General features: G+C 58.1%; 52 protein-coding genes (2 of these 52 running past the window's edge). 25 read left to right on the forward strand and 27 right to left on the reverse strand.

Annotated elements, in window-relative coordinates:
* The 7 genes from AC2FLA_RS12495 to AC2FLA_RS12525 all read right to left on the reverse strand — a co-directional run.
* A protein-coding gene (locus AC2FLA_RS12495) for an alpha/beta fold hydrolase (RefSeq protein ID WP_496722562.1) crosses the window boundary here: on the reverse strand, positions 1-666 show its 5' portion. Its footprint begins 177 nt before the window's first position; the window shows 666 of its 843 coding nt (coding positions 1-666); its start codon is at positions 664-666; its stop codon lies beyond the left edge, outside the window.
* Positions 667-751: 85 nt separating this feature from the next.
* A complete protein-coding gene (gene aqpZ / locus AC2FLA_RS12500; RefSeq protein ID WP_496722564.1) occupies positions 752-1,441 on the reverse strand; it encodes an aquaporin Z in 690 nt (229 codons plus the stop codon).
* Between the two features lie 123 nt (positions 1,442-1,564).
* Positions 1,565-2,374, reverse strand: a complete 810-nt coding sequence (locus AC2FLA_RS12505; RefSeq protein ID WP_109311392.1) for a M90 family metallopeptidase — start codon at positions 2,372-2,374, stop codon at positions 1,565-1,567.
* Positions 2,375-2,491: 117 nt separating this feature from the next.
* Positions 2,492-2,992 (reverse strand): bactofilin family protein, encoded by a 501-nt coding sequence (locus tag AC2FLA_RS12510; RefSeq protein WP_113789478.1) that lies wholly within the window; start codon positions 2,990-2,992, stop codon positions 2,492-2,494.
* Entirely contained in the window at positions 2,982-4,307 is a 1,326-nt protein-coding gene (locus tag AC2FLA_RS12515; protein WP_496696758.1) for a DUF5930 domain-containing protein, read from the reverse strand. Before AC2FLA_RS12515 ends, AC2FLA_RS12510 begins: the two co-directional genes overlap by 11 nt.
* A gap of 178 nt (positions 4,308-4,485) precedes the next feature.
* Positions 4,486-5,301 carry a ferritin-like domain-containing protein gene (locus AC2FLA_RS12520; RefSeq protein WP_496722656.1) on the reverse strand — a complete coding sequence of 272 codons (816 nt, stop codon included), beginning with the start codon at positions 5,299-5,301 and terminating at the stop codon, positions 4,486-4,488.
* A gap of 85 nt (positions 5,302-5,386) precedes the next feature.
* On the reverse strand, positions 5,387-5,848 hold the full coding sequence (locus tag AC2FLA_RS12525; RefSeq protein WP_496722567.1) for a peroxiredoxin: 462 nt from the start codon (positions 5,846-5,848) through the stop codon (positions 5,387-5,389).
* A gap of 68 nt (positions 5,849-5,916) precedes the next feature.
* Between AC2FLA_RS12525 and AC2FLA_RS12530 the strand changes: the two genes are divergently transcribed.
* From AC2FLA_RS12530 to AC2FLA_RS12545, 4 genes are all read left to right on the forward strand, one after another.
* Positions 5,917-9,300 (forward strand): YhdP family protein, encoded by a 3,384-nt coding sequence (locus tag AC2FLA_RS12530; protein ID WP_496722569.1) that lies wholly within the window; start codon positions 5,917-5,919, stop codon positions 9,298-9,300.
* A gap of 48 nt (positions 9,301-9,348) precedes the next feature.
* On the forward strand, positions 9,349-10,395 hold the full coding sequence (queA, locus tag AC2FLA_RS12535; protein WP_496722571.1) for a tRNA preQ1(34) S-adenosylmethionine ribosyltransferase-isomerase QueA: 1,047 nt from the start codon (positions 9,349-9,351) through the stop codon (positions 10,393-10,395).
* A gap of 112 nt (positions 10,396-10,507) precedes the next feature.
* A complete protein-coding gene (locus AC2FLA_RS12540; RefSeq protein ID WP_058273985.1) occupies positions 10,508-11,779 on the forward strand; it encodes an MFS transporter in 1,272 nt (423 codons plus the stop codon).
* 109 nt (positions 11,780-11,888) lie between these two features.
* Positions 11,889-12,467 carry a DUF924 family protein gene (locus tag AC2FLA_RS12545; RefSeq protein WP_058273984.1) on the forward strand — a complete coding sequence of 193 codons (579 nt, stop codon included), beginning with the start codon at positions 11,889-11,891 and terminating at the stop codon, positions 12,465-12,467.
* On the opposite strand, the gene AC2FLA_RS12550 is transcribed toward AC2FLA_RS12545, so the two are convergent.
* Positions 12,464-12,898, reverse strand: a complete 435-nt coding sequence (locus AC2FLA_RS12550) for a hypothetical protein (protein ID WP_496722573.1) — start codon at positions 12,896-12,898, stop codon at positions 12,464-12,466. The genes AC2FLA_RS12545 and AC2FLA_RS12550 overlap by 4 nt on opposite strands.
* A gap of 204 nt (positions 12,899-13,102) precedes the next feature.
* Here AC2FLA_RS12550 and lpdA point away from each other — a divergent pair, with 204 nt between their 5' ends.
* A complete protein-coding gene (gene lpdA / locus AC2FLA_RS12555) occupies positions 13,103-14,497 on the forward strand; it encodes a dihydrolipoyl dehydrogenase (RefSeq protein WP_496722574.1) in 1,395 nt (464 codons plus the stop codon).
* Between the two features lie 130 nt (positions 14,498-14,627).
* On the opposite strand, the gene AC2FLA_RS12560 is transcribed toward lpdA, so the two are convergent.
* The gene (locus tag AC2FLA_RS12560; protein WP_496722576.1) at positions 14,628-16,013 is read right to left on the reverse strand and encodes a dipeptidase; all 1,386 of its coding nucleotides are present in this window, start codon (positions 16,011-16,013) and stop codon (positions 14,628-14,630) included.
* 334 nt (positions 16,014-16,347) lie between these two features.
* On the opposite strand from AC2FLA_RS12560, the gene hemA reads away from it, so the two are divergent.
* The 3 genes from hemA (at position 16,348) to ispG (ending at position 20,108) form a co-directional block, all read left to right on the forward strand.
* Positions 16,348-17,571, forward strand: coding sequence for a 5-aminolevulinate synthase (gene hemA / locus AC2FLA_RS12565; RefSeq protein WP_496722578.1), 1,224 nt, complete (start codon positions 16,348-16,350; stop codon positions 17,569-17,571).
* A 129-nt stretch (positions 17,572-17,700) separates the two neighbouring features.
* Positions 17,701-18,915, forward strand: coding sequence for a helix-turn-helix domain-containing protein (locus tag AC2FLA_RS12570; protein ID WP_496722579.1), 1,215 nt, complete (start codon positions 17,701-17,703; stop codon positions 18,913-18,915).
* A gap of 71 nt (positions 18,916-18,986) precedes the next feature.
* A complete protein-coding gene (gene ispG / locus AC2FLA_RS12575; protein ID WP_496722581.1) occupies positions 18,987-20,108 on the forward strand; it encodes a flavodoxin-dependent (E)-4-hydroxy-3-methylbut-2-enyl-diphosphate synthase in 1,122 nt (373 codons plus the stop codon).
* Between the two features lie 26 nt (positions 20,109-20,134).
* On the opposite strand, the gene AC2FLA_RS12580 is transcribed toward ispG, so the two are convergent.
* The 3 genes from AC2FLA_RS12580 to AC2FLA_RS12590 all read right to left on the reverse strand — a co-directional run bounded on the left by AC2FLA_RS12580 (position 20,135) and on the right by AC2FLA_RS12590 (position 23,404).
* A complete protein-coding gene (locus tag AC2FLA_RS12580; RefSeq protein ID WP_496722583.1) occupies positions 20,135-21,205 on the reverse strand; it encodes an agmatine deiminase family protein in 1,071 nt (356 codons plus the stop codon).
* Between the two features lie 61 nt (positions 21,206-21,266).
* Entirely contained in the window at positions 21,267-22,025 is a 759-nt protein-coding gene (locus AC2FLA_RS12585) for a DsbA family protein (protein ID WP_108860388.1), read from the reverse strand.
* Entirely contained in the window at positions 22,022-23,404 is a 1,383-nt protein-coding gene (locus tag AC2FLA_RS12590; protein ID WP_496722584.1) for a M48 family metalloprotease, read from the reverse strand. The genes AC2FLA_RS12585 and AC2FLA_RS12590 overlap by 4 nt, the downstream gene beginning before the upstream one ends.
* On the opposite strand from AC2FLA_RS12590, the gene AC2FLA_RS12595 reads away from it, so the two are divergent.
* The 3 genes from AC2FLA_RS12595 to AC2FLA_RS12605 all read left to right on the forward strand — a co-directional run bounded on the left by AC2FLA_RS12595 (position 23,403) and on the right by AC2FLA_RS12605 (position 28,435).
* Positions 23,403-24,566 carry a pyridoxal phosphate-dependent aminotransferase gene (locus tag AC2FLA_RS12595; RefSeq protein WP_496722586.1) on the forward strand — a complete coding sequence of 388 codons (1,164 nt, stop codon included), beginning with the start codon at positions 23,403-23,405 and terminating at the stop codon, positions 24,564-24,566. The genes AC2FLA_RS12590 and AC2FLA_RS12595 overlap by 2 nt on opposite strands.
* 66 nt (positions 24,567-24,632) lie before the next feature.
* The gene (locus AC2FLA_RS12600; protein ID WP_496722587.1) at positions 24,633-25,853 is read left to right on the forward strand and encodes an N-acetylmuramoyl-L-alanine amidase; all 1,221 of its coding nucleotides are present in this window, start codon (positions 24,633-24,635) and stop codon (positions 25,851-25,853) included.
* 95 nt (positions 25,854-25,948) lie between these two features.
* The gene (locus tag AC2FLA_RS12605) at positions 25,949-28,435 is read left to right on the forward strand and encodes a penicillin-binding protein 1A (RefSeq protein ID WP_496722589.1); all 2,487 of its coding nucleotides are present in this window, start codon (positions 25,949-25,951) and stop codon (positions 28,433-28,435) included.
* Here the strand turns inward: AC2FLA_RS12605 and AC2FLA_RS12610 are convergent.
* Positions 28,429-29,268 (reverse strand): aminoglycoside phosphotransferase family protein, encoded by an 840-nt coding sequence (locus AC2FLA_RS12610; protein WP_496722591.1) that lies wholly within the window; start codon positions 29,266-29,268, stop codon positions 28,429-28,431. The genes AC2FLA_RS12605 and AC2FLA_RS12610 overlap by 7 nt on opposite strands.
* A gap of 71 nt (positions 29,269-29,339) precedes the next feature.
* Between AC2FLA_RS12610 and prfB the strand changes: the two genes are divergently transcribed.
* The 3 genes from prfB to AC2FLA_RS12625 all read left to right on the forward strand — a co-directional run bounded on the left by prfB (position 29,340) and on the right by AC2FLA_RS12625 (position 32,868).
* On the forward strand, positions 29,340-30,467 hold the full coding sequence (gene prfB, locus AC2FLA_RS12615) for a peptide chain release factor 2 (protein WP_058277539.1): 1,128 nt from the start codon (positions 29,340-29,342) through the stop codon (positions 30,465-30,467).
* 190 nt (positions 30,468-30,657) lie between these two features.
* Positions 30,658-32,052 carry an amidase gene (locus tag AC2FLA_RS12620; protein ID WP_496722592.1) on the forward strand — a complete coding sequence of 465 codons (1,395 nt, stop codon included), beginning with the start codon at positions 30,658-30,660 and terminating at the stop codon, positions 32,050-32,052.
* A 33-nt stretch (positions 32,053-32,085) separates the two neighbouring features.
* A complete protein-coding gene (locus AC2FLA_RS12625) occupies positions 32,086-32,868 on the forward strand; it encodes a DUF2189 domain-containing protein (protein ID WP_496722593.1) in 783 nt (260 codons plus the stop codon).
* Between the two features lie 5 nt (positions 32,869-32,873).
* Here the strand turns inward: AC2FLA_RS12625 and AC2FLA_RS12630 are convergent, their stop codons facing one another.
* The 3 genes from AC2FLA_RS12630 to AC2FLA_RS12640 all read right to left on the reverse strand — a co-directional run bounded on the left by AC2FLA_RS12630 (position 32,874) and on the right by AC2FLA_RS12640 (position 36,277).
* Positions 32,874-33,614: a helix-turn-helix domain-containing protein gene (locus AC2FLA_RS12630; RefSeq protein WP_496722595.1), complete on the reverse strand. Its 741-nt coding sequence runs from the start codon at positions 33,612-33,614 to the stop codon at positions 32,874-32,876.
* A 283-nt stretch (positions 33,615-33,897) separates the two neighbouring features.
* Positions 33,898-34,458: an acetolactate synthase small subunit gene (ilvN, locus tag AC2FLA_RS12635; protein WP_108860398.1), complete on the reverse strand. Its 561-nt coding sequence runs from the start codon at positions 34,456-34,458 to the stop codon at positions 33,898-33,900.
* 67 nt (positions 34,459-34,525) lie between these two features.
* Positions 34,526-36,277 carry an acetolactate synthase 3 large subunit gene (locus AC2FLA_RS12640; protein WP_058274261.1) on the reverse strand — a complete coding sequence of 584 codons (1,752 nt, stop codon included), beginning with the start codon at positions 36,275-36,277 and terminating at the stop codon, positions 34,526-34,528.
* 423 nt (positions 36,278-36,700) lie between these two features.
* Here AC2FLA_RS12640 and AC2FLA_RS12645 point away from each other — a divergent pair, with 423 nt between their 5' ends.
* Positions 36,701-37,546: a HalD/BesD family halogenase gene (locus AC2FLA_RS12645; RefSeq protein ID WP_496722598.1), complete on the forward strand. Its 846-nt coding sequence runs from the start codon at positions 36,701-36,703 to the stop codon at positions 37,544-37,546.
* A 48-nt stretch (positions 37,547-37,594) separates the two neighbouring features.
* Positions 37,595-37,978, forward strand: a complete 384-nt coding sequence (locus AC2FLA_RS12650) for a bleomycin resistance protein (RefSeq protein WP_282120498.1) — start codon at positions 37,595-37,597, stop codon at positions 37,976-37,978.
* 83 nt (positions 37,979-38,061) lie between these two features.
* On the opposite strand, the gene AC2FLA_RS12655 is transcribed toward AC2FLA_RS12650, so the two are convergent.
* The gene (locus AC2FLA_RS12655) at positions 38,062-38,709 is read right to left on the reverse strand and encodes a response regulator transcription factor (protein WP_496722600.1); all 648 of its coding nucleotides are present in this window, start codon (positions 38,707-38,709) and stop codon (positions 38,062-38,064) included.
* Positions 38,706-40,139 (reverse strand): cache domain-containing protein, encoded by a 1,434-nt coding sequence (locus AC2FLA_RS12660; protein WP_496722602.1) that lies wholly within the window; start codon positions 40,137-40,139, stop codon positions 38,706-38,708. The genes AC2FLA_RS12655 and AC2FLA_RS12660 overlap by 4 nt, the downstream gene beginning before the upstream one ends.
* 248 nt (positions 40,140-40,387) lie before the next feature.
* On the opposite strand from AC2FLA_RS12660, the gene AC2FLA_RS12665 reads away from it, so the two are divergent.
* The 3 genes from AC2FLA_RS12665 to AC2FLA_RS12675 all read left to right on the forward strand — a co-directional run bounded on the left by AC2FLA_RS12665 (position 40,388) and on the right by AC2FLA_RS12675 (position 44,890).
* Positions 40,388-41,470 (forward strand): TRAP transporter substrate-binding protein, encoded by a 1,083-nt coding sequence (locus tag AC2FLA_RS12665; protein ID WP_496722604.1) that lies wholly within the window; start codon positions 40,388-40,390, stop codon positions 41,468-41,470.
* A gap of 121 nt (positions 41,471-41,591) precedes the next feature.
* Complete coding sequence (locus AC2FLA_RS12670) at positions 41,592-42,518, forward strand: TRAP transporter small permease subunit (protein ID WP_496722605.1); 927 nt, start codon at positions 41,592-41,594, stop codon at positions 42,516-42,518.
* A gap of 17 nt (positions 42,519-42,535) precedes the next feature.
* A complete protein-coding gene (locus AC2FLA_RS12675; protein WP_109311367.1) occupies positions 42,536-44,890 on the forward strand; it encodes a TRAP transporter large permease subunit in 2,355 nt (784 codons plus the stop codon).
* A gap of 138 nt (positions 44,891-45,028) precedes the next feature.
* Here the strand turns inward: AC2FLA_RS12675 and AC2FLA_RS12680 are convergent, their stop codons facing one another.
* From AC2FLA_RS12680 to AC2FLA_RS12695, 4 genes are all read right to left on the reverse strand, one after another.
* Positions 45,029-45,418 carry a VOC family protein gene (locus tag AC2FLA_RS12680; RefSeq protein WP_496722607.1) on the reverse strand — a complete coding sequence of 130 codons (390 nt, stop codon included), beginning with the start codon at positions 45,416-45,418 and terminating at the stop codon, positions 45,029-45,031.
* 6 nt (positions 45,419-45,424) lie between these two features.
* The gene (locus AC2FLA_RS12685) at positions 45,425-46,249 is read right to left on the reverse strand and encodes an arginyltransferase (RefSeq protein WP_109311356.1); all 825 of its coding nucleotides are present in this window, start codon (positions 46,247-46,249) and stop codon (positions 45,425-45,427) included.
* A 77-nt stretch (positions 46,250-46,326) separates the two neighbouring features.
* Positions 46,327-46,758 carry an RDD family protein gene (locus AC2FLA_RS12690; RefSeq protein ID WP_058274521.1) on the reverse strand — a complete coding sequence of 144 codons (432 nt, stop codon included), beginning with the start codon at positions 46,756-46,758 and terminating at the stop codon, positions 46,327-46,329.
* Positions 46,759-46,823: 65 nt separating this feature from the next.
* Positions 46,824-47,246 carry a DUF2852 domain-containing protein gene (locus AC2FLA_RS12695; protein ID WP_108858373.1) on the reverse strand — a complete coding sequence of 141 codons (423 nt, stop codon included), beginning with the start codon at positions 47,244-47,246 and terminating at the stop codon, positions 46,824-46,826.
* 147 nt (positions 47,247-47,393) lie between these two features.
* Between AC2FLA_RS12695 and AC2FLA_RS12700 the strand changes: the two genes are divergently transcribed.
* The 5 genes from AC2FLA_RS12700 to AC2FLA_RS12720 are packed head-to-tail and all read left to right on the forward strand — an operon-like array spanning position 47,394 to position 52,608.
* On the forward strand, positions 47,394-47,783 hold the full coding sequence (locus AC2FLA_RS12700) for a DUF4440 domain-containing protein (RefSeq protein ID WP_496722610.1): 390 nt from the start codon (positions 47,394-47,396) through the stop codon (positions 47,781-47,783).
* Positions 47,780-50,569, forward strand: a complete 2,790-nt coding sequence (locus AC2FLA_RS12705; RefSeq protein ID WP_496722612.1) for a [protein-PII] uridylyltransferase family protein — start codon at positions 47,780-47,782, stop codon at positions 50,567-50,569. Before AC2FLA_RS12700 ends, AC2FLA_RS12705 begins: the two co-directional genes overlap by 4 nt.
* Positions 50,556-50,828 (forward strand): hypothetical protein, encoded by a 273-nt coding sequence (locus AC2FLA_RS12710; RefSeq protein WP_472723947.1) that lies wholly within the window; start codon positions 50,556-50,558, stop codon positions 50,826-50,828. Before AC2FLA_RS12705 ends, AC2FLA_RS12710 begins: the two co-directional genes overlap by 14 nt.
* A gap of 38 nt (positions 50,829-50,866) precedes the next feature.
* Positions 50,867-52,069, forward strand: coding sequence for an RSP_2647 family RNA methyltransferase (locus AC2FLA_RS12715; protein WP_496722614.1), 1,203 nt, complete (start codon positions 50,867-50,869; stop codon positions 52,067-52,069).
* On the forward strand, positions 52,066-52,608 hold the full coding sequence (locus AC2FLA_RS12720) for an RSP_2648 family PIN domain-containing protein (RefSeq protein WP_496722616.1): 543 nt from the start codon (positions 52,066-52,068) through the stop codon (positions 52,606-52,608). Before AC2FLA_RS12715 ends, AC2FLA_RS12720 begins: the two co-directional genes overlap by 4 nt.
* Positions 52,609-52,679: 71 nt before the next feature.
* On the opposite strand, the gene AC2FLA_RS12725 is transcribed toward AC2FLA_RS12720, so the two are convergent.
* Positions 52,680-53,366 carry a M48 family metallopeptidase gene (locus tag AC2FLA_RS12725; protein ID WP_058274516.1) on the reverse strand — a complete coding sequence of 229 codons (687 nt, stop codon included), beginning with the start codon at positions 53,364-53,366 and terminating at the stop codon, positions 52,680-52,682.
* Between the two features lie 220 nt (positions 53,367-53,586).
* On the opposite strand from AC2FLA_RS12725, the gene trhA reads away from it, so the two are divergent.
* Positions 53,587-54,255 (forward strand): PAQR family membrane homeostasis protein TrhA, encoded by a 669-nt coding sequence (gene trhA, locus AC2FLA_RS12730; protein ID WP_113789438.1) that lies wholly within the window; start codon positions 53,587-53,589, stop codon positions 54,253-54,255.
* Positions 54,256-54,258: 3 nt separating this feature from the next.
* On the opposite strand, the gene AC2FLA_RS12735 is transcribed toward trhA, so the two are convergent.
* The 4 genes in view from AC2FLA_RS12735 to AC2FLA_RS12750 are tightly spaced (at most 3 nt apart) and all read right to left on the reverse strand, a layout consistent with a single transcriptional unit that may run on beyond the window.
* Positions 54,259-55,443 carry a vWA domain-containing protein gene (locus tag AC2FLA_RS12735; protein WP_496722618.1) on the reverse strand — a complete coding sequence of 395 codons (1,185 nt, stop codon included), beginning with the start codon at positions 55,441-55,443 and terminating at the stop codon, positions 54,259-54,261.
* Positions 55,444-55,446: 3 nt separating this feature from the next.
* A complete protein-coding gene (locus tag AC2FLA_RS12740) occupies positions 55,447-55,617 on the reverse strand; it encodes a hypothetical protein (RefSeq protein WP_186437468.1) in 171 nt (56 codons plus the stop codon).
* Between the two features lie 3 nt (positions 55,618-55,620).
* A complete protein-coding gene (locus AC2FLA_RS12745) occupies positions 55,621-56,988 on the reverse strand; it encodes a DUF2927 domain-containing protein (RefSeq protein ID WP_496722620.1) in 1,368 nt (455 codons plus the stop codon).
* Positions 56,985-57,047, reverse strand: the end of a protein-coding gene (locus AC2FLA_RS12750; RefSeq protein ID WP_496722622.1) for a GNAT family N-acetyltransferase. 387 nt of this gene lie beyond the right edge of the window; 63 of the gene's 450 nt are visible here — the last part of the coding sequence; the start codon falls outside the window, past its right edge; it ends in the stop codon at positions 56,985-56,987. Before AC2FLA_RS12750 ends, AC2FLA_RS12745 begins: the two co-directional genes overlap by 4 nt.

Below are 57,047 nucleotides of genomic sequence, written 5' to 3' on the forward strand. Positions count from 1 at the left end.
CACGGTCACCGATTTCAGCCCCTCAAGCCCGCCGGGCTTTTCTGTGGCCCACATGGCCGCGACACCGCCCAGGAACGCTTCGAACCCGTCCGGGGTGGGGGACATGGCGGCATAGTCCCCGGCCATCACTCCGACGTAAGAACCGAAGACTTCGTTGGTTTCTACTGAAGGATCGATCCCATCCAGCGTGACATTGCCCGCATGGGCGAAATGGCTGGCCAGACGGTCAGGCGCAGTTGTCGAAATCGTGTATCCAATGTTGGCACCATCTGACCATCCAACCAGATGCACTTGTTCGACATTCAGATGATCCAGCAGCGCCAGATAGTCCTGCGCCAGCAATTCATAGCTGTAGGTGCTGCCGTCATTGGTTGACCGGCCATGCCCTCGGGTATCTGCCACAATCACGCTGTGGTCGCTGGACAGATCAGCCACTTGTGCTGCCCAGATATCGCCATGCGCAAGACCGCCATGGATCAACAGGACGGGTGTGCCCTCTGCCGATCCATAGGTGGCGTAATACATGTCGATGCCATTCACGCTGGCGGTACCACTGGACGCGGCCTCGGACATATCGGGCGTTTCGGGGATTGTCAGCCAGGCATCCTGTGCCAGCCCCGCTGTCGCGGTCAACGTCATCGCAGTGACCATCAGTGTTCGAAGCATGTTTACCTCCCTGGTTTCGCGTCGTCTCGTCAGGGATGATAGCTTAGGAAGAGGAAAGCGGGGGAAATAATCCCCCGCTTGGCCATTAGTCGTCTGTTGTCATCGCCTTCCAGATCAATGCGCCGATTGCGCCACCGATCAGGGGTGCGACCCAGAATAGCCAGAGCTGCCCAAGAGCAGGCGCGTCCGCGAACAAAGCAACCCCTGTGGACCGGGCCGGGTTCACGGAAGTGTTGGTCACCGGGATCGAGATCAGGTGGATCAATGTCAATCCAAGTCCGATGGCGATGGGGCCGAACCCGGCAGGAGCGCCTCTGGAAGTGGCCCCCAGGATGATGATGATGAAGAACGCGGTCATGACGATCTCGATCACCAGAGCGGACATCAGTGAATAGCCCTCGGGTGATGCCTCACCATAACCGTTCGAGGCAAACCCACCCACGCCTTCAAAGCCGGGCGCGCCGCTGACTATCAGATACAAGACAGCAGCCGCAGCGATTGCGCCGATGACCTGAGCGATCCAATAGGGGATAAGGTCCTTCGCAGGAAACCGTCCCCCGATCATCAGTCCAAGGCTGACCGCAGGGTTGAAATGGCCGCCCGAGATATGCCCCACGGCATAGGCCATTGTCAGAACGGTCAAGCCAAAGGCAAAGGAAACGCCCAGCCAGCCGATGCCCACATCGGCGACCCCGGCGGCCAGAACGGCGCTGCCGCAACCGCCCAGAACCAACCAGAACGTACCGAAAAACTCGGCCATGAGTTTTGATGACATGAAAAATCCTCCTGAAAACACTAATTTAAGACTAATTCGAAAATGATGTTTTGTGAAATGTTTGGATAAGGGGAAATTTCACTGGCAGTGGTCAGGAGTGAGGCGGTGGAAGCCTAAACACGCCTAACCCCAGGTAACCGGGTCCAGTCGGAACAGTTTGGCAAGTTGGTCATAGACCTCCGGTGCTTCGGATTTGAGGTCGCGGGGCTTTTCAAAGAACACCTCGACGGAAACGGCAAAGAACTCTTCATGGCCGGTTGCACCATAGGCGTCGATTACCGTGCGCCGCCCGCTTTCGACGGCGCGGACAAGGGTGTCATAGGCAGTCAGAAAGACACGCTCCCATTCGGCAAAGCTTTGCCCGTCGCTCAGGATCGGAACGCCGTTGGTGCCACCGGACAGATCGTCTATCTGGTGGGCAAACTCATGCAGTACGACATTCTGTCCGTCATGGTCGTTCAGCGCGCCCAGCTTGCTGTGAGTCCAAGACAAAATGACAGGCCCACGGTCCCAGCTTTCACCGGTGCGCACGATCTCTTTCTCGCTGACGACGTATCCTTCCTGTCGGCGCTGCCGAGACTTAAAAGCGTTCGGGTAGATCAGGATCGTTGTCAGGTTTTCATACCAAAGGTCGCTGTTCACAATAAGCAGACAGGCCTGCGCGGCGATGGCCAGTTCCATCTCCTCGGTTACGTCCAGCCCGTCGCAACCAAAGAAACGAACCTGGTCCAGAAACAGGTTCACCTTGCCGTCCAGTTTGACACGAAGATCCAGGGGCAGGCGGCGGATCAACGGCACTTGCTGCTCGATGAGGATGCGTTGGTGGTCTGTCAGGGGCGTGGACAATAGCTGTTGACGCGCCCGGGACTTGGACCAGTAGCGATACAGTACGAAACCGGCAATAAGCGCCAAGGCAGTGAAAAAGAACAACATAGAGGTCACTATAAGGACGCGCCGGGCGGTTGAAACCGGAAAACCCAATCGTCCCCGTCAAATGAAAAACGCCGCAGGTTTCCCCGCGGCGTTCGAAGCTTTGGAAGGTGGTCCGCGCTACTGCTTGACCTCGGCCGCCGGGTTGGCACCCGCCTTGCCGTTGCGGCCCGGGTTCAGAGGGTCGTCCTGACGCTGAACCGATCCTTCGAAATGCGCGCCGCTTTCGATCGCGATGGTCTTGTGGATGATGTCGCCTTCGACACGTGCCGACGAGGTCAGGCGTACCTTCAGACCACGGACGCGGCCCACGATACGGCCGTTGATCACGACGTCATCGGCAGTGACTTCGCCTTTGATGGTCGCTGTCTCGCCGATTGTCAGCAGATGCGCGCGAATGTCGCCTTCGACAGTGCCTTCGACCTGGATATCGCCCGAGGTCTTCAGGTTGCCCGTGATGTGCAGGTCCGAAGACAGAACCGATGCCGGTGGCTTGGGCTTGGGCGCGGTGCTGGCCTTGTTTTCTGCCGGTGCAGGGGCCGCCGGTGTCGCCGGTGCAGCGGGTTTTGCCGCCTCGGGTGCAGTGGACGAGGGCTCGTTGATTTTGCTCTTAGAAAACATTTCTCGCAGCCTTGATGTAAGTCATTGGGTTAACAGGTTTTCCGTTCACGCGAACTTCATAGTGCAGGTGCGTGCCGGTCGACCGTCCGGTGCTACCCATATCAGCAATATGATCCCCGCGCGAGACCCTTTGACCAACCTTCACGCGTATCTTCGTGTTATGGGCATAAAGTGTCTCAATTCCGAACGCGTGCTTGATTTTTACCAGCCGTCCAAACCCGGACTGCCAGCCGGCATGGGTGACCACACCGTCGGCGGTGGCAAAAATGTCGGTGCCATGAGCACCGGCGAAATCGGCGCCGTTATGCATGCGGCGACCACCTGTCTTGGGGTCGCGGCGCGTCCCGTAACCGCTCGTGAATCGCACGACGGAATTGACGGGGCTTGCAAACGGCGCTTTCTCTGCTGCAATTCGATACAGGTTCAACTGATCCATCTGTTGCAACAGAGTATTTGCGCGGATCTCGTCGGGGGTCAGTTCCTCACCGCGCGTGCTAAAAGAAATAGGGGTTAGGGGCCCGCCCATGCCGCTATAGCCGCGGCGAACTTCTTCGATGATGCGGTCGGTGGGCATGCCGGCCTGACGGAACATCTTGTCCAGTGGTTCGACCGAGATCACCATCGCCTCTTCCAACTGGCGGAAGATCTCATCGCTGCGTTCCTGCATCAGCCGGATTTCCAACTCAAGATCGTCACGCTGTTCCAGCGCGTCCTTCGCATTGGCGGCAATCTGGTCGCGTTCCTCGGCGGTGCGGGACAGCGCCTCGGTCATAAAGTTCATCTGCTCGGGGTTGGCAACGGCGGCCATGTACATGTCGCCTTCGCCCGCTTCCTGCTCAAGCTTGACCAGCTCTGTCCGAGCTTCTTCGCGCTGTTTCATGGTGGCGCGCAGCGTGGTCTGGATAACCTCAATCCCGGTTTCAAGCTCGCGGCGGCGGTTTTCCGACGCCAGCAGTTCCGACTGCATGGCCGAAATCTGCTCAAGCGCTGCGTTGAACCGGTCCTGAGCTGCCAGAGCCTCTTGCGCGCGCACGTCCCGTTCTGCGGACATGATATTCAGACGTTCCTGATAGGTCGCCTGATCGCGTTTTGCCTGTTCCCGGAAGTTGCCCGACCCGATGCTGTCCATCAGAAGGATCGCGGTCGCAACGGCTGTCCAACCCACGAACAGTGCAACGCCAGCGACGGCGACAACTTGCGTTTCCGAGCTTAGCCGAATGAATCGCGTATCATTGTCTGATTTAAGAAAGACACGGCGTTCGGGAAAATGCCGCTCAAACAGTGAGTGTAATTTGATTGCCAGACGTGTTCTCACGCGTCTCACCTCTCCATCCCCATGATCGGGAGCGGTCGTGAGTGATAGCCGTCCCTTGGGCGAAGTGCATAAAGCGGCATTTTGTTTTGGGCAAGTTTGTTAAATTACCGACCCTGCGTTACTGGTTTTTGCCGCCGATTCTAGGCGAGAAATTGCCGATAACGTCAACTTAAGCCCGTTATTGCGGCTGTCCCGGCAATGGCAAGTCCTCCGTCAGAGGCCAGTAGAAATCCGGCGGCAGCCCAGCCTCGGCCCGTTTTTCTTCGTTAAACGGGGGCTTCAGGACGCCATGGAAATACTGGCGCACCAATTGGTGAAACACATCCTTGGGATCCGCGTTTTCACGCCCACACAGGAAATGGAACCATTTTGATCCATAAGCCACATGGCCCACTTCTTCGGCATAGATGACCTCGAGCGCGGCGATTGCCTGTTCTGCCTTGGCCTTGCGGAATATGTTGATCATGCCGGGTGTCACGTCCAACCCGCGCGCCTCAAGCACCATTGGGACAACCGCCAGCCGTCCCATCAGGTCTTCGGCGGTGTCTTCGGCCGCGCGCCACATTCCAGCATGCGCGGGCAGGGCGCCATAGTGGCTGCTCATGCTTTCCAGGCAATCGCAGACCATCTCAAAATGCCGCGATTCTTCCTCGGCACATTTGACCCAGTCATCGTAGAACCCGATCGGCATCGGCACGTGGCCAAACCGCGCGATGATGTCCCAATGCAGGTCCACGGCGTTCAGCTCGATATGCGCAACCGCGTGAAGCAGCGCGATACGCCCGGCCTCGGTTCCGGGCTTGCGCTTTGGAACCTCACGCGGCGATAGCAGCTCGGGCTTTTCCGGGCGGGCAGGGCTCAGCGGCGGTGTTGCGGTCCCCACCTCAATCTCGGGCGCGTCGCCCTTGCGCGAAGCGAACCAGGCGGCAGCGTGGCGTTTGGACAGGGCAGTTTTTTCCCGACCATCCGCTGTTGTCAGGACTTCGGTCGCCATCTGAGTCAGTGTTTTGGGCACCGCGTTGTCTCCGCTGATTGAGGTGGACGGCTCTTAAACCGGATGGCGGCCGTGGTCGAGAGGGTTACAGGGCGCGCGCAGCCTCAAGCACCTCGTCCACATGGCCAGGGACTTTGACTTTGCGCCAGGCCCTGGCGATCTTGCCCTCGGCATCGATCAGGAAGGTCGCGCGCTGAATTCCCATGGATTTCTTGCCGTACATGTTCTTTTCGACCCAGACGCCATAGTCCTCGCAGACCGAAAACCCTTCGTCCGACAACAGCGGGGTCGTCAGGCTGTGCTTGGCGACAAATTTGTCGTGCTTGGCGACGCTGTCCCGAGAGATGCCGAAAACTTGAGCCCCCGCATCTGCAAAGGCCTGAAGTTGTTCCGAGAAACCGATGGATTCCTTGGTGCAGCCCGGCGTATCATCGCGGGGATAGAAAAACAGAACGACGGCACCGCCGCGCAGGTCCGAAAGGGTCACTTCGCCGCCGCCGTCGCGGGGTAATGTGAAATCAGGGGCGATGTCTGTCACGTCGGGCATTGGAAACTCCGCTAAAGGATTTTAAGTGCTGCCCGGCATAATAGGGCGACGCGAGCGGGTTGAAAGACTTGGATAAAAAATTGGCTCAGCACGAAGACGCAAGTGGCGACCGGCCCGAGACGCCTGTCCGCCGCCGGTCACGCCGTCGTATCGCCGCGCGCTGGAGCATTGGAACCTTGTTTTTAATGTGCCTGCTGGTCGGAGCGGGCTGGTTCTTTCTGATCGGAAAACAGCTGCACGCGCCGGAATGGGTAACCAAGAAGGTAGAAGCACGTCTTGAACGCAGCCTTGGCGGTTTGAAATTCACCTTTGGGGACGCCAGCTTTATCGTCAACGATAAGTGGCGCCCGCGAATCCGATTGACGGATGTGACCATCAGCGATGCAGCGGGTCATCAGATCGCTCAGATATCGGATTTGCGGACACGCCTGTCGATGCGCGAATTGCTGCGCGGCAAGATCAGACCGCGGCGGATCACTATGCTGGGCGCGCAGATTGCTTTGACCCGTGGTGAGGACGGTGCGCTGTCGCTAACGGTTGGGTCGGGCAGTGCCCCGGTGCAAAAGGCTCCGACGCTGGCACAGCTGATCGAGGAATCGGATGATGTGTTCCTGTCCCCGTTTCTGTCAGGTTTGCGGGCGGTCGATCTGGAATCGCTGACGCTGGATTATCAGGATCTGCGGTTGGGGCGGGCCTGGGTGTTTGACGGCGGGCATATTGCGATCATCCGGGACGGTGACGAAATGCGACTGGCGACCGGTTTCTCGGTGTTGACCGGGCGCGATTATGCCAGCACGATCGAGGCGAACTATACCAGCGTGCTTGGTACCCCTCAGGCGAGTTTTGGGGTTTCGATCACCGACCTTCCCTCGGAAGACATTGCCACCCAAAGCGTTGCACTGGCGTGGTTGCAGGTGCTCAATGCTCCGATTTCCGGCGCGTTACGGGGCAGTGTAGATGGGCAGGCCGCGCTGGGGCCGCTTTTTGCAACGTTGAATCTGGGCGAGGGTGTCCTGCAGCCCAGACCTGAGACGCGCCCGATCGGGTTCGAATCCGCGCGCGCCTATTTCACCTATGACCCCGCGCGTCATGTTCTGGAATTCAACGAGGCCTCGGTCGTGTCCGACGTGGGGGCCGTGCAGGCAGAAGGCAAAGCCTATTTGAACGGGGTCGAAAACGGTGTTCTTGAAAGCCTGACGTCACAGCTGACACTGAACAGTATCGATATCTATCCCGGTGGTCTGTTCCCGGAATCGCTGGAAACTGCGCGGGCGGACGTGGATTTTCAACTCAAGCTGGCTCCGTTCGAGCTGCAGCTTGGGCAGTTGACGATCACGGATGCCCTGCACGAATTGCACGCAACGGGCAGGTTGATCGGTCAGCCCGACGGTTGGGATGCCGCGTTTGATGCGCAACTGGACAAGATGGGGTCCGAGAACCTGTTGCGATACTGGCCCGAAAGACTGGCGCCGAACCCGCGGAAATGGGTGTCGGAAAACCTGTTCGAAGGTCAGTTTTCGGATGTGGAATTTTCACTGCGCTTGCATCCCGGCAGTAAGCCGGACCTCTATCTGGGCCTTGGGTTCGATGAGGCCAAGATCAGGTTTGCCAAGACCTTGCCGCTGATCCAGGACGGGCAGGGCCGGCTTAGTCTGTTGAAAGACCGCTTTACCGTCACGGCTGAAAAAGGGGTTGTCATCGCCGATCAGGGTGGCGCGGTGGATGCCTCGGGAACCTCGTTCATTATCCCGGATACAACAGCGAAGGGCGGAACGCCTGCGATTGCTCGGATCGAGGCGCGCGGAAGCGTCGAGGCCGCCCTGTCGCTGCTGGATCGACCACCATTAAGCCTGATGTCCAAAGCCAACTTGCCGGTCGATCTGGCGGCTGGTGACGTAAGTTTGTCAGGCACCTTGTCATTGCCGCTGAAAAAGGGGCTGAAGTTTCACGACACCGAGTTCCATTACACCGGTGAAATCGACAATGTGCAAAGCGACAAACTTGTGCCTGACTATTCGGTCAGTGCTGACCTTTTGAACCTGTCCGGCAATCAGACCGAGGTGGAGGTCGACGGCTACGGCTTATTCGGCCAAGTGCCGATGCAGGTTGCGTGGCGTCAGCCCATTGGCGGAGACGGGCCGCAGCGCAGCGAACTGACGGGCCAGATTGAACTGTCGCCGTTGCTGATGAGCGAACTGAAGGTGCCGCTGCCGCCGGGCATGCTGACTGGAAAAGGCACAGCGGACATCACCGTTGGAATCGGCGCGGATGAACCCGTCACACTCTCTGCGACCTCGGACCTTGCCGGGGTCGGGATGGCGATTCCTGAACTTGGTTGGCGCAAAGGGACGGGGGCGACCGGAAAGATGACACTGGACGCCACGCTGGGTGAAAAGCCCAAAGTGGATGATCTGACGCTGGATGTGGCGGGGTTGCGAAGTACGGCCTCAATCTCGTTCCGGGACGGCGGGTCCTTTGATCGGATGCGGTTCAGTTCGTTTGATCTGGGCAACTGGTTGGCGGTGCCGGCCGAACTGATCAACACTGGCGGTCCGGTTCCCAATATCGTCGTTCAGGGCGGTGTCATGAATCTGGGTCGCGCAACCTTCGGCGAGGGCGGCGGCGGAGGAGGGTCAGGCCCCGGTCCAAGGATCGATGTTCTGTTGGACCGCCTGCAGGTGACCGAAGACATTGCCCTGACCGGGTTCCGGGGCGCGTTTCAAACCACAGGCGGGGTGAACGGCACCTTTACGGCAAATGTAAACGGCGGCACGGCGGTCAGCGGTCAGGTGAGCCCGCGCGACAGCGGTAGCGCCGTGAACATAAAGTCGAAGGACGCAGGGGCCGTTCTACGGTCAGCTGGTGTTATCACCCAGGCGCGTGGCGGCAGTTTGGACTTGAAATTGGAACCGGTCAGCGCGCCGGGGAATTATGATGTGATCCTCAAGATATTAAACACACGCATTACCGACGCACCGGCAATGGCTGCGCTATTGGACGCGATCAGTCTTGTTGGACTTTTGGACGAGATGACCGGGCAGGGGATCTTTTTCTCGACTATCGATAGCCGCATGCGGATCACCCCGACCGAAATCAAAGTCCTCAGTGGAAGCGCCGTTGGCCCGTCCATCGGCTTGTCCTTTGACGGCACGATCGACACGGTTGCGGGCATGCTGAACCTGCGTGGTGCGATCTCTCCGATCTATCTGGTGAACGCGATCGGAAGTGTTTTCACAAAAAAGGGCGAGGGGGTCATCGGGTTCAACTACAGCCTGACCGGGCCGCTTACGAAGCCAAAGGTTTCCGTAAATCCGCTGTCTGGCCTTGCGCCCCTGTTCCTACGAAATTTGCTTCGCGCACCGGCCCCGACTGTATCAGATGGCCCCAATGCGCTGCCGAGAAAGCCGGATGAGCCCAAAAAGACCTTTGGCTCTCCACCACGGGACAATTGACCCGGATGGGCTGTTGCTGATTCCGATGCGGAATTGTATGGCGCGACTATGAAACTCAGCGATTTTGATTTCCATCTGCCTGAAGACCGGATTGCCACACGTCCTGCCAGCCCGCGCTCATCCGCGCGCCTGTTGGTGGCCGATGGTGACGCGATCTCGGATGCGCATGTCTTTGATCTGCCCGACTGGCTGCAGCCCGGCGACCGTTTGGTGCTGAACGACACGCGCGTCATCCCTGCGCGCCTGAACGGGCGGCGCCATCGCGACAGTGCACAAGGGCCGGTGTCTGCCGCGATCGAAGCCACATTGTTGGACCCGCAGGCTGATGGCACATGGGCGGCCCTGATCAAACCGCTGAAGAAAGTGAAGCTGGGCGAAGACATTCAGTTCTCGGATCAGCTGAGCGCCACGCTGGAGCGGGTTGAGGACGGGCAAGCCTATCTGCGGTTCAATCTGTCGGGCGATGATTTTGATGCTGCTCTGGAACAGGCCGGTGCAATGCCTCTGCCGCCCTACATCGCCGCCAAGCGGCCTGCGGATGAGCAGGATAAGACGGATTACCAGACAATCTGGGCCCGCAATTCCGGTGCAGTTGCCGCCCCGACGGCGTCGCTGCATTTTGATGAGGCGTTGATGCAGGCGCTGGGCGCGCGCGGTGTCGCAGTCACTCATGTCACGCTGCATGTGGGCGCGGGAACGTTTCTGCCGGTCAAGGTTGAGGACGTGACGACCCATAAAATGCACGCTGAGTGGGGCAGTGTCAGCACCGCCGCCGCGCAAGAGATCCGAGAGACCAAAGCCGAAGGGGGCAGGGTCATCCCGGTGGGCACAACGGCGTTACGACTGATCGAAAGCGCCAGCCGGTCGGGCCAGATCGAACCATGGGAAGGTGAAACGGATATCTTCATCTATCCCGGTTTCGAATTTAATGTGACCGACGCCTTGATGACCAATTTCCACCTGCCGAAATCCACCTTGTTGATGCTGGTGTCGGCCCTGATGGGGCAGGAGCGAATGCGGAAGGTGTACGCGCATGCGATTGAACAGAAATACCGGTTCTTCTCTTACGGGGACGCGTCGCTTTTGATCCCGTAAAGGACGTGTTGTCGGGATCGAATCTTTTCAATGTCGTAGACAAGCATGACCAAAGCCGGTTTTGATTGCAAAACGGTGTCACAGTCTAGGTCGGAATTTTTCGGAGGCCCCAATGATTCAGGTCCTTTCCAGCGCATGGGCGCTATTGCTTGGTATGGGCCTGTTGATGGTCGGAAACGGCCTTCAGGGGACAATCCTGGGTGTCCGGGGCGAGATCGAGGGGTTTTCGACCCTTCAGATGTCATTCGTGATGTCGGCCTATTTCGTCGGATTCCTGGGTGGATCACGCCTTGCGCCTGAAATGATCCGACGGGTTGGTCATGTGCGGGTCTTCGCCGCGCTGGCATCGTTCATTTCTGCCGTGATGATCATGTATCCGTTGATGACCGACCCGGTTATCTGGATTCTGGGCCGTGTCGTGATCGGGTTCTGTTTCTCCGGAGTGTACGTCACTGCGGAAAGCTGGCTCAACAATGCAGCCAGCAACGAGAACCGTGGGCAGGCGCTGTCTCTTTACATGATCTTCCAGATGACAGGCATCATCAGCGCACAAGGTTTGGTTCTTTTGGGCGATCCGGCCGGGTTCGATACCTTTGTAATCGCCTCCATTCTGGTTTCGGTCTCTTTTGCGCCAATTCTCTTGTCGATCTCACCGACACCTGCGTTTGACACAACCAAACCGATGACTTTGCGCGAATTGTTCGGATATTCGCCCTTGGGCTGTGTTGGCATGTTTCTTCTGGGCGGCGTTTTCTCTGCACAGTTCGGGATGGCGTCGGTATACGGTGCCCGGGCGGGTCTGACGCTGGTCGAGATTTCGACTTTTATTGCCGCATTCTATATCGGTGCTCTGGTCTTGCAGTATCCATTGGGATGGATGTCCGACCGCATGGATCGCCGTTTCCTGATTATGCTTGTTGCAGGGGTCGGCAGCTGCGCGGCGGTTGTGGGCTTGGTGTTCGGTGTGACGTTTCCAATCCTGCTGGGCGCGGCCTTTGTGATCGGTGGTATGTCGAACCCTCTGTATTCACTGCTGATTGCGCACGCGAATGACTTTCTGGAACACGAAGACATGGCCGCAGCGTCAGGGGGTCTTTTGTTCATCAACGGCATGGGGGCCATTGCGGGCCCGTTGATCACCGGTTGGCTCATGGGCGATGCGGTCTTTGGACCTCCGGGCTTTTTCCTATTCATCGCAATTCTGCTGGTCGTTATGGCGGGCTATGCGCTCTACCGTATGACCCAGCGCGCGGCGATCCCGGTCGACGAAACAGGCACCATGTCGCCGCTCTATCCAACGGCGTCTCCGGTTGTGATGGAATTGGCACAGGAGGTGGCCATTGAGGCCGCAGAAGCCGAGCAGGAAACGCAAGATGTTGCCTAGAACACGAATTTATGTCGCAAGTGTTGCAATAATTTACTGTTACAATTCTGTAAAACACACTTAAATGAATTTAAGTCCCTTGGGGGGGAAACACGACGGAGTTAAGGGCATGGCAAGTCCTGAAGATGTATTGAGTTTTTGGTTAGATGAGGTTGGTCCCAAGGGTTGGTATCTGCAGGATGATGCATTGGATGCAGAAATCCGCGACAGGTTCCTGACCACATGGGAGGCTGCGAGTGAAGGCAAGTTCTCTCTCTGGCTGACCTATCCCAGCGGTGCATTGGCGTACATCATCCTGATGGATCAGTTTCCACGCAACATGTTCCGAGGAAGCGCTGAGGCCTTCGCCTCAGACCGCGCGGCGTTGTCAGCAGCGAAATGTGCGGTGGACAAAGGGTGGGATATGAAGATCGACGAACCGGCCCGCCAGTTCTTTTATCTTCCATTGATGCATTCGGAAAACCTGTGTGACCAGGAACGCTGTGTGCGCCTGATGTGTCAAAACATGACCGATGGCGACGACGGCAACCTGTTGCACGCAAGGGCGCATCGCGAAGTGATCCGCAAGTTCGGCCGGTTCCCATACCGCAACGACGCTCTCTCGCGCCCAATGACCGAGCACGAGGCCGCCTATGTCGACATGGGCGGATACGGCGCGACCGTGCGCGAGCTGCAGACAGCCGGCTAGGACGCCGGCTCGCAGCCTCGGATTGCAATGATCCGGTCGGCGACAATGTCGGCCGAATTTTCAATTGCAGTGTTGATTAACTGGTCCGGGGCCTCGGTCAACTCGGCTATTCTCGCCTGTGAAGCTTGCAGGTTATTCTCTAAATCATTCAGCTTTTCCAAAGCTTCAGACAGTTTTCGGGCGGTGGCACTATCGGCTGCTGTTCCGCTAAGCTGAAGGGATGACAGGTCGCTGCGCAATGCCGTCAGTTCACCGCGTATCCCTTGAACGTCTTCCTTCAGGGGCGCTACGATCTGGACCTTCTCGGCAAACTTGACGGTAAGGTCGTCGACTGTAGAAGCCAGCTTCCATCCCAGAAACAGGCAAAGTGCAATCAGGATAAGCGTGGCGTTCAGCAGGGCAAGCAACAGGTCTTTGAGTGTTTTGGCCATGGTAAGCCTTTCGAATGACTTGGGTTTCACAAAGTGGTGCGTATCTTCTAGCCATAGGTTCACGCGCGGTATAGGCTGAAAACAGCGCATACCGCGCCAGTTTACCCTGCGTCTGTTTTGTCGCGGGAGCAATATGTTGATGCATTCAGGATATTAGTTTAATGGTAAACTAATTTCTGAATCGACCTGCGCCGAGAGGGAAACATGGCAGCACAATCTTTTGATCTGATCGTAATTGGCGCTGGTCCCGGTGGTTATGTGGCCGCTATCCGTGCGGCTCAGCTGGGCTTGAAGACCGCCGTGGTCGAACGCGAACATTTAGGCGGTATCTGTCTGAACTGGGGCTGTATCCCGACCAAGGCGCTGCTGCGGACCTCCGAAGTGTTCCATCTGATGGAGCGGGCCAAGGATTTCGGCCTGAGCGCTGACAAGATTGGTTTTGATCTGGATGCGGTCGTCAAGCGTTCACGCGGCGTTGCGGCGCAGCTGTCGGGCGGCATTGGCCATCTGTTGAAAAAGAACAAAGTGACCGTTGTCATGGGCGCGGCAACGATCCCTGCAAAAGGCAAGGTCACCGTCAAAACCGACAAGGGCACCGAGGAACTGACCGCCAAGAACATCGTTCTGGCCACCGGTGCGCGGGCGCGGGAATTGCCCGGATTGGAAGCGGATGGCGATCTGGTCTGGACCTACAAGCACGCGCTCCAGCCGCCACGGATGCCAAAAAAGCTGTTGGTGATCGGGTCCGGTGCAATCGGAATCGAATTCGCCAGCTTCTATAATACGTTGGGCGCAGACACGACTGTGGTCGAGGTTATGGACCGGGTCCTGCCGGTCGAGGACGCCGAAATCAGCGCGCTGGCCAAGAAGGCCTTTACCAAACAAGGCATGACCATCATGGAAAAGGCCATGGTCAAGCAACTGGACCGCGCCAAGGGTAAGGTCACGGCGCATATTGAGGTTAAGGGCAAGGTTGAAAAGCACGACTTTGACACCGTGATCTCGGCAGTCGGGATTGTCGGTAACGTCGAAAACCTTGGGCTCGAGGCCTTGGGCGTCAAGATTGACCGTACCCATGTCGTCACGGATGAATTCTGCCGCACTGGTGTTGATGGTCTTTTTGCCATTGGTGACATCGCAGGCGCACCCTGGCTGGCGCATAAAGCCAGCCATGAAGGTGTTATGGTTGCAGAATTGATTGCCGGTAAACACGCGCATCCAGTGAAACCCGAAAGCATCGCCGGCTGCACCTACTGTCAGCCTCAGGTCGCATCGGTGGGGTACACCGAAGCCAAGGCGAAAGAGCTTGGCTATGACATCAAGGTCGGCAAGTTCCCGTTCATTGGCAACGGCAAAGCCATCGCGCTGGGTGAACCCGAGGGCCTGATCAAAACGATTTTCGACGCCAAGACAGGTGAACTACTGGGCGCACACATGATCGGCGCGGAAGTTACTGAGTTGATTCAAGGCTACGTAGTGGGACGGCAATTGGAGACTACTGAGGAAGACCTGATGAACACTGTCTTCCCACACCCGACTCTGTCGGAAATGATGCACGAAAGCGTGCTGGATGCTTATGGCCGTGTGATCCACATGTAAGAATGGGGGCTCTGGCCCCCACCGCCCGTGCCGGGCGTCTCCCCCGGGGATTTTTTGGCCAGATGAAGTAAGGATCCTTCCTTCATCTGGCTTTTTTTCCCGGAGCGCGAGGCAGAGCCTCGCAAATATCTTATTTATGAAATGCGTCCAGTATGCGCGCCCACGAACGAATGCCCTTGTGGAAACTTTTCACGTCATACTTTTCGTTCGGTGAGTGGATGGCGTCGTCGTCATTGGCATAGCCGACGAGCATCGAGTCCAGTCCGAGAACCGAATCAAAATAGCCAACCACCGGGATCGAACCGCCCATGCCGGTAAAGACAGCTTCGCGGTTCCACTCATCTGATAACGCGCCGCGCGCGGCCTCGAATTCGGGGCGATCAAGGTTCATCACCGATGCCGGAGCCCCTTCGAGATCGTTGTCCCAGACAACTTTCGCGTCGGGCGACAGGCGATCTTCGACATGTTTGCGGACTTTGTCGCGCAGGGCATCGGGGTCCATGTCGCCGACCAGCCGGCAGGTGATCTTGCAGTGCGCTTCGGACGGGATCACGGTTTTCGAACCTGCACCGTTATAGCCACCCCACAGGCCGTTCACTTCCAGCGTTGGACGTGCCCATTGCTGTTCCAATGTGGAATAGCCTTTTTCACCATGGGGTTGCGAATAGCCAACCGAGTTCAGGTATTCCGCCTCATCAAAACCGCAGTTTTCCCATTGGCGCAGTTGCTCAGCGGGCACTTCGTGTGCACCTTCGTAAAACCCGTCAACGGCGACGCGGCCGGTTTCGTCGTCGTAGAACGAGGCGACGATTTTCGAAAGCTCACGCAGCGGGTTCAGGCCAGGGCCGCCGTAATGACCGGAATGCAGGTCGATACGTGGGCCGACGATAGTGAACTCATCCTTGAGCATGCCGCGCAATTGCGAGGCGATGGAGGGCACACCACGCGAGACCATCGAGGTGTCGCATACCAGCGCAAGATCCGCTTTCAGCTCGTCCTTGTTGGCTTCGAGGAAGGGTACCAATGAAGGTGATCCGGATTCCTCTTCTCCTTCGAAGAAAAACGTGATGCGGCAGGGCAGGGTGCCGTGGATCGCCTTCCATGCGCGGCAGGCCTCAACAAAGGTCATCAACTGGCCTTTGTCATCCGAGGACCCTCGACCGCGGATCACCTGTCCGTTTTCAGTTTCTTCCAATGCTGGGTCAAACGGATCGCGATTCCAAAGCTCCAGCGGATCAACGGGTTGCACGTCATAGTGACCATAAAACAGAACGTGCGGGCCGTCGTTGTCCTCGCCCACATGGCCAACGACCATCGGATGGCCGGGGGTTTCGCGTTTTTCGGCCGCAATGCCTATGCTTTGCAGGTCGGCGACCAGCCAGTCGGCGGCCTGATCTACCTGCTCTTTATAGGCCGGGTCGGTTGAGATCGACGGGATGCGCAGAAATTCCATCAAACGGTCGATGGACGTGGACAGATCGGTGTCGATCCTGCTCAGAACAGCGTCTAGCGACATGAGCTTCTCCTGAATGGCGTGAACTGCTGCGGAACCTAACAGCACCGGCGGCGCCGTCCAGTGCGTATCGGCAGGATTTGCAGTATACTGTCGGAAACAGAATGTGTGGCAGGGTTATCGCCTGCGTCGTTTCCTCGCGTCTTATGGCCGTAACTTTACTTGTCGGGGGGCGTGAACAGGGATAATTGATACAGATCAATGCTGCGACTCTGACAATGCCGCTAGGCAAGATAGTCAAGGGGAAGCAAACCGCGGGGACGGCTTGATCCGTCATCCGGGGAAATAACGGGTTCGACAAACAGCACGTCTATGTCGGGCACAGAAGGAGAAACTGGTGGACTATACTGCTCAGCTCGATTCAGCGATTGCCAGGCTGCATGACGAAGGCCGTTATCGGACCTTTATTGATATCGAACGCCAGAAGGGTCATTTCCCGCATGCTGTACGGACACGTCCGGACGGCTCGCAGCAGAATATCACGGTGTGGTGTGGAAACGACTATTTGGGTATGGGTCAGAATCCGGTTGTTCTGAATGCTATGCATGATGCCGTTGATGCTGCTGGTGCAGGTTCCGGCGGAACGCGTAACATTTCGGGCACCACTGTCTACCACAAGCAACTTGAAGCTGAGTTGGCGGATTTGCACGGCAAAGAGGCGGCGTTGCTGTTCACCAGTGCATATATCGCGAATGACGCGACACTCAGCACCTTGCCAAAGCTTTTCCCCGGTCTGATCATTTATTCCGATGCGCTGAACCATGCCTCGATGATTGAAGGCGTACGCCGCAATGGCGGTGCCAAGCGCATCTTCCGTCACAACGACGTCGCGCATCTGCGTAAACTGCTTGAGGCTGACGATCCCGCAGCCCCTAAGCTGATCGCGTTCGAGTCCGTCTATTCGATGGATGGCGATTTCGGCCCAATTGAAGAGATATGTGATCTGGCCGATGAGTTTGGCGCGCTGACCTACATCGACGAGGTGCACGCGGTTGGCATGTACGGCCCACGCGGTGGTGGCGTGACCGAGCGTGATCGTCTGGCGCATCGCATCGACATCATCAACGGGACTCTTGCCAAGGCCTATGGCGTGATGGGGGGCTATATCGCCGCCAGCGAGAAAATGTGTGACGCTGTGCGCTCTTACGCGCCAGGCTTCATCTTCACGACGTCGCTGCCTCCGGCCGTTGCCGCCGGTGCTGCCGCTTCGGTGGCATATCTGAAAGGTGCGTCAGAGTTGCGAGAGCAGCATCAGACACAGGCCAAGGTGCTTAAGCTACGCCTGAAAGGGATGGGCCTGCCGTTAATCGATCATGGCAGCCACATCGTACCTGTGATCGTCGGCAACCCGGTGCACACCAAAATCCTGAGTGACAGACTGCTGGATGACCATGGAATTTACGTCCAGCCGATCAACTTCCCGACCGTGCCGCGCGGCACGGAACGCCTGCGTTTTACCCCGTCACCGATCCACGGACCGGGTGAAATGAACCGACTGATCCATGCGATGGACGAACTTTGGTCACATTGTGCGCTAAATCGCGCCGAACTTGCCGGATAACCTCACGCCAAAGTGTGCAATGCGTTTGTCGCGTGTTAAGCTTACGCTAACAAAAGAGACGCACGAATCGTTACGTAGGCGATTCGCCGTTGGCGTGTAACACGCGCAAGGCAGAATGGGGCAGCAGGGATGATTGGGCGCAGATCACAGCGCGATTCCGAAGAAACCACGGACGTCAGGCCGAAGGGCTTTGACGACTATGAGGTACGGCTTGGCGACAGGATGCGCGGAGAACGCGCGACCATGGGTAAGTCTCTTCTGGATGTTCAGCGCGAACTGCGGATCAAAGCCAACTACATAGCTGCCATCGAAGACGCTGATCCCGATGCGTTTGACACACCCGGCTTCATCGCCGGGTATGTGCGTTCTTATGCACGCTATCTGGGCATGAACCCGGATGATACCTTTGCCACGTTCTGCGCCGAAAGCGGGTTCGAAGTAGCCCATGGTATGTCAGCCGAGGCTTCGGTTGTGCGTAAACCATCCGGCGGGTTGCCCGCGCGGGGCCCGATGGGGCGCGATCCGTTCATCTCGCCGAATACACCTTACATCCCGGGCAGGGAATCTCTGGTCAGCCAGATTGAGCCCCGTGCTATTGGATCGTCTCTGGTCCTGCTGGCGGTGATTGGTGGCATTGGCTATGGCGGTTGGGCGGTTCTGAACAAAATCCAACAGGTTCAGGTGAGCCCGGTTGAGCAGGCCCCGGTGGTTCTGTCCGATCTCGACCCGTTGGATGCAGCCCGCGCTCCGTTAGAACTTGCCGAAGCAGCAGAATCCACAGCACCGACCCCCGAGGCGCTGGATCGTCTTTATCGCCCACAGGCGCTGGATGTTCCGGTTCTTGTGGCACGTGACGCGCCGATTGCCACATTGGACCCTCGCACAGTCGGAACGTTCCGCCCGCCAGAGGCACCCCGGATTGAAGTGGCCGAAGTGCACACAGTTGAACGCCTCGCATTGCCGCAGGTTGTTGAACAGGTTGATACCGCACTGAAAATCGTGGCCGTTGCGCCATCGTGGATGCGTATTCGCGCCGCCGATGGAAGCGTTCTGTTTGAAGGCACATTGGGTACGGTCGAGCAGGGCAATACATTCGAAATTCCGCTGACCGAAGAACCACCGCAACTGCGTGCAGGGGCTTCGGGTTCCGTTTATTTCTCGATGAATGGTGAACATTTCGGGCCTGTTGGCGCGCCGGGCACGGTGACCAAAGGTGTTCTGCTGTCCAAGGACGCGGTTGCCGAACGCTATGAGATCGCCGATCTGGAATCCGAACAGAACAGCGCCCTCAAACAATTGGTGGCCGAACTTCAGGCGGAAGTACCAGAAACGCCTGCTGAGTGATCTGGCCATTGCGGTGGCCGGGTAGGCGGACTATTTAAAGACGCAACTCAGGCAGCTTTGGACCCGTCCTCATGTCCCTTAATCACGTCCGCCCGTGGCGCAATATCTACCGCCGCAAATCTCGCCAGATTATGGTTGGAAATGTTCCGGTCGGGGGCGACGCACCCATTGCTGTCCAGACGATGACGAACACCCTGACAACGGATGTTGCCGGGACCATTGCGCAGGTTCAGGCCGCAGCAGAGGCGGGTGCCGATATCGTGCGGATTTCCGTCCCTGATGAGGCGTCATCGAAAGCACTAACAGAGATCGTGCGCGAAAGCCCGGTTCCTATCGTGGCCGACATCCACTTTCACTATCGGCGCGGTATCGAAGCTGCCGAAGCGGGTGCCGCATGCCTGCGCATCAACCCGGGCAATATCGGCGATGAAAAGCGTGTGAAAGAGGTTATCAAGGCCGCGCAGGACCATAATTGCTCGATCCGCATCGGGGTGAACGCCGGTAGTCTGGAAAAGCACCTGCTTGAGAAATATGGCGAACCATGCCCCGAGGCGATGGTCGAAAGCGGGTTGGAGCATATTCGTATCCTGCAGGACAACGACTTTCACGAATTCAAGATAAGCGTGAAGGCCAGCGACGTCTTCCTGTCAGCCGCAGCCTATCAGGGCATTGCCGAGGCCACGGACGCGCCGATCCACTTAGGCATCACCGAGGCTGGCGGACTGGTGTCAGGCACCATCAAATCGGCCATCGGGCTGGGTAATCTGCTGTGGATGGGTATTGGCGACACGATCCGTGTCAGCTTGTCCGCTGACCCGGTCGAAGAAGTAAAAGTGGGCTTTGAGATCCTGAAATCTCTAGGCCTGCGCCATCGCGGCGTGAACATCATCTCGTGCCCCTCCTGCGCGCGGCAGGGGTTCGACGTGATCAAAACGGTCGAGGCGCTGGAACAGCGTTTGGAACACATAAAAACACCGATGAGCCTGTCGATCATCGGCTGCGTAGTGAACGGACCGGGTGAGGCGCTGATGACCGATGTCGGTTTCACCGGAGGTGGCGCTGGATCGGGTATGGTTTATCTGGCAGGCAAGGCCAGCCACAAGATGTCGAACGACCAGATGATTGATCACATCGTTGATGAGGTCGAAAAGAAGGCCGCTGAACTGGATGCCGTGGCTGAGGCGGCGGAATAGTTAATGTCACTGACCCTCGGGTCAATTCAGACGGCGGGCATTTGTTGCGTTGCGCAGTGAATACCGCCACCAAATTCGCCTAAAATATCAACGTTTAGTGCCACAACTTCGCGCCCCGGGTAATGCCGGGACAGGGCGTCGCGCGCGATGGTGTCGGTTTCTTTGTCACCAAATTGGGCCATGATGACCGCGCCATTGCAAACATAGTAGTTTGCATAGGACGCTACGAACTCTGGATCTTTGATCCGTCTTCTGATCGGTTCCGGAATGACGTCTACTTGTAAGCCTTCCGCGACCAATCGGTCATGGGTGTCCAACGCCGCAAGGTGGAAGGGGTCCTGAAAATCAGGTTCGTCCGGAAGGTTGACCAGAACACGACCCGGTCCAGTAAAGCGTGCCAGACTGTCGATATGGTAGTCGGTGATGTCTTCGCCCCAAACACCCTCGGACCAAATCATGCGGTTTGCTCCGTAGGCGGCCAAAAGTTTGGCTTCGATCTCGTTACGGGACTGGCCAGGGTTGCGATTGTCATTCACCCATGAGCTTTCATGCGCAATGAGCAGGCCGTGCCCGTCTTGCTCAACACCTCCACCTTCACCGTTCAGGCCGGAAGGAAGAAGCGGCAAGCCCAGTCGTTCGGCAACGCGACCAGCGACACGAGCATCCTGTTTATGTGCTTGCTTCTCACCCCAGCCATTGAACTGGATTTTGCGGATCGCCATGTCACCGGCGTCAGAAATCAAAAAGATCGGTCCGGAATCCCGGCACCAAAGGTCTTCGGTTGGGACGTCCCACAATTCAACTTCCGTTGAAAGTTTTTCACGCGCTGCCGAATGCTGTTCGGCGGCAGCCAGCATCGTCACCGGTTCAAATGGCGATATCGCATTGGCAATATCGGCGATCGTTTGCTGCACCAGATCACGCAAGTGGGCATCTGGATACACATTGCGGCTTACCGGCCACTGCATGAAAGTGCGTTGGTGTCGCGTTTCTTCCGCCGGAACAAAATAGCCCAAACCAGCTTGGGCAAAAGGTTGCTGTGTGACACTCATTAACCCAATCGCCCCGCCGGACAGCAGAACTTCCCTACGCTTCATTGTGAAAACCCCAATAGGCTGTTGGGTGAAGAGCACCTCAGCGAGAGGTGCTCATTGTTCATCAACCCTGTTCTGCGCGCACACCGTCCGCAATCTGCTTCATCTGATCCGCTGGCAGGAACCCACGCAGCATCTCGGTGCCCAGAACAAATGAAGGTGTTCCTGAAATCTGCATACGCTGCGCCAGCGCACGGGTCTGACCGATTTCATCCGTAACCTGTTCGCTGTCCATGGCCGCAATGATCGCATCGCTGTCCAGGCCGAGGCCATCCGAGATCCGGCGCAGGGAGACTTCGGAAGGCTCTCCACCGAATTCCATCAGTGCGTCATGGACCTGTTTGTAAGCGTCAGCGCCGGCCACATGTTTCGTAGCTACCGCAAAGCGCGAAGACAGGACCGAGGCGTCGCCCAAGATCGGGAATTCCTTGATTACAAGGCGGATATTGCCATCTTCAGCCAATAGGCTCGCGACTTCGGGCACGGCGCGGCGACAGTAGCCGCAGCGGTAGTCCATGAATTCGACCAGAGTGATGTCGCCATCCGGGTTGCCGCCAACCCAGCTATAGCCGTCGTTGAACAGCTCGTCCGCATTCGCGGCGACCAGTTCCTTGTCAGCAGAAGCTTCGGCCACAGCGTTGCGCTGTTCAAGAATGTTGATCGCTTCGATGATCACTTCGGGGTTTTCCAGAAGGTACTCGCGCACCTGCACACCGAACTGCTCGCGTTCGGCATCGCTCATGGTGCTCAGGTCCAGGGCCTGTGCGGGGCCGGTGATCAGGGAAAGCCCCAGAAGGGCGGGTGCAGCATGTCTGAGGATCATTTCCGGTTCCTTTTCTTTTTCTTCGCTCGTTCCGAGGCAATCAACACATCCTGTGCCCGTTGCCAACCAGGTGAACCTTCGGGCAATTGCCCGACGGCGCGTTTTGCGTGAATGCCTGCGTCGACCAGGCGGCCTTGCAGGGCATAGCGTTCTGCGGTCACAGCCGAGGCCATGCCGTTATTTCCGACCTTGGCATAAGCCATTCCAAGGTCCTGCATCAGTCGTGCATTGCGATAGTCCCGCGCGCGCGCCTTTTCAAGCACCTTAAGGGCGTCGGTCGTTTGCCCATCTGCCAGCAAGGCGCGCCCGTACCCCGCCAGAAGCAATGGATCATTCGGAGACATCTCAACAGCCTGCCCATAAGCTTTAATTGCATCGGTCAACTTCCTGTTTTCCAATAGAATCTGCCCTTTTAACTCATAAAAGAACGGATCATCGGGCCGGATTTCCAGCGCGCCGTCGATCGCTGCCCTTGCGCGGGCCAGATCGCGGTTCTGATGATGTGCGGCGGCTTCGCGCATCAGGCGGATGTCCTGCGCGCTTTCCTCTTTCAACCGGCGCAAGGTCCAGCCCGGCGAACGCAGGAAGGCCGATAGCTTGCCCTTGACCCGCGCGAACCAGTAATCGGCGTTGGGGTTTGGCGACGCATGATCGCTGAACTCGCCCACAAACGCCTCAGCGGCGCGCAGCCGTTCGCGGCTGGTGGGGTGGGATCGCATATAGGGGTCTTGGTTGGCGGTGTTCAGCAACTCCTGACCTGCAAACTTTTGGTGAAGGGCAACCATCCCGTTGGGTGAGATCCCCGCCGCGCGCAGGTAGCTGGCCGAACTGCGGTCGGCTGATGCCTCTTCTGCCCGTGTGTGCCCCAGGAAACTGCGCAGGGCAGACGCGGATGTGCCGGCGGCGATTCCCGCTGCGGCCTCGCCACCACCTGCGGCTGCGGCGATCAGGGCCAGCGCAGTGCCCAGTTGGGCTTTGCGCTGCGCGGCGCGCATGTTTTCAACCCGCCTGGCCAGATGGCCGTTGGCGATATGAGCCGCCTCATGCGCGATCACGGCTTGCAGCATCTCAGGGCTTTCGACGGTCAGGATTAGCCCATAATTTACGTATATCGCGTTGTAATCAATGACAAATGCGTTGAATGTGCTGTCATTGACGACCAGAATTTTCACCCGATTGGTGTTTAGCCCGGCGGCCCGCAGAATGGGAAAGGCCAGTTCGCGCAACCCGTGCTCGATATCGGGGTCGCGGATCAGGCTTTGAGCGCTGGACTGAAACGCACTGCTCATCCATGTCACTGCAATCAGCAACAGGGCCGGGATTGACGCCAGCCTGGATAAGCGTTCAAAAGCCATGGCTGCAACATGGGAGATGGGCATGAGAAACTCAACCCGATCCGGGGTCGATCCCTTCATCGTGATGGACGTAATGGAGGCCGCGCGCCGCGCTGAAGAGGCCGGGCGGCACATCATCCATATGGAGGTCGGCCAGCCGGGAACGGGCGCGCCCAAGGGGGCCGTTCAGGCCTTGGCCAGAGAAATGGATCAAGGTCCGCTGGGCTATACCGTGGCTTTGGGTCTGCCCGCGCTGCGGCAGCGGATCGCAAGCCTGTACGGTGAGTGGTATAACGTCGATCTCAACCCCGACCGCGTCGTGGTTACACCGGGATCGTCCGGCGGGTTTCTGCTGGCTTTCACTGCCCTGTTCGATAGCGGCGACCGCGTCGGTATCGGCGCGCCGGGCTATCCGTCTTACCGGCAAATTCTAAAAGCGTTAGGTCTGGTCCCTGTCGATCTGCCCACTGCACCTGAGAACCGGCTGCAACCCGTGCCTTCCGATTTCGCAGGGCTCGACCTGCAGGGCCTGATGGTTGCGTCGCCTGCGAACCCAACCGGCACGATGTTGGATCACAAAGCGATGGGCGCGCTGATAGACGCCGCGCAGGGACAGGGCGCTTCGTTCATCAGTGATGAGATTTACCATGGGCTGGAGTATGAGGCCAAAGCCGTCACCGCGCTGGAACTGACGGATGAGTGTTATGTGATCAACTCGTTTTCCAAGTATTTCTCGATGACCGGCTGGCGCGTTGGCTGGATGGTGGTTCCCGAAGATCAGGTGAGGGTGGTTGAGCGGATCGCCCAGAACATGTTCATCTGTGCGCCGCACGCCAGCCAAGTCGCTGCGCTGGCGGCAATGGATTGCAATGACGAATTGCAGGCCAATCTGGATGTTTATCGCCGCAACCGCCGATTGATGCTGGAAGGGCTGCCCAAGGCCGGTTTCACAAATATCGCGCCGCCAGATGGGGCGTTTTATGTCTACGCTGATGTCTCGGACCTGACCGACGACAGCCGCGCTTTTGCGGCCGAGGTGTTAGAAAAGGCCGGGGTAGCCGTCACGCCGGGGCTGGATTTCGACCCGCTGCGTGGTCATACAACGCTGCGGTTTTCATACGCGCGCTCGACGGCGGACATCGAAGAAGGTCTGCAGCGACTGCACCGCTTTATGGTGGATCGCGGTGCGATCACGGAACAGGCCTGAGCCGTTCACAACGGGGCCCGGATGCGATAGGGTGCCAGACAAACGATCTCGGGAAAACTTGAGGCCATGAGCAGGATCATCTACGCCATAGCGCTGTTTTGGGCGCTGTCGACCGCCGCTGTCGCGCATGATTTCAGCGCGCTTGCGCGCGTGCTGCCGGATGACAGTCGCATTGTGGACGAAGGTCGCGCAGGGGTGAGGGTCGATCTGGGCCTTAGCCAGGGCGTGCCTTACCGGGTGTTCACATTGCAAGATCCCTATCGCATGGTACTTGATTTTCAAGAAGTTGACTGGACAGGACTTGACCGCGAAGCGCTTCTGCAAACTGATCGTATCAGCGGTGTTCAGTTCGGAGCATATGTTCCCGGTTGGTCTCGAATGGTTCTGGAGCTTGGCGCGCCCTTGGCCGTCGACCGCGCCGAGATGAAAATTGATGAAACGGCTGGCGGCGCGCAACTATCGCTGCTTCTGCAAGGAACCGATTTCGATTCATTCGCCGCCGGCGCAGGGGCACCCCGTCAACAAGGTTGGGATCTGCCCGAACCCGCAGTGACAGCGACCCAGCCGCGCCGGGGCGGGGCAGGCGCCCTGCGAGTCATGCTTGACCCCGGCCATGGCGGCATCGACCCGGGGGCCGAGGTCGACGGATTGGACGAGAAGACCCTGATGCTGACCTTCGCGCGCGAACTTCGCGAGCATCTATTGCGGACTGGAGGGTTCGAAGTGGTGATGACGCGGGTTGATGACCAATTCGTCTCGCTCGAACGACGCATCGCGCTGGCGCATAGGGCCGGTGCCGATGTGTTTATCTCACTGCATGCGGATATCCTGTCCGAAGGGCGGGCGCATGGGGCCGCAGTTTATACACTGTCAGACGAAGCATCAGATGTGGCCAGTGACAAGCTGGCCGAACGTCATGACCGGGGTGACCTGATCTCGGGGATCGATCTGAGCGGCGCGGATGACCAGGTGGCCGATATCCTGCTGGATATCGCGCGGCAGGAAACCAAGCCCCGAACTGATGCGCTGGCCCGTGCGTTGGCAGATGGCATGACACAACAGGGCGGCCCGATGAACAGCAGGCCGATCCGCACAGCGTCCTTCTCGGTTCTCAAGGCAGCGGATATTCCTTCGGTTTTGGTCGAGCTTGGGTTTCTATCCAGTCCCCGGGACCTGCAGAATATCAGGAACCCGGAATGGCGCGTTGGAATGGCGCAGGGCATTGTCGATGGTCTTAAGAAATGGCGGCAGGACGACCTGATCAAAAGATCCTTGATTGGTCAGTGACCCTGCGACGTAAACCGGCTATTATTGGCCATCGTGTTTTGACCCTGCGCCGGGCCATCACTATATAGGCGTCACCGCGAGTAAAAGGCAGTAACGTGATCCGTTTCATTCTTTCGATTTTCGGGGCGATCTTCAGCCTCGTGACATTGGGTATCTTCATGGCCGCGCTGGTCGTCGGCGCGATCTTCTGGATGTATGGGCGCGACCTGCCCAGCCATGAATCGTTGGCGCAGTACAAACCGCCCACGATCAGCCGAATCTATTCAGGCGAAGGCCAGTTGATCGACGAGTTCGCGCAGGAACGTCGCCTGTTCACACCGTCCGAAGAGATTCCCGATCTGGTGAAGCAGGCGTTTATCTCGGCTGAGGACAAGAATTTCTACACCCACCAGGGTTACGATCCGCGCGGTATCATTGCTGCTGGTGTTGAGGCGGTGAAGTCCAAGGGTGAAACCGTTCGCGGTGCATCGACCATTACACAGCAGGTGATGAAGAATTTCCTGCTGTCCGGCGACCGCCGCGCCGAGCGGAAAATCAAGGAAATCATCCTCGCCACTCGGCTTGAGGATACGCTGGACAAGGAACAGATCCTCGAACTTTACATGAACGAGATCTTTCTGGGTCAGAACTCCTATGGTGTGACCGCCGCCGCACAGACTTATTTCAACAAGACACTGCAAGAGCTGGAGCCGCACGAGGCCGCGACATTGGCCGCGATGCCGAAGGCGCCGTCGGATTATCATCCGGTTCGGCAAAAAAAGCGTCTGCTTGCACGTCGGGACTATGTTTTGCGCGAGATGAACCAGAATGGGTATATCGATCAGGCGACCTATGAGGTCGAAGTCGAAATGCCCCTCCGCTCGGTCCAGAACGGAGATTTCGAAAGCTTCCGTACGGCGTTGCCGCCGCGTGACTATTTCACCGACGAGATACGCCGCCAGCTGAGCGACGATTTCGGCGAGGGTGAGTTCTTTACCGGCGGCTTTGCTGTCCGCGCCTCGGTCGACGAAGAAATGCAACTTGAGGCCGCCAAAGCCCTGCGCACCGCGCTGCAAAAATACGACCGCTCGCGCGGGAAATGGCGCGGGACTGGTGAAGTTATTGCGGAAGAAAAACTGACCGACGAAACTCAGTGGCGCGAAGCGTTGGCCATCATAGAAATCCCACGTGACGTTGTGCTTCCGACGCAGTGGTATCCGGCAGTTGTGATGAACGTCGGTGAACAGCAATTGACCGTGGGGATCGAGGACGGCCCGGCCGACGGCATCATCCCACGTTCCGATATCAAATGGATGCAAGGTGATTTCGCAGCGAACTTCAAACGTGGCGACGTCATTCTGGTTATGGCCGGGGAAGAAGGCCAGTGGTCTGCACGTCAGGTGCCTGAAGTGCAGGGTGGCTTTGTCGCGATGGACGTGAACTCGGGCCGTGTTCTGGCGATGCAGGGTGGGTTCTCGTATCAGGATTCGGTGTTCAACCGCGCCACGCAGGCACAGCGCCAACCGGGTTCCAGCTTTAAGCCTTTCGTCTATGCCGCCGCACTGGACAGTGGTTATAGCCCCGCAACCATCGTTGTGGATGCCCCGATTGAGGTGAACACGCCCCAAGGACTGTGGAGACCCAAGAACTCGTCGAACAAATTCTACGGCCCAACGCCGCTGCGCACGGGGATCGAACAGTCACGGAACCTGATGACCATTCGTCTGGCGCAAGAGGTGACTATGCCTGTTGTCGCTGGCTACGCGGAACGGTTTGGTGTCTATGACCGTATGGGTGCGTTCCTGGCGAACTCGCTGGGGTCGGAAGAAACCACGCTGTACAAGATGGTCGCCGCCTACGCGATGTTCGCCAACGGCGGTGAGCGGGTGGAGCCCACTCTGGTCGACCGTATTCAGGATCGGTTCGGCAAGACGATCTATCGTCACGACGACCGTCAGTGCTTGGATTGTAACTCGGCCTGGCTTGAGCCGGACGAGTCGCCCACCATCGAGACCAATCGCTCTCAGGTCATGGATGCGATCACCGCATATCAGCTGACGTCGATGATGAAAGGTGTGGTGGATCGTGGGACCGCGTCCAGTGTTGTCAATCTGCCGGTGCCGACTGCGGGTAAAACGGGTACGACGAACGAATCCAAGGATGCGTGGTTCATCGGCTTCACCTCGAACATCGTTGCTGGTTGCTATATCGGTTATGACCGCCCACGTCCGATGGGGCGGGGGGCCTATGGGGGCACATTGTGCGGACCAGTGTTCCAAAGCTTCATGGAGAAAGCGGTCGAGAAATACGGTGGCGGGCCGTTTGATGTGCCCGAAGGTGGTCACTTCATCAAGATCGACCGCTTCAGTGGCGCGCGCCTGCCTGCCGATGCTTCCGGTGACTATGTAGTGGCCGAATATTTCCGCGATGGCGTCGACGGCTTTATCGACCGTGTCTATGACGGTGGCTTTGCGATGGGCTCCGACCTGCCTCTGTTCGAAGAGGCCAACTCTGGCCGTCAGGTCACCACGTCGACTGGCAACACAATCACTGTTGGCCCCAACGCCAGCCAGGGTGATCTGCAGGGCGGCGGTCTTTACTGATCCGCTACCTGCAGGAGTAGGTTCAACAGGTCTTCTTCCGGGTCATTTGTGACGGTGCCATCTGCGCGCCAGAAGATCGACAGAGCACATTTCGCGGCAGCCCATTGGGCAAGTCGTCTTTCGTTAACCCGCATGGCGGTCGCGTATAGCGCTAGGCCAATATCAATCTGTTCAGGGCGCCGAACCAACTCTGGCATGCCTTTTGGGTGGCGTAGGGCGTTGGCCAGCTCAAAAGCCGGATCACCGATGTACCCCTTGGCGTCAAATACCCGAGGCCCGGCGGGTGTTGCGATCACGTTGTCATGATGCAGATCCCCGTGCAGCGGAACAACCGTATCCTGCGTGTCCAGAAGGTGACGGCCAATGCTGATCGCCTGCATCATGTCGCGCCTTAGCCCAGTCGGGCAGTCATCTGCGAATTGGCAGTCGAAAACTGGCGCGAAGACTTCCTGAAGCGGTTTCAGCCCGATCGCGTTGATGGTCGGGCTTTGGTGCAGTCGATCCGCTGCCGTCGCCAGACCACTTATCGCCTTATCAGGGCAGCTCGACCGCGCGATGTCCCCAAGCGATGGCCCTTCAAGCCATTCCGTCAAAACGGCGTTGGGGGCCTCGGCCAATATGTGCACAGCGCCCCGGTTACGCCACAGATGCATAAGGTGCGGACCAGCTGTTTCATTGCCACGGTTTGGCCGGCGATAGATCTTGATGGCGGCAAGCGTGTCGTCCAAAGTCCGGACCCTCCACACCTGTGCATGCCCTGTATCCGCGACGGGCTGTGCGTCTTCCAATTCCCATCTGGTCAGAAACTCGTTCAGCGCGTTTTGCATTCCCATGTCGCCCGTCTTGTGGTGGCCCGCGCCTCTTGCTATCACGCAGGCCTGATTGAGCAAGTTGGGACAATACCATGCGCGCCGAAACCCAGAACACCGTGGCGGAAATCGAAAAGTCGCTGGAGCTGCTGGCGCAGCGCATGGACTATGAGACCGCTCCTCATCGTCTTGAGGAATTCAACGCGCGGGTCGAAGATCCCAACCTGTGGGACAACCCCGAGAACGCGCAGAAACTGATGCGCGAGCGTCAGATGTTGGTGGATGCCATTGAGACCTACGAATCCATCAAGACCGATCTAAGCGACAATATCGAGCTGATCGAACTTGGTGAGATGGAAGAGGACGAAGAGGTCGTCACCGACGCCGAAGACGCCATTCAGAAATTGGGGGCGAAGGCCGCCAAGAAGGAGCTTGAGGCGCTGCTGGACGGCGAGGCCGACGGCAATGACACGTTCCTTGAAATCAACTCGGGTGCCGGTGGCACCGAAAGCTGTGACTGGGCCTCGATGCTGGCGCGGATGTATGTCCGCTGGGCTGAGAAGAAGGGGTACACTGTCGAGCTGCAGTCCGAGACTGCGGGCGAAGAGGCTGGCATCAAATCCGCCGCCTACAAGATTTCGGGTCACAACGCCTATGGATGGCTGAAATCCGAAAGCGGCGTGCATCGTCTGGTGCGCATTTCGCCATTTGACTCGGCAGCCAAGCGGCACACTTCGTTCAGCTCGGTCTGGGTCTATCCGGTGGTCGACGACAATATCGAGATTGAGGTGAACCCGTCCGAAATTCGCATCGACACATATCGGTCTTCGGGCGCGGGTGGTCAGCACGTGAACACCACGGACTCGGCGGTTCGAATTACGCACATTCCGACAGGGATCGTCGTGACCAGTTCTGAGAAGTCGCAACACCAGAACCGCGATATTGCCATGAAGGCCCTGAAATCGCGCCTGTATCAGCAGGAATTGGACCGTCGCAACGCGGACATCAACGCGGCACATGAGGCCAAAGGTGATGCGGGCTGGGGCAACCAGATCCGGTCTTATGTTTTGCAGCCCTATCAGATGGTCAAGGATCTGCGCACCAACCATGAGACATCCGACACCAAAGGTGTACTGGATGGCGACCTGGATGGGTTCATGGCTGCCACCCTTGCGATGGATGTGGCGGGCAAGAGCCGCTCCGAGGCACAAGGCGACGGCTGAGACGCCGCAAGGGGGCGCTGCCCCCGTCTCCGCAGGCGGAGACTCCCCCGGGATGTTTTTGGCCAGATGTAGCTGATCCGTGCACTGCGGTGTGCATGGTAAAAGATATATGTAAAACACGGGTTTAAATGGGGTTGCGGCCTCGCTAGGCTGATCGCGACTTGGTAACACTGAATGCGATGGGTCCCGGATGGATTTAAGTCAGACAACCGCAACTGCCTTGTTGGCGGCGCTTTCGGCCCGGCGTCTCTTAGCCGCTGATCTGATGCGTGAAACCTTGGATCGCATTGCCGCGGTCAACCCGCCTCTGAATGCGATTGTTGCGCTGCGCGATGAAGAGGCGCTGATGGCCGAGGCGCGTGCGCTGGATGCGGGACCAGTGACAGGCCCGTTGCATGGGCTGCCGATCGCGGTCAAAGATCTGGTGAATGTCGCCGGAGTGGTGTCGTCGCAGGGATCACCGCTGTATCGCGATCATGTACCCGAACAGGACGATCTGATAGCCGCACGAATGCGGGCGGCCGGCGCAATCCTGATCGGTAAAACAAATACGCCAGAGTTCGGCTTGGGCTCGCACACGTTCAATCCCGTTTATGGCGCCACACGTAACCCATATGATCGCTCTAAGACATGTGGTGGATCATCGGGCGGGGCAGCTGTTGCGCTGGCCACCGGGATGGTGGCGCTGGCGGATGGCTCTGACATGATGGGCAGTCTGCGTAATCCAGCGGCCTGGAACAATGTCTATGGGTTTCGCCCAAGTTGGGGACGTGTGCCGCCTGAACCAGTGGGCGACGTATTCCTTCACCAGTTGTCCACGCTTGGCCCGATGGCACGAGCTCCGGAAGATCTGGGTGTGATGTTGGACGTGATTTCCGGACCTGACCCGCGGCATCCTGCAACCTCGCACAATGCTGCAGTGTCCCCGGTTCAGGCGGCCGATCTGTCCGGTATGCGGATCGGTTGGCTGGGCGACTGGGGTGGGGCGATGCCGTTTGAGGATGGTATTTTGGACCTGTGCCGGGATGCGCTGTCTGTTTTCGCACAGCAAGGGGCGCAGGTTGAAGCTGTTGCGCCGCCCTTTGATGCGGAACGCATATTCGAAAGCTGGTCGACCTTACGATCCTGGAGCGTGGCGGCAGGTCTGGCCCCGCAGTCTGAACAGCGGGCGCAGTTGAAGGACACGGCGCAATGGGAACTTGACCAGGGGCAAGCCTTGACGGCGATGCAGGTGCATCAGGCGAGTGTTGTACGATCGGATTGGTTCCGGCGCGCGACTGAACTGTTCGAAGGATTTGATGCGTTGATCCTGCCGTCGACTCAGGTCTGGCCGTTTGAACTTGAGCTTCCGTATCCCACTGAGATTGCCGGTAATAGCATGGATACCTATCACCGCTGGATGCAGGTCATGATTCCAGTCAGCTTGATTGGCTTGCCGTGTCTGTCGGTGCCGGTGGGGTTTGGGGCAGGAGGGTTGCCGATGGGCATGCAGGTCTTTGGCCCACGCGGCGCGGATGCGGATATATTGTCAATCGGGGCCGCGTATCACGACGCGACCGGGTGGCCACAAAACCGACCGGCTTGAGGAGAGCGCCGGAAACAGGAGGAAAAACAGAGCATGGAAAAACCCTTTGGGGTTCCGGATATGGGACCTGTGGATACCAGAATGCTGCGCGAGGCGTTGCGCCGTGCCTGGGCTGATTTTCGTCGAGCACCTGTTTTTGGACTGTTGTTCGGTGGGTTCTATGTGTTGGCTGGCCTGGCCATGGCGTGGGTCACGGTGCAGACGCAGACGTCATTCTGGCTGGTGCTGGCCACCATTGGCTTCCCATTGCTCGGCCCTTTTGCGGCAGTAGGGTTGTATGAGGTGTCACACCGGCTAGAACAGGGTGAACCTTTGGATTTCAACGAGGTTTTCGGCGTTGTCCTGCAGCAGAGCCGCCGTCAATTGCCATCCATCTGCGCGATTATCGTGGTGATTTTCCTGTTCTGGTTTTTCCTGGGTCATATGATCTTTGCGTTGTTCATGGGGCTGTCGACCATGACCAACGTCTCCAGTTCGCTTGAGGTCTTTATGACGCCCAATGGCCTGACTATGCTGGCCGTCGGCAGCGTCGTGGGGGCCATTTTCGCGCTTATTCTATACATGATCACCGTCCTTTCGATCCCGATGTTGCTGGACCGGGAACTGGACTTCGTGACCGCGATGATTGCCAGTTTCAGCTATGTCCGGTCGAACCCGAAGATCATGCTGGGGTGGGGCGTGTTCGTGGCCGTTGTGACGTTTGTGGCCATGATTCCGTGGTTTTTGGGGTTGTTGATCGTCTTGCCGTTGCTCGGGCATGCCAGTTGGCACCTGTATCGTCTGATCACTCTGGCAGGGGCCGGGATAGACGCCTGAAGAGCCTATGCAGCGCTTTGCTTGAGCCGCTTTGCAGCGCGCGCCGCAGGCAGGGCGGCCTTTGCCTGAGTGCCCAGATAGTTCAGCGAAATCCGGCGCATTGTGGTTGCCTGAGCGTTGGATTTGGACAGGCAAATTGCAATCCCGCGCCACCGCTCGGAATTTTCTTCAGCGCCGCGCGTTACAAGGTAGATACGGCTGTTTTGGGCCGCGCGGCTGGACATAAGGATAAAAATCTGCCGCCCGGCGCAAGCCGCGATGCCCTGTACTTCACGTCTGGTGGTGTCGGCAGGTATCCCCTCATTTTCGGGCTCATAGCTGCGCACCAGCGTGCATTGCGGCAAACGGCGCGTGTGGATAAGCCGGTGTCTGGTCGCAGGAGATCCGTCCAGTCCCGTTTCCGTCGCATAATAAAAGCCCGCCGGAAGCAGGTTTTCGGTTAGCGTTGAGGGGCCGGACCCCAGGAATTCAGTCAGGGCCGAAGCCGCCGGATGTTCCGGTGGCGTTTCAATTTCGTCCAGAGGCCGCAACAGGATACGAGCGTCGACCTCGAAAAACCGGCACATGCGATCCAGTACATCGGGGCGGGGAAAGCTTTCGCCCGCCAGATATCTGTTGAATTGGGTCCTGTTGATGCCCAGTTGACGGCACAGCTCGGACACGGACGAATATTGCCGCGACAATTGCCGCAGATTGTCGCCGAACATCCGGCGCAATTCATCAGGACTGCGGATACTCATGGTCATTTCTGTCCCAGGTTCCAGAGTGTCATTTCAAAAAGCGCGACGCACCCGACCTTTTTGGCCGTGCATGCATTCACAATCGTACTGGTAACCCCAGCTGGCGCATCCCAACACCACGCTACGCCCCCGAAGTTAACGGCGGGGCAGGCAAACGCAATAGGCTTTACGTCAATTTGTATGATCTTTTTGGGCGGTCATGCTCACAAGCAACATACAGCGGTATTGTTTGAACATGTCCTGGGACTGCGCCTCGCCCAGGTACCCAAGGGGGGGCGAGGCGAAAAAGTCAGTCGCCGCGCAGCAGGGCGGCCACGCCGGTGCGTGCAATCTCGACAAGGCCCAGCGGACGCATCAGATCGGCAAAGGCGTCGATTTTGTCCGGGGCACCGGTGAGTTCAAAAATGAACGAATTCAACGTGCTATCGACGACGCTGGCGCGAAAGATATCGGCCAGACGCAGCGCCTCGACCCGCTTGTCGCCCGCGCCGACAACTTTGATGATCGCCAGTTCCCGCTCGACCGAGGGGCCTTCGACAGTCAGGTCGTGAACCTCGTGCACCGGAACGATACGGCCCAATTGGGCTTTGATCTGCTCGATCACCTGAGGGGTGCCGGTGGTGACGATGGTGATGCGGCTTAGGTGGCCAGTGTGATCCACCTCGGCGACGGTCAGGCTTTCGATGTTGTAACCCCGGCCCGAAAACAGTCCGATCACGCGGGCCAAAACACCCGGTTCGTTTTCAACCAGAACCGCAATCGTGTGACGCTCCTGCACGTCCGAGAACGTGGGGCGTAGGTTATAAGCGGAATGGCGCGTTGCACCTTTTTTGATATGTAGGGCAGACATTTATGTCCCTTTCATAATCCTGTGATGGTCGGGTGCCAGTGCACCCGACAAAATCCGTCGAATTGTGTCAGACCAGAACCGAGCCTTTGGAATCGATCACGCCCTGCGTCTCGGCCTCGCCCAACAGCATTTCGTTGTGTGCCTTGCCCGACGGGATCATGGGGAAGCAGTTCTCGTGCTTTTCGACCAGACAGTCAAAGATCACCGGACCGTCATAGTTGATCATCTCCATGATGGCGTCATCCAGATCGGCCGGATCGGAACACAGGATACCCTTGGCACCAAATGCCTCGGCGAGTTTGACGAAATCGGGCAGGGCCTCGGACCAGGAATGCGAGTACCGCTCGCCATGCAGCAGTTCTTGCCACTGACGCACCATGCCAAGGCGTTCATTGTTTAGAATGAACTGTTTCACCGGCAGGCGATACTGTGCGGCGGTGCCCATTTCCTGCATGTTCATCAGCCAGGAGGCTTCGCCCGCGACGTTGATGACCAGCGCGTCAGGGTGCGCCATCTGCACACCGATGGAGGCCGGGAAGCCATAGCCCATCGTGCCCAATCCGCCCGACGTCATCCAGCGGTTCGGATCTTCGAACCCCAGATACTGCGCGGCCCACATCTGGTGCTGACCGACCTCGGTGGTGATGTAACGGTCGTGCTTTTTGGTCAGCTCTTCCAGCCGTTCAAGCGCGTATTGCGGTTTGATAGTCTTTTCGCTGTTGGTGTAGGCCAGACAGTTCACTTTGCGCCATTCGGTGATCTGATCTTGCCACTTGGCAACCGACGCCTCATCTGTCTTGCGGCCACGCGCTTTCCAAACTTTCAGGATATCCTCCAGCACATGTGCAACATCGCCGACAATCGGGATGTCCACGCGGATCACCTTGTTGATCGAGGACGGGTCGATGTCGATATGGGCCTTTTTCGAGTTGGGCGAGAACGCGTCGATCCGCCCGGTGATCCGGTCATCGAACCGCGCGCCGATGTTGATCATCAGGTCGCAGTCATGCATCGCCAGATTGGCCTCATAGAGACCATGCATACCCAACATTCCCAGCCAGTTCTTACCGGACGCCGGGTATGCGCCAAGGCCCATCAGGGTCGAGGTGATCGGGAAGCCGGTCGCATCAACCAGTTCGCGCAGCAATTGGCTGGCCGCTGTGCCGGAATTGATGACGCCGCCGCCGGTGTAAAAGACGGGCTTCTTGGCGGTCTCAATTGCGGCGACCAGTTCGGTGATCTCCTCCAAATCACCCTTCACTATCGGTTGGTAGTGCGAGGTCGAGGGCTTTGGAGCGCTATAGTCACCGGTTGCGAACTGAACGTCCTTGGGGATATCGACAAGAACCGGACCAGGGCGGCCCGAGGTGGCGACATGGAATGCCTCGTGCATCGTGTCGGACAGCGAGTCCGTATCCTTGACCAGCCAGTTATGCTTGGTGCAGGGGCGGGTGATGCCAACGGTATCAGCCTCTTGGAACGCGTCCGAGCCGATCATGAACGTCGGAACCTGTCCGGTCAGAACCACAATCGGGATCGAATCCAGCAGCGCATCTGTCAGACCAGTCACGGCATTTGTCGCGCCGGGGCCAGAGGTCACAAGGGCAACGCCGGGCTTGCCGGTCGAGCGGGCATAGCCTTCGGCCGCGTGCACCGCGCCTTGTTCATGCCGCACCAGAATGTGACGAATATCGTTTTGCAGAAAAATCTCATCATAAATCGGTAGCACAGCACCGCCGGGGTATCCGAATACCGTGTCCACGCCCTGATCCTTGAGGGCTTGAACTACCATCTTTGCGCCGGTCATCTCACGTGTCATCTGCTTTGCTCCGTTCGCGACATGTGTCTTGCGTTTAGCATAAAAAAAGCCCCCGAGATTTTCGGAGGCGCATGGGTTCGATTATGGTTTACCGTTACCGGCCCATGCGCGTGGTTCCTACGATTACGACTAGCGTTCTCATCGCCAAAGGCTCCTTCTTTGCGTGCAGGGACATTATGAGCCGGGGCAAGGGGCGTCAACAGGCTTTTGCACCAATTTTGTAACTCTGGGGGTGAATTCTACGACATTTTATTGCGCAGATTGACGCATGCAGGGAATATTCAGGAAAAATACCCCCTTTGATCTCCAGATTTCTGCCTTGAGGGTAGTCAAAAAGCGGCATCGCGATGTCCGAAACAAGCATGATGAGCAGTTTTGACTGCGGCACCCTGAGAGTGACCGAACAAAGAAGGGAGGCGGAGGATGATCCATGATCTGGTTGATCTGGGGCGGTATCCGATCGATTGCCCGGACTCGCACGCATATGAACGACTGATCGGTGATCTGCGCCGCGAGTTGGATCAGGACGGTTGTGCCGTTTTGCCCGGTTTTATCCACGCCGAAGGTTTGGCGCAGCTATTGAAAGAGGCGGATGCCGTAGCCGAAATGGCGCATCGGTCTTTCAACCGCACCAACGCTTATTTTTCACAGGATGATCCTCGGTTGGATCTGAACCACCCAATACGCAGATTCTATGACCGGTCGAACGCCTTCGTTCCGGCGGATAACTTTCCCAAATCGGGTCCGCTGCGCCGAATCTATGAATTCGAGGGCTTTTTGCCGTTCATACGCGATGGGCTGGATGAGCCGGAGGATCGGTTCTTTCGCTATGACGACCCGCTGGCGGATGTGATTGTCAACGTGGTCGAGGAAGGGCAGGGCTTTCCCTGGCATTTTGATACCAACAACTACACCGTGACACTGGCCATCCAGAATGGCGAGACGGGTGGCGCCTTTGAATACGTGCCGAACCTCCGCAGCGCCGAGGACGAGAATTTCTCATCCGTGGCCTCGGTGCTGGATGGAAACCGGGCGCTGGTCAGGACGTTGGAGCTGCGGCCCGGAGACCTGCAGATATTCAAGGGCAGATACGCATTGCACCGGGTCGCCCCGGTCCAAGGGGCGCGCAGCCGATATGTCGGTATCTTTTCTTTTGTCGAAGCCGAAGGCATGTGTGGTGGGGTTGAACGCACCAGGCAACTTTATGGGCGGGTTCTGCCGCATCATCACCAGCGTGCTGGATTGCGCAAGGATCAGTTGTTGGATTAACCGGTCGCGGGTTACAATCGAGAGCAGGAGCTACTGTCGGAGGGGCATATGCCGGAATTGCTACAGCTCACGCCATTTGTTCTGTGTTCGTCACTGCAAAAGCAGATTGATTTCTATTGTGATCGGTTGGGATTTACCTGCGGTTTCAGGCAGGACAATTACGCCTTCCTGTCGCGTGGCAAGGTCGCCATTCGCTTGCTTGAATGCCCGCCGCGCGATGATGGTCGTGCCTTGGGGGATGATCAGTCCTTTTACATCGATGTGGCCGGGATTGATGATCTGTATGAAACCCTCAAGGCAGGGTTAGCTGATTTACCAGAGGGGCGCGTGCGTCCGCCGTTTGATCAGCCGTATCAACAACGCGAGTTTCACGTTCTGGATGAGGACGGAACACTGGTGTTTTTTGGCGAAGGTTTGCGAGCAAAATCTTGAGTTAAAAAGCTCCCGCTCGTCGTCGATGCGCCTTCGGCGCACGTCCTCCAGTTGGGCCAGGCAGCGCATTCCGCGCTGCGGGATCAGAAGCCGGGGCTTGTGCCTTGCAGTACGCCATGTTCAAGCGCATAGCGGGTCAGGCCGGCGGTGGATGAAATCCCAAGTTTGCGCCGGATGTTCTTGCGGTGCGTTTCAACGGTTCGAACCGAGATATCCAGCGCTGCGGCGACTTCCTTGTTGGATTTGCCCTGCGCCAGTTCCAACAGAATTGTCTGTTCGCGCCCGGTCAGCGCCTCGCGGGCGCTATCGCCTTTGGGCTGAAGCGATCCGCTGGCCCCGGTGCACAGGTACTGCTCACCACGCATAACGGCGTCGATGGCCTGTTTGATCTCATCCGTCGGCACGTCCTTGAGAACGTATCCGCTGGCGCCGTGGCTGAGCGCGGTCGATATGTATTCGGGGCTGTCATGCATGGACAGGATCAGAATGCGTGTCCGGGGTAGGCGTTCCAGAATGATCTCGGTCGCGCTGAGCCCGCCTAGACCGGGCATGTTCAGATCCATCAGGATCACATCGGGCGCAAGACCGGTCGCCTGATCAACGGCCTCTTGCCCGCTGCCCAAGGTGCCGACCACCTCGATCTCATCATAGCTTTCAAGGATCGACTGAATCCCTTCGGCGACCATGGGGTGGTCGTCAACGATAAGAACCCGGATTGTCTGATCGCTCATGTACCAGCCTTTCGGTTAGGCGTTGCGTCCTCTTGCGGCGGCAGCATGTGGCTCAGAGGCAGGCTGACCTCGATCACTGTGCCGCTGCGTGGGGCGCGTGATGACAGAATGCGCAGCGATCCGTCAAGCTGTTCGATGCGTTCCTGCATGTTGCGCAGGCCGATACCGGGGTTGGCGGGGTCTGGTGTGGTGCGCAACCCGCGGCCATTATCGGTAATTCGCATTGTCGCGCCTTTCTTGTGGCCGCGCAGATCAATTGTAACACGGGTCGCCCCGGAATGACGCTCAATATTGGTCAGCGCCTCTTGGGCGATGCGGTAGAGGGCGATCTTGCTGTCCTGATCCAGCCGGTTGCGGAACACCACAGTCGAGAATTCGGTTTCGATCCCGGTGCGTTCGCAGAAATCGTCGGTCAGCGCCTTGAGGGCAGGGCCGAGGCCCAGATCGTCCAGCACGCCGGGCCGCAAGTCGCGGCTTATGCGGCGGACCTCGGTAATGGCAGCGCCCAGATTGTCGATGCCCTTTTCCAGAGGTGCCTGCGCCCCGGTTTCGTCACCGCGAGACAGGCGACGGCGGGCATTGTCCAGCGCATAGCGGACACCGACGAGGATCTGGCTGATACCGTCATGCAATTCGCGCGCCACGCGCCCACGCTCTTCCTCTTGCGCATCAAAAACCCGCTGCGTCAGTTCCTTGAGTTTAGCATCTGCCAAGCGGCGCTCGCGGACGTTCAGCAACATGCCCGAGGTGAAGACAACCAACACCGCGGCAAGAACAATTGCGCCTATATACGAGAAAGTCCGTTGCACTCGGGCCTCGACCTCGGCCCGCGCGTTGGCGACTGTCGCGACGATGTCGTCGATGAAAACTCCTGTGCCGACAGCCCACCGCCAATCCTGCAGGCCGACCACATAGGCGATCATTTGCGCTTCTTCCCCGGTCGAGGGTTTCTGCCACATGAAACTGTGCCAGCCCGCACCCTGGCGGGCTAGCCGGATGAACTCGTCCACGATGGGGGTGCCATCACTGTCGGTCAGACCCACCCAGTTTTGGTTGATGAATTCGGTCTGGCGCGGACTGACAAGGTTGTTGCCGTCATAGTCATAGACGAAAAAGAACCCGTCCTTGCCGTAGATCATCGCTGACAGGATTTGTGTCACAAGGTTCTGTGCCACCTTGTCTTCAGTCGATGCGCGCCCATAGATATAGGCAAACCCGTTTCGAGCCTGCGTGACATAGTTCTTAAGTTCTTCTTTCTTGGCTTCAATCAGTCGCCGCTCAAGCGCTTCAATTTCACGTTCGGCGGTTGCCCGGGATTCATGAACCACGAAGAACGCAATCGCGGCCACTGCGACGACCAGAGGGATCGCCGCCACAAGCGACAATTTCTGGCCGTAGGTCAGTGAAATCAGATTACGGAATCCCCTCATAGGCGAATCGATACGCAAGCAGGCGACAAATTGCAAAATTTTTGGTGAATTGGCGCATATGAGAGGGCCGGCGCGCAGAATTATTTTGCATTTGTCACGGTTTGCACCCGGGAAAACATCAAAAACGCGATCCCCTACGTAGTACTAGGTATTCACATTCACATCTTGGTCATTAGGCTGACGCGCACTGAAAACGACTACGCCCGGCAATTGCCCGGGTTTTGAATATGTAGGGGAGGAACACTCATATGGATCGTCGTTCATTTCTAAAAACATCTGCTCTGGGCGGCTCGGCAGCTGCAGCCACCACGCTGGCGGCACCGGCATATGCGCAGGGTAAGCGCACGCTGACCATGGTAACCTCGTGGGGTCGCGGCCTGGCGGGTGTTTTCGACAGCGCACAGCGTTGCGCTGACAGCATCACTGCGATGTCGGACGGCAACCTGACCGTTGACATCAAGGCTGCCGGTGAATTGGTTGGCGCATTCGAAGTCTTTGACGCGGTTTCGTCGGGTCAGGCCGACATGTATCACGCGGCGGACTACTACTTTGTTGGCCAGCACCCGGGCTATGCCTTCTTCACCGCTGTTCCGTTCGGCATGACCGCTCAGGAAATGGTGAACTGGTACTATCAGGACGGCGGCATGGAGCTGCATGACGAGCTGGGCCAGATATTTGGTCTGAAGTCGTTCCTGGCAGGTAACACCGGCGCGCAGGCGGGTGGCTGGTACTCGAAAGAGATCAACGGTCCAGAAGACTTCCAAGGTCTGAAATTCCGTATGCCCGGTCTGGGTGGCCAAGCTCTGGGTAAACTGGGCGCGTCCGTGCAGAACATTCCGGGTTCGGAAGTGTATCAGGCGCTGTCGTCCGGCGCGATCGACGGTACCGAGTGGATCGGTCCGTGGGCTGACGAAAAAGCCGGTTTCCAGGAAATCACCAAGGTTTACTACACCGCCGGTTTCCACGAGCCGAACGCAGGCCTGTCGCTGGCAACCAACCGCGACGTGTTCGACAGCCTGACACCCGCTCAGCAGAAGATCATCGAGATTGCCGCTGCCGAAGCACACCAGTGGAACCTGGCACAATTCCTGGCCAACAACGGTGCCGCTCTGCAGCGCCTGCAATCAGGTGGCGTCAAGGTCATGGAATTCCCGGACAGCGTTTGGGATGCATTCGGTCAGGCCAGCCAAGAAGTGCTGGACGAAAACATGGGCGACGAGCTGTTCAAGAAAATCCACGACAGCGCCATGGCGTCGTCGGCATCGTCGGCTGGTTGGCTGGACCTGTCGTCGGGCGTTTACACAACGCAGCGTAACCGCGTTCGCGGCTAAACGTTTTCCAAACGATCAATTGGTTTCCCCGCTTTCGCGGGGAAACCTTTCTCTGTTGCGTATGCGCGGACCCATCAAACCGCTATAATCAGCAGTGCAACTGATACGACCTGGGGACAACATGCAGGACGAAAACGGTATCTCGTTCTTCGGCGCCCTGTGGAACGGACTTGTGTGGTTCGTTCAAAACATTGCCGAAGCCTTCTATAATTTCGGATACGCCATCACGCATCCGCAACTCTGGCTGAACTGGTCGGACAAAGAAGCGATCATGCGCTTTGTCTATTACGGTGGATCGGTCGAGTTCTTCTTTGTGGTTTTCACCATCTTCCTGGTTCTGACAGCCATCGGGCTGTACTACCGGAATTTCATGTGGGGCATGGTGCGAGGCCTGGAAGGGTTCGCCAACACCACCGGGCGTTTCTTTGCCTGGGCCGGTTTGTTGATGGTCATTCAGCAGATCGTCATCGTGTTCATGCAACGTGTGTTTACCCGCCCGGATATGTCGTTTGGACTGGGTATTCCGTTTCAGATGGATATCAGCTGGTTCGCGGAAGAGCTGAAACTCTATAACGCGATGGTCGTCTGCCTGTGCTGCACATACACATTCGTGCAAGGTGGTCATGTGCGAGTTGACCTTATCTATGCCGGTATCAGCCACCGCGCCAAACGCGTGGTCGACATGTTGGGTGCGGTTTTCTTCATGATGCCAATGGCGGTGCTGACCTGGATGTATGGCTGGTACTTCATGTGGCGGCACCTGATCGTGCCGAAACCGTCGGCCAGTGACACGCTGGATCGTTTGGTGATGAAATCCCGCGCGCTGCGCTGGAACATTGAAACCATCGGGTTCAGCCCAAATGGGTTCAACGGATACTTCCTGTTCAAGATACTGCTCGTGGCCTTTGCCGCGATGGTATTCCTGCACGCGATCGCATTCCTGTACCGCTCGTATCTGGAATACGTGGAAGGGCCGGACAGCGTTGGAAAATATCTCGACAAGGACAGCCTTGGCGAGGGTGAAGAAGCCTACGAAGGCGCACATTAGGGACGGAGACCCAGACTATGTTATTCGGACTTGATGGCGTCGAGATAGGCCTCATTATCGTATTCTTCTGCCTCTTCGGGGGCATCCTTTCCGGGTTCCCGGTGGCTTTTGCCATCGGTGGGGCCGGTATCATCTCATTCGGGATCATCGCCGCGCTGGACAGTGCCGGTCTGTTAATACACCAGGCAATTGATACCAGTTCCCAAGCATACCGAGACCTTGTGAATTCGGGCGTCAAACCGGACACGGTGTCGGTGTTCCGCTTCCCGGACTTACCAAGGATCGCCGAGCCGGTCTTTGTGCAAGGCTGGGAAACCGCGCTGGACCGCAATGTCTCGTTCATCGTGAACCGCATGAACGAACGCGTTCTAGCGGGGCAGTCTATTGAGACCCTGCTGGCCGTCCTGATGTTCGTTCTGATGGGCATCACGCTGGAACGCTCAAAGATCGCGAACGATCTGCTGACAACAATGGCGCGCGTCTTTGGACCGCTGCCGGGTGGTCTGGCCGTGTCGATCGTGGTCGTGGGTGCATTCCTGGCGGCCTCGACCGGTATTGTTGGTGCGACCGTGGTAACCATGGGCCTGCTGGCGCTGCCGACCATGTTGCGCAACAACTACTCGCCTGAACTGGCGACGGGTGTGATTGCGGCATCGGGCACGTTGGGGCAGATCATTCCGCCGTCCATCGTGATCGTTCTGTTGGGCACCTTGGCGGGTGATCTCTATTCAACTGCGCAGGAAACACGCGCTCAGGACGCAGGCTGTACCGATGCGCTGACCTATCTGGGGGAACCGGCTGTGGTATCGGTCGGGACGCTGTTCCAGGCCGCCTTGTTGCCGGGGATCATGCTGGCGTTGCTCTATGCGCTTTATGCCTTTGGCTATGCACTGTTGAACCCTGAGAAAGCACCGGCAGTTCCAATGTCCGGCGGAAGTGGTGAGCCGATCACGCGCAGTGAAGGCCTGACTTGGTTGCTTGGTGCACCTGTCGCCCTGATCGTTGGCGCAGTCCTGCTGGGCAGCTCGGGGGTCATTGGCAGCCAGAACATCAACGTCTCGGCATTTTCAGACATCGGTGCGGGCGCGTCGCTGCGCACCAATGTTTCCGAGCAGTGCAAGGTGTCGATGATCGAGCTGCACGGACAATCCGCCTGGGATCAGGCCGTATCCGAGCAGGAAACGATTGACGCCGCAGGTGGTGTCGCCAACGCCGAACGACTGAGCGAAGAGGCGCTGGTCGAGGCGCGCGAGGCCAAGATCGCCGCTGCGGCGCCGATTGGTACTGGTGTTGCGGTGATTGTGGTTCTGCTGGGTCTGACACTGGTCATGGGCCGCGGCATTGCGCCGTCCAAACCGACGCAGCCGTTGATTTTGGGCGCTATCGGTCTGCTGTTGATGTTGCTGGTTGATGTTCTGTTGATTGCACCAACAACGTCTTCGGGATTGACCTTCGTCCTTCTGGCTTTGCCCTTTGCCTTGGCAATGTACGGCTGCAAGGAGGCGGCAGCCCGGTGTGCCACGAATGATTTGATCCGGGTGGTCTTCCCGCCATTGGTTCTGATTATCGCGGTGCTAGGATCAATTCTGGGCGGTGTGACCAACCCAACACCAGCGGCAGCACTTGGGGCGGGCGGAGCGATCATGCTGGCAGCCTATCGCAAGCTGCAGGATCAGGAGCGTTCCGGCAAGGTGATCATCTGGGCCACTTTTGCCGTGATCATTGCGCTGCTGATGGGCGTGAACTTTGATCTGCGCATCAATCAGAGCAATGTGAACTTTGAGACCTGGGTCGCCTTCATAATTGCTTACGGTGCTTATCTGTATGCCCTATTCGGTCTGTTGTTTGGGTGCTGGGTTCTGTTCACCAGCGGTGTTCTGACGCCGGTGGTGCGCGAGACGGCCAAGGTGACCTCGATGGTGTTCACCATCCTGATCGGATCGCAACTGCTGAACCTGGTGGTAATCTCGTTCGGGGGTGAGCACTATATTCAGCAGTTCCTGCGCAGCTTTGACAACGAGTTCACGGTCTTCCTGATCGTGATGCTGGTGCTGTTCATTCTGGGCTTCGTGCTGGATTTCCTTGAGATCATCTACATCGTGATCCCCATCGTGGGACCGGTGATTTATGGTGGCTCGTTCGATCCGAAATGGGTGACGATCATGGTGGCGGTGAACCTTCAGACGTCGTTCCTTACGCCGCCGTTTGGGTTTGCGCTGTTCTACCTCAGGGGTGTTGCACCCAAAGAGGTCACAACAGGCCATATTTATCGTGGGATCATCCCGTTCGTGATCATTCAGGTGGTCGGGATTGCGATCCTGTGGTTCTTCCCGTCGATCGTGACCATTGTTCCGGATCTGATCCCGAATTGATCCGGCGTACTTAACCAAATTGAAAAGGGGGGGGCCTTTGGGGCCCCCTTTGCGTTGGTGTTTGGGGGAAGGACACTGCCCCTTCTTGGTCTACGACCAATTCAACCCCGAGATATTTTTTGCCATATGAAGTGCGGATCAGGTGAACTGGATCAGATCCCAGCGATTGCCGAACGGGTCGCGCCAGACGGCGACGTTACCATAGGGCTCATTGCGCGGGTCTTCCTCGAAATGGACGCCTGCAGTGACCATTGCGTTGTGGTCACGTTGGAAATCATTCGTTTGAAGGAAAAAGCCGACACGCCCGCCGGTTTGGTTTCCAACGGCAGCGGTCTGGCTTGGGCCATCTGCCTTGGCCAGTAGCAGGGATGCGTCGCCCGAACCCGGCGGGGCAACCCGGACCCAGCGTTTACCGCCGCCGAGATCAATATCCTGTAGCAGGGTGAAACTGAGTGTTTGGGTATAGAAGGCGATCGCGTCGTCGTAGTCCGGCACCACGAGGGTGACGGCGAAAAGACTTTGGGTCATGGGATATCAGCCTTTGGTAGGGTGGCGGTCGGGCAGTTGGATGCTGGCAACCTGTTCCGCGATTGGCGCGGTGGACAAAGGGTGGCGGCTGGAATCCGTCAGTTCAGATGGGTTGTTTACGCTGATCCATTCGCCCTGGTAATAGGCCTCAAGCCCTGAGAAGCGCGCTTTGTAACCCATCTTGGGGCTGCCTGGCACCCAGTATCCTAGGTAGACATATGGCAACCCGGCTTCGCGCGCGATGTCGATGTGATCGAGGATCATATACGTGCCCAGCGAGTTCTGCGGTTGCTGGGGGGTGTAGAACGAGTAGACCATGCTGAGGCCGTCATCCAAGACGTCCGTCAGGCTGACGCCGATCAGATCTCCGGTACTTGGGTCGCCATATTCCACGACCCGGCTGCGGATCGGAGTTTCTTCGATCATCGCGGCGAATTCGAAAACGTCCATATCGGCCATTCCACCATCCGCGTGGCGGGTATCCAGGTAGCGGCGGAAGAGTTCGTATTGCTCATCCGTGGCCCAGGGTGAGTTCGCCCTGCGTTGCAGGTACGCGTTGCGTTTTGCCGCGCGTTTCTGACTTTTGCTTGGGCGGAAGGCCGTCACGTCGATCCGGGCCGACAGACAGGCCGCGCAATCAGAGCAGGACGGGCGGTACAACACGTTTTGCGATCGGCGAAACCCTTGTTGGGACAATGAGTTATTCAGCTGATCCGCACCTTCCCCCTGAAGGGCCGTGAACAATTTACGCTCCATCCTGCCCTCAAGATAAGGGCAAGGCTGTGGGGCCGTCACATAGAATTGTGGCGCGATTGGCAGCGTGTGTCGCATGAACGTTCCGTGTTTCCTTGGACCGGATGATAACAACCGATCCTAAAACCGCCAAGTGATTCACGTCGTTGAATTTTTTACGCGCGCTGGTTGATCATGACAGTTCCAAGGAACGCATCAGTAAGTCCCTGGCCACGTGCGCTGGTCAGCATCATGATGACCGAGATGATCTGAATGACCGGAAAGGCCATGCTGACAAAATACCCGGCCGTGTGGGCCACCGCTTTGCCCAAATCCATCCGGGATCCAAATGAATCGCGCAGTTCGATCCCCATAAAGCGCATGCCCAGTGTGGCCGAGCCGTTGGCGATGGTAATCACGCGATAGACGAAACTGACGACGGCGTAGATCAGGGCCAGGACGAAAAAGCCCAGACCGAAAGTCAGCAGGATGGCCACAGTACACAACAGCGAGATAAAGGCGATGTCGAACAGCCAGGCGATAAAACGCTTGGTCGCGACAGACTGGTAAAATTCTGGCTGTCGGTCTGGGTCGGGCAGGTGGGTCATATTTTGATTTCCGGCTGAGAATTTAGGACACCCTGTCCCGAATGTCGGGACAGGGCAAGGTCGGCTTAGGCGCGTTCGCCGTTTTCAGCCTCATCGTTGTTTTCACGGGCGCGTTCGTCCATGAACTGGTCAAACTCGGCTTTGTCTTTGGCGTCGCGCAGGCGGCGCAGGAAGGACTCGAATTCCTGTTGTTCGCGCTCAAGCCGAGCCAGGGTGTCGGACTTGTAGGCGTCAAACGCGCTATTGCCGGACGGCTTCATCGCACTCATGTGGCTGTGCCAGGATTTGCGACGGCTGCAGGATTTGCTGAACATGCGTTTGCTCCAGATCATATAGGCAAGAAGCGCCAGGCCAACGGGCCAGAAAAAGATGAAACCAAGGACCATGGCGGCGATCCAGGCCCCTTTGCCCTTGTCATCCATCCAGGCTTCGGCACGAGAGAGCCACCCCGGATTTTGTGGGACGGCGTGGTCGGACAATGCGGTCATTTGGGTTCTCCGGGTTTGATGTAAATTGCGTTCACATTGTCTAGATGGGGACTGAAGCGGGGGTTGCAAGAGGTCGATGTAAAAATGATTTACATTTTGAACTTGGCTACGGTTGACCTTGCTGCGGAACGGGCGCACTTTCCGCCTATGCAACATGTTGAAAATACGACACCTCCGACGCTGGATGAAATTCTAAACCTGGAAAAGCAGGTTTGGACGGCCCTGATGGAAGGCAATGCGGCTGCAGACCGGGCCTTGCTGAGCCCAGATTTTCTTGGGGTTTATCCGACGGGGTTTGCGAACCGGGATGATCATGTGGGGCAGTTTGCCGACGCGCCGACGATGGCGCGCTATGAGCTAAGCGACACCCGGTTGCGGGTTTTGACCTCGGATATCGTTCTGCTGTCGTACCGGGCCGACTATAAGCGACCCAAGGTCGAGGGTTGGGAGGCGATGCTAATCTCGTCGCTGTGGGAGCGGCGGCATGACGTCTGGGTCAACAGTTTCAGTCAGGATACGCCGCTGGAGGGGAAATGACCGGGCCTCTTTCCATCCAGCGTCTGCCACGTGCATTCGACCAGTCGCTTGGCGATGATGCGCGCGCGGCGGTCAGCGGCATTACATCCGAACAGGGCGAGTTGATCGCTGGGGCAGCAGGGTCCAGCCCCTATCTGAAAAACTTGATCGATCACGAAAACGATTGGTTGGCCTCAGCGTTGCAACACTCCGATGACGCGCTGGCCGACGTTTTGCAGGCTGCGCGAATGCTACCGCCGGATCAGTTGAAACCGGGGCTGCGGCTGGCCAAGCGACGGATGGCGTTGCTGACCGCTCTGGCTGATCTGGCGGGCGCTTGGCCGTTGGAAAAGGTGACCGCAGCGCTAACCGATTTTGGCGCGTTGGCGGCGGATGTGGCGGCCAAGGCCGAGATCGCCAACCTGATCCGGCGCGGCAAACTTCCGGGCATGGGGCCGGACGACGTCGAAACCGCCGCGGGGATGATTATTCTGGCGATGGGCAAGATGGGCGCACACGAGTTGAACTACAGCTCGGACATCGACCTGATCGTCCTTTTCGATGAGACCCGGTTTGATCCCGATGACTTCTACGAAGCGCGGCAAGGCATGGTGCGGGCGACACGCAATTTCTGCGCCACGCTCAGCGACAAGACAGCGGATGGGTATGTATTCCGCACTGATCTGCGCCTGCGCCCGGACCCAGCGGTAACGCCGGTCTGCATGGCGGCTGAGGCGGCCGAGCGGTACTATGAAAGCCTGGGCCGCACGTGGGAGCGCGCGGCTTATATCAAAGCACGCCCATGTGCTGGCGATATTGCGGCAGGACAACGGTTTCTGGATACCCTTCGCCCCTTTGTCTGGCGGCGTCACCTAGATTTTGCCGCCATTCAGGACGCTCACGACATGCGCCTACGCATACGTGAAAATAAGGGAACCGGCGGTGCACTGACCGTTCCGGGCCATGACATGAAGCTGGGGCAGGGCGGCATTCGCGAGATCGAATTCTTTACCCAGACCCGCCAATTGATTGCCGGTGGCCGCGACCCGGACCTGCGCGTGCGCGGTACAGTGCCCGGATTGGCGGCGCTTGCCGAAAAAGGCTGGGTCCCGCAGGACGTGGCAGACAAGCTGACCGACCACTACCGCGCCCATCGTGAGGTCGAACACCGTATCCAGATGGTCCATGACGCTCAGACCCACAAGGTGCCGCAATCGCCGGACGGGATAGAACGCGTCGCTTGCCTGATGGGAGTAGACGTCGACGAACTGACCCGTGACCTGACCCACAGGCTGACCGAAGTGCACGACCTGACCGAAGGCTTTTTTGCGCCCGGTTCCTCGACGCGCGCGCCAGTTGGCGAAGTGGATTTTGACCAGAACGTTCTGGCCCGCTGGACGACATATCCCGCATTGCGATCGCATCGCGGCGCGCGGATATTCGAACGCCTCAAGCCCGAGCTGCTGTCGCGTTTGGCAAAAACGGCGCAACCGGACGAGGCGCTGCGGGCGCTGGATGGTTTTTTGTCAGGCTTGCCCGCCGGCGTTCAGCTGTTTTCACTGTTTGAGGCCAACCCCCAACTGATCGACCTGCTGATTGATATTGTCGGGACATCCCACGCACTGGCGGCGCATCTGTCGCGCAATGCATCGGTGTTTGACGCTGTGATCGGCGGGAGTTTCTTTAGCGACTGGCCGGGGCAGGCCACGCTGCAGGCGGATCTGGATCAGGCTCTTTCGGAGGAAGCGGATTATGAAAGCCAGCTGGATCTGGCCCGCCGCTGGTGCAAGGAATGGCACTTCCGCGTTGGCGTTCATCACCTGCGTGGGCTGATCGATGGCGAACAGGCGGGGCAGCAATACGCTCAGCTTGCCAGCGCTGTGATCGCCGCGATCCTACCGCGTGTGTCCGAACAGTTTGCCCGTAAACATGGTCCGGCCCCGGGGCGCGGTGCAACCGTGCTGGGCATGGGGTCACTTGGGGCTGGGCGAATCAACTCGCAGTCCGATCTGGACATGATCGTGATCTATGACCCGCTGGATCAGGATATGTCCGAGGGGCCACGCCCATTGGCCACTCGCACCTATTATGCCCGGTTCACGCAGGCACTGATTACGGCACTGTCCGCGCCAATGTCGCAAGGGCGATTGTATGAGGTCGATATGCGCCTGCGACCGTCAGGCAATCAGGGGCCGGTGGCGACAAGCTGGGCCAGCTTTACCAACTATCAGCAGAACGAGGCCTGGGTTTGGGAACACCTCGCTCTGACGCGGGCCCGCGTGATCGCCGGAGACGAAGGTCTGGCCGAAGACATCGAGGCGTTCCGCACAGGCTTGCTGTCGCAACCGCGTGACCAGCACAAGGCCTTGCGCGAAGTGGCCGAGATGCGCGCCCGCTTGGACGCTGCCAAATCACCAGCAGGGATCTGGGACGCCAAAAACGGCGCCGGCCGGATGATGGATATCGAGCTGATGGCCGAAACCGGGGCGCTGTTGTCAGGGGTCGTACAGCGCGATGTGCATTCGGGTTTAGACGGCGCCGTCGCTGCTGGTTTGCTGGACGTCGCTCAGGCGCAAACGCTGAAGGACTGCTACGACCTATGCTGGTCCGTGCAATGCGCGGCGCGTTTGTTGTCCGGCAAGGTCATCGAAGCTGACAAGGTCGGCGAAGGCGGGTCTGCTTTCCTGTGCCGTGCGACTGGATTTGAACAGGTTGAACAGCTGCAAAGCGCGCTGCAAGACAACTACAGCACGGCCGCCGGGATCATTGGCGGCGTGATCAGGGACGAAAATGATGGCGCAGAGTAAAGATCCAAATGATCACAAAGGGTTGATCCGCGAGGCATATCGGATCGAAGGCATCACATTGCCTGAATGCCGCAGCATTTTTCTGGACTGGGCGCTGAGCCTGCCGGCTGAACGGGACCAATCCCAGGCGCTGATCGATCTGCATGCCGCCTATTCCCAGCAGGACGCCGATCACCCGATGACGCAAGTGCTGGCAGAGGGATTACAATCTGCCCAAGCGCCCAAGCGGCGGGGCGGTTGGCGGTCTCGCGACCGCTAGGGCTTTTCCCCAGTGACGTTCGCGACTATGAGGGCGTCATGACCCAAACTGCCGATCACCCCCGTATCCGCCTGAAACCCAAAGCCAACGCACGTGGCCTGCGCCACGGTTTTCCGTGGGTGTATGCCAATGACATCGTGACGGATCGCCGGACGCGTAAAATCCCGGCAGGGGCGCTGGCGGTGCTTGAGGATGACAAACGCGCGCCCATTGCACTGGTTGCGGTGAATCCTGATTCCAAGATCATGTGCCGCGTTCTTGACCGTGATCTGGATGCTCAGCTTGATGCAGCATGGTTCGAAACCCGACTGCGCCGTGCGGTCGAGATGCGCGAACGCCTGTTCGACGCGCCCTATTATCGCCTGATCCACGCCGAAGCTGACGGCTTTCCCGGTGTCATCATCGACCGGTTTGGCGATGCCTGTGTGATCCAGCCCAATGCCGCGTGGGCCGAGGCGCATCTGGAAACTCTGACCGAGGCTCTGGTCACTGTCACCGGCGTGACAACCGTGCTCAAAAACGCCTCGGGCCGGACCCGAGGGCTGGAAGGCCTGGATGATGTGAACCTCACCCTGCGTGGCACTGCGCCCGATGCACCGCTACCGGTGCCGATGAACGGCGCGACCTACATGGCCGATCTGACCGGCGGTCAGAAAACCGGTCTGTTCTATGACCAACGCCCGAACCATGCCTTCGCGGCACGACTGGTCCAACCCGGCGCGCAAGTACTGGACGTCTTCAGCCACGTGGGCGGTTTCGGGCTGGCAATGCTAGCCGGTGGCGCGGGCCGGGCGCTGTCTGTAGATGGATCTGCAGCCGCGCTGGACCTGGCGACCAAAGGGGCCGAGGCCTCTGGTTTTGCTGACACGTTCCAAACCCGCCAGGGCGATGCCTTCGAGGTCCTGACCCAGTTAGGCGAAGAAGGAGCGCAGTTCGACGTCGTCATCTGCGATCCACCCGCCTTTGCACCTTCGAGACAAGCGCTGGACGCGGGCCTGCGCGCCTATGAACGTGTGGCCCGCTTGGCGGCAGCTCTGGTCAAACCCGGCGGCTATCTGGGCCTGTGCTCGTGCTCGCACGCGGCTGATCTGGGCCGTTTCCGCGACGCCTCGTCGCGCGGGATTGGACGGGCAGGGCGACAGGCGCAACTAATCCATACAGGCTTCGCCGGACCCGACCATCCACAACTGCCGCAACTGGCGGAAAGCGGCTATCTCAAAGCTGTGTTCTACCGGCTGTGAAAGCAGTTCTGGATACCTGCGTCATCTACCCCACGGTGATGCGAGAGATGCTGCTCGGCGCGGCCAAACTGGGTCATTTCACCCCCGTGTGGTCGGCGCGCATCCTCGAGGAATGGGCGCGCGCGGCGCGTAAGCTGGGCCCAACAGGCGAGGCTCAGGCCCGCGCCGAAATCGTGCTGGCACAGGCCAATTGGACCAAAGCCGAGTTTCCTGCGGCAACCAATGTCGAACAGCGGCTCTGGCTGCCGGACAGCGCGGATATCCATGTTCTGGCAACGGCCGTTGCATCCTCAGCGGACGTGATCGTCACTGTCAACGCCAAGGACTTTCCCCGAAACATCCTGTCCGAGGAAGGGCTGGACCGCCGCGATCCGGACAGTCTGCTGCACGGCTTCTGGCAATCTGACCCCGACGGCATCAGCGCCACAGCCAACCGTGTCCTGGCCGAGGCCAACCGCCTGTCGGGCGACCAATGGACCTTGCGCCCGCTGATGAAAAAAGCCCGTCTCCCACGTCTGGGCAAAGCGCTCGCCGCGTAACCGGGATCCAGTTTCATCTGGCTAAAAATATCTCAGAGAGCACGATAAGCTGGCCTCTCGCTGCCCTTAGATCAGCCACGGGTCCAACGCTGCTCTAATGCCTCCAGGGCAGCGATCCGTTCGTCTGTTTTTGGATGGCTCATCAACCAGGCGGGCACAACGCCAGCACGCTGCTGCGTCAGGTCTTCCAGCTTGTGAAACAACGACTTCTGCGGCCCGATTCCGATCCCGGCTTTGGTTAGCAAAGCGGCGGCATACTCATCAGCTTCATACTCATCACTGCGCGACAGGCGCGACGCCAACAGGTGTGTTAGCATATTGGCGATCCACGCGCCGATGAACGGGATAAAGCGGTTTAGCAGCATCATCAAAGCGGCCCGCAGCGCATTCTGCCCGGAAAAGTCGATCATCCGGCGGCGGGCATGCCCCAGCGCCACGTGACCGAGCTCATGCGCGATGACGCTGGCCATTTCTTCGGCGGAAACCTCGCCGCTGCGAAATTTGCGGTAGAATCCACGCGTGATAAAAATCCGACCGTCCGGTGCCGCCAGACCGTTCACGGGGTCAATCTCGTAGATGTAGACCGGTACCCGGTCGATCTCTAACGCTGCAGCCAGCCGGTCGGTCATGCGTTTCAGGGCAGGGTCGGCCAGCTCAGTCGACTTTGCATCCAGATCCTTATGGGTGCGCCAGACGGAAATCCGGTACATCACAATGGCATAGGCGATCGCCAGTAGGATCGGGGTAAGACGTAGCATGGTACAAATATGGTTCCGGGCACGGGATTAGGCAACTGGCCCAGTGTCATAAACTCCGCGTTAAACAACAAGATTGACGTCCGGTGTTTCCAACGGCCCACTGCGCAAAAGAAAATCGCCGCCGGTATTCCGCTTGAGGGCAATCAAACTGAGGTGAACAGGTGAAACACAGCGGCTGCCAGACTTGTCGCAGGGCAGGTTGCGCCATAACTTTGAAACTATGTGGTCATTTGCCGATATCCGACCAGCCTATAGCCGGGCTGAAAGAGTCAGTGATGGCGTTGTTCATGTCCTTGGCGTTGCAGCGGCAATTGTTGCCGTTCCGGCGCTGATCGCGTTGACCGCCCTATATCGGACCGAGCCTGCCGCAGTTCTTGGGGTCTCGGTCTACGGCTTCACGCTTATCCTGATGCTGTCGTTTTCGGCTTTGTACAACATGGTGCAATCAGATAGGTGGGGTGAGCTGCTGCGCCGCCTCGATCACTCTGGGATTTATGTCAAGATTGCAGGTACTTACACGCCGTTCATCTTGCTTTCCGGTGCCCCAATGACTGGGCTCATGATCGGTCTTTGGTCATCTGCGACCCTTGGATCGATCCTGAAAATGATCGACCCGCACCGGTTCCGTTGGTTCGGTTTGGCGCTGTATGTGTTGATGGGATGGGCATCCGTTTGGGCGGGTCAATCACTACTCGCCGACTTGTCGCAACCAGTTGTGGCGCTGATGATTACCGGAGGCATCGTCTATACCGCGGGCATCGCCTTTTATCTTCTAGATTGGTTGCCGTTCCACAACACGATCTGGCATGTCTTCGTTCTGACAGGCAGCGTGTTGTTTTTCCTTGCGGTTTCGTTCCGCATTGCCTGGGCGCCGGTCCTGCAAATTTGACGGTCAGCGGGTCAGTTCCCGCATCCCCTGTTCCAACCCGGCCAGTGTCATCGGCACCATGCGGTCCTCGAAAACCTCGCGGATCATGCCGATGGAATGGGTGTATTCCCAGTACTTTTCCGGCACTGGGTTGATCCACAGATTCGATGTCCACTGCTCGCGCGCGCGTTGCAGCCAGACCTGACCGGCTTCCTGGTTCCAGTGCTCATTCGCACCACCGGGATAGGCAATCTCATAAGGGCTCATCGAGGCGTCGCCGACGAAGATGCACTTGTAGTCTGAACCATAGGTGCGCAGTACTTCGTGGGTCGGGGTCTGTTGATCCCATCGGCGATGATTGTCACGCCAGACGCCTTCATACAGGCAATTGTGAAAGTAGTAATATTCCAGATGCTTGAACTCGGTTCTTGCAGCGGAAAACAGCTCTTCGACAACTTTGATATGTGGATCCATCGAGCCGCCCACATCCAGAAACAACAGCACTTTGACCGCGTTGTGACGCTCGGGGCGGGTTTTGACGTCCAGATAACCATGTTCGGCGGTGGCGCGGATGGTGCCGTCCAGATCCAGTTCCTCGGCCGCACCTTCGCGGGCCCAACGACGCAGGCGTTTCAGCGCGACCTTGATATTGCGCGTACCCAATTCAACCGTGTCGTCCAGGTTCTTGAATTCGCGCTTGTCCCACACTTTTACGGCGCGCTGATGACGGCTTTCCTTCTGGCCGATGCGCACGCCCTCAGGGTTATATCCATAGGCACCGAATGGCGAGGTCCCTGCGGTGCCGATCCATTTGTTGCCACCCTGGTGGCGGCCTTCCTGATCCTTGAGACGCTCACGCAACGTCTCCATCAGTTTTTCAAAGCCGCCCATAGCCTCAATCTCGGCTTTTTCTTCGTCCGACAGGTGTTTCTCGGCCATTTTGGCCAGCCATTCGGCGGGGATATCGACAGCTTCGAGTACCTGATCAAAGCTGATCTCTTCCAGACCTTTGAAGCTGGCGGCAAAAGCTTGATCGAACTTGTCGATATTGCGCTCGTCCTTCACCATCGACACGCGAGCGAGGTAATAGAACGCCTCGACATCATAGGTCGCCAGACCCTTTTTCATGCCTTCCAGAAAAGTCAGATACTCGCGCAGTGATACGGGAATGCCAGCTTTGCGGAGGTTTTCGAAAAAGGGCAGAAACATGTGTTAACCCACCAAACGAACCAGGATCAGGGAAAGCACCAGACCTACAATGGCAAATGCGATGCCGTAACCGGCCGCATATTGGGCAATATCCGCGCCGCTGCCATTGCGTTTGCGAGCCTTCATCGCGCCAAGGATCGCCCCCAATAACGCCATTCCCAAAACTACGACCATGCGTTATCCGCCTCTGTTGTTGGTGGACGGACCTTCGGCAACTTCCTGCATCAGCGACCGGACCACGACTTTCGAGCCAAAGCCGTATCGCGCCCATGCCAGACTGTCCAGTCTGACGGTACGTGCCTGTTTCGGACGTCCGGCCTGATTGAGCGCTTCGGATTTCAACAGTAACAGAGTTGCCAATTGAGAGGCGTTTTCGGCCCGCGACATGACAGCAATAGCCTTGTCCAATTCGGGCAGGATCTCTGGTCCTTTTCCCTGCGAAAGCGCGAAGGCTGCGGTTTGCGTGGTCACATAAGCCTGATGGATTTCTGTTCCCGGTGCTGAGCGCAGAAATTGCATGGCAATTTCGTAGTGTCGGATCGCTTCTTGCGGATTGTCGAATTGCGCCATTCGGCCAAGAATATAATGCGGATATGCCCGCCGATGGTCGGTCCAGCCCTGTTCCTGCCCGATCTGAACCGCTCTTTCCGCGGCTTTCACCCGGTTGCGTGTGCTTGGCCTTGATCCAAGCGACTTTTGGACGGCGTTGATCCACTCGCGCGGGGTGTCCGAAACAGGTTGCGCGGGCAAGGTGTCGCCGCGCGGGTTCAGCCGGCTAAGGACGCCGGGCAGGACGACCTGGACTTGTTCGCGTGTCATGCCGCTGCGCAATTGGGGCGAATAAGCCGTGCGCAGGATCAGCATGTCAAAACCGGTCAGAATGGTGTGGATGTTGTCGTCGTTGAACACCGAATCCGGCAGGTGATACAGGTCATTCAGCGGCCCCAGAGCCTGTGCCAGTTCCTCGTGCAGGCAGTCGCGCTTTTCCTGCGGGCTCACGTCATAGGGAATGAAAATGCCCAGCCGTTCGCGGCTGCGCAGCGCGGTCCAACTGCTTTTCCGTTTGCGTCGGTCCTGTCGGTATTCCTCAAAGCTTGAGGCGTTGGGAACCACGAAACAGGCGGCTTGGGGCAGGATGCGCTGGATCTGCTCCTGGCTGACGGCCTCGATTGTTATGTTGGCCTGGCCATCCGTTATCTGGCGAATGTCGATCCCGGCCTCGCGTTGCAGGCGCGTCAACAACCGGGTCAGATCGCGCTGCATTGACGGAGTGGGCGATCCCGTAAGCCGAACGGTGACGGGACCCTCGAACCGGGTGAATACGGGCAGGGTGGCGCCGCCTTCGAGCGCGAAGTGCAAAGAAAGGAAATCGGCTGCAATATTAGCGTTCGACCGGGCGGGTGGTCTGGGTCGGGTTGACGTGAACGCTTTGGCGGGCGGCAGGTTTGCCTCGATCGCCTTAACGCGTGTTGGCGGTTCAGGGGTGGTGACCGCGGTGCATCCGGCAACGGCCAAGCCAAACAGAACCGCAGCGACCCTGATCATGGACGCTGATACCGGATAAAGGGCGTTTGCTTGCCAATCCGATCATAGAGCTTGCGCGC

The sequence above is a fragment of the Ruegeria sp. CDSA033 genome (genome assembly GCF_059612305.1).

Excerpts from the sequence above, each read along its gene's own strand:
- aqpZ (WP_496722564.1), bottom strand. The coding sequence starts at position 1,441 with ATGTCATCAAAACTCATGGCCGAGTTTTTCGGTACGTTCTGGTTGGTT.
- AC2FLA_RS12505 (WP_109311392.1), bottom strand. The coding sequence starts at position 2,374 with ATGTTGTTCTTTTTCACTGCCTTGGCGCTTATTGCCGGTTTCGTACTG.
- AC2FLA_RS12510 (WP_113789478.1), bottom strand. The coding sequence starts at position 2,992 with ATGTTTTCTAAGAGCAAAATCAACGAGCCCTCGTCCACTGCACCCGAG.
- AC2FLA_RS12520 (WP_496722656.1), bottom strand. The coding sequence starts at position 5,301 with ATGGCGACCGAAGTCCTGACAACAGCGGATGGTCGGGAAAAAACTGCC.
- AC2FLA_RS12525 (WP_496722567.1), bottom strand. The coding sequence starts at position 5,848 with ATGCCCGACGTGACAGACATCGCCCCTGATTTCACATTACCCCGCGAC.
- queA (WP_496722571.1), top strand. The coding sequence starts at position 9,349 with ATGAAACTCAGCGATTTTGATTTCCATCTGCCTGAAGACCGGATTGCC.
- AC2FLA_RS12540 (WP_058273985.1), top strand. The coding sequence starts at position 10,508 with ATGATTCAGGTCCTTTCCAGCGCATGGGCGCTATTGCTTGGTATGGGC.
- AC2FLA_RS12545 (WP_058273984.1), top strand. The coding sequence starts at position 11,889 with ATGGCAAGTCCTGAAGATGTATTGAGTTTTTGGTTAGATGAGGTTGGT.
- AC2FLA_RS12550 (WP_496722573.1), bottom strand. The coding sequence starts at position 12,898 with ATGGCCAAAACACTCAAAGACCTGTTGCTTGCCCTGCTGAACGCCACG.
- lpdA (WP_496722574.1), top strand. The coding sequence starts at position 13,103 with ATGGCAGCACAATCTTTTGATCTGATCGTAATTGGCGCTGGTCCCGGT.
- AC2FLA_RS12560 (WP_496722576.1), bottom strand. The coding sequence starts at position 16,013 with ATGTCGCTAGACGCTGTTCTGAGCAGGATCGACACCGATCTGTCCACG.
- AC2FLA_RS12570 (WP_496722579.1), top strand. The coding sequence starts at position 17,701 with ATGATTGGGCGCAGATCACAGCGCGATTCCGAAGAAACCACGGACGTC.
- ispG (WP_496722581.1), top strand. The coding sequence starts at position 18,987 with ATGTCCCTTAATCACGTCCGCCCGTGGCGCAATATCTACCGCCGCAAA.
- AC2FLA_RS12580 (WP_496722583.1), bottom strand. The coding sequence starts at position 21,205 with ATGAAGCGTAGGGAAGTTCTGCTGTCCGGCGGGGCGATTGGGTTAATG.
- AC2FLA_RS12585 (WP_108860388.1), bottom strand. The coding sequence starts at position 22,025 with ATGATCCTCAGACATGCTGCACCCGCCCTTCTGGGGCTTTCCCTGATC.
- AC2FLA_RS12595 (WP_496722586.1), top strand. The coding sequence starts at position 23,403 with ATGAGAAACTCAACCCGATCCGGGGTCGATCCCTTCATCGTGATGGAC.
- AC2FLA_RS12590 (WP_496722584.1), bottom strand. The coding sequence starts at position 23,404 with ATGCCCATCTCCCATGTTGCAGCCATGGCTTTTGAACGCTTATCCAGG.
- AC2FLA_RS12600 (WP_496722587.1), top strand. The coding sequence starts at position 24,633 with ATGAGCAGGATCATCTACGCCATAGCGCTGTTTTGGGCGCTGTCGACC.
- AC2FLA_RS12610 (WP_496722591.1), bottom strand. The coding sequence starts at position 29,268 with ATGGGAATGCAAAACGCGCTGAACGAGTTTCTGACCAGATGGGAATTG.
- prfB (WP_058277539.1), top strand. The coding sequence starts at position 29,340 with ATGCGCGCCGAAACCCAGAACACCGTGGCGGAAATCGAAAAGTCGCTG.
- AC2FLA_RS12620 (WP_496722592.1), top strand. The coding sequence starts at position 30,658 with ATGGATTTAAGTCAGACAACCGCAACTGCCTTGTTGGCGGCGCTTTCG.
- AC2FLA_RS12625 (WP_496722593.1), top strand. The coding sequence starts at position 32,086 with ATGGAAAAACCCTTTGGGGTTCCGGATATGGGACCTGTGGATACCAGA.
- AC2FLA_RS12630 (WP_496722595.1), bottom strand. The coding sequence starts at position 33,614 with ATGACCATGAGTATCCGCAGTCCTGATGAATTGCGCCGGATGTTCGGC.
- ilvN (WP_108860398.1), bottom strand. The coding sequence starts at position 34,458 with ATGTCTGCCCTACATATCAAAAAAGGTGCAACGCGCCATTCCGCTTAT.
- AC2FLA_RS12640 (WP_058274261.1), bottom strand. The coding sequence starts at position 36,277 with ATGACACGTGAGATGACCGGCGCAAAGATGGTAGTTCAAGCCCTCAAG.
- AC2FLA_RS12645 (WP_496722598.1), top strand. The coding sequence starts at position 36,701 with ATGATCCATGATCTGGTTGATCTGGGGCGGTATCCGATCGATTGCCCG.
- AC2FLA_RS12650 (WP_282120498.1), top strand. The coding sequence starts at position 37,595 with ATGCCGGAATTGCTACAGCTCACGCCATTTGTTCTGTGTTCGTCACTG.
- AC2FLA_RS12655 (WP_496722600.1), bottom strand. The coding sequence starts at position 38,709 with ATGAGCGATCAGACAATCCGGGTTCTTATCGTTGACGACCACCCCATG.
- AC2FLA_RS12660 (WP_496722602.1), bottom strand. The coding sequence starts at position 40,139 with ATGAGGGGATTCCGTAATCTGATTTCACTGACCTACGGCCAGAAATTG.
- AC2FLA_RS12665 (WP_496722604.1), top strand. The coding sequence starts at position 40,388 with ATGGATCGTCGTTCATTTCTAAAAACATCTGCTCTGGGCGGCTCGGCA.
- AC2FLA_RS12670 (WP_496722605.1), top strand. The coding sequence starts at position 41,592 with ATGCAGGACGAAAACGGTATCTCGTTCTTCGGCGCCCTGTGGAACGGA.
- AC2FLA_RS12675 (WP_109311367.1), top strand. The coding sequence starts at position 42,536 with ATGTTATTCGGACTTGATGGCGTCGAGATAGGCCTCATTATCGTATTC.
- AC2FLA_RS12680 (WP_496722607.1), bottom strand. The coding sequence starts at position 45,418 with ATGACCCAAAGTCTTTTCGCCGTCACCCTCGTGGTGCCGGACTACGAC.
- AC2FLA_RS12685 (WP_109311356.1), bottom strand. The coding sequence starts at position 46,249 with ATGCGACACACGCTGCCAATCGCGCCACAATTCTATGTGACGGCCCCA.
- AC2FLA_RS12690 (WP_058274521.1), bottom strand. The coding sequence starts at position 46,758 with ATGACCCACCTGCCCGACCCAGACCGACAGCCAGAATTTTACCAGTCT.
- AC2FLA_RS12695 (WP_108858373.1), bottom strand. The coding sequence starts at position 47,246 with ATGACCGCATTGTCCGACCACGCCGTCCCACAAAATCCGGGGTGGCTC.
- AC2FLA_RS12700 (WP_496722610.1), top strand. The coding sequence starts at position 47,394 with ATGCAACATGTTGAAAATACGACACCTCCGACGCTGGATGAAATTCTA.
- AC2FLA_RS12705 (WP_496722612.1), top strand. The coding sequence starts at position 47,780 with ATGACCGGGCCTCTTTCCATCCAGCGTCTGCCACGTGCATTCGACCAG.
- AC2FLA_RS12710 (WP_472723947.1), top strand. The coding sequence starts at position 50,556 with ATGGCGCAGAGTAAAGATCCAAATGATCACAAAGGGTTGATCCGCGAG.
- AC2FLA_RS12715 (WP_496722614.1), top strand. The coding sequence starts at position 50,867 with ATGACCCAAACTGCCGATCACCCCCGTATCCGCCTGAAACCCAAAGCC.
- AC2FLA_RS12725 (WP_058274516.1), bottom strand. The coding sequence starts at position 53,366 with ATGCTACGTCTTACCCCGATCCTACTGGCGATCGCCTATGCCATTGTG.
- trhA (WP_113789438.1), top strand. The coding sequence starts at position 53,587 with ATGTGGTCATTTGCCGATATCCGACCAGCCTATAGCCGGGCTGAAAGA.
- AC2FLA_RS12735 (WP_496722618.1), bottom strand. The coding sequence starts at position 55,443 with ATGTTTCTGCCCTTTTTCGAAAACCTCCGCAAAGCTGGCATTCCCGTA.
- AC2FLA_RS12740 (WP_186437468.1), bottom strand. The coding sequence starts at position 55,617 with ATGGTCGTAGTTTTGGGAATGGCGTTATTGGGGGCGATCCTTGGCGCG.
- AC2FLA_RS12745 (WP_496722620.1), bottom strand. The coding sequence starts at position 56,988 with ATGATCAGGGTCGCTGCGGTTCTGTTTGGCTTGGCCGTTGCCGGATGC.